The sequence below is a fragment of the Campylobacter sp. JMF_08 NE1 genome (genome assembly GCF_027737875.1).
GTDB lineage: Bacteria > Campylobacterota > Campylobacteria > Campylobacterales > Campylobacteraceae > Campylobacter_B.
This window is the reverse complement of sequence record NZ_JAOVUC010000008.1, coordinates 1-55,369: the sequence shown is the minus strand read 5'-3', so window position 1 is coordinate 55,369 and position 55,369 is coordinate 1. Positions and strand designations below refer to the sequence as shown.

The window sequence follows — 55,369 nt, the reverse complement described above, 5'->3', positions numbered from 1 at the left end:
TCCCACCCATAGTAGAAATTTAGCCCAGTGATTGTGAAATAAATCTTTTTCATTTCGCTCTCCTTTCCTAAAATTTCCACTATTTTAGCGTGAAATTTTGACATATTATGTCGAAATTTAAATTTGTCCTTCCCATAAATCAAGCGCAGTTTTTAGCCTAGATAGACCATCAATCACATTTTTGCGCGAAGTTGCGATATTTAATCGCAAAAATTTCTCTCCGCCCTTGCCGTATTGCGCGCCATGGCTTAGGAAAAGCCCTGTTTTTTGGCGGATAAAATTGGCTAATTTCGTGCTCTCATCGCAATACTCGCTTACATCAAGCCACATTAAATATGTCGCATTTTGCGCTACGCTACGCACTTTTGGCAGTTCGCGCGCTATAAATTCATTGGCAAAAGCTCGGTTTGCGCTCACATACGCTCTCATCTCTTCTAGCCACGCTTCGCCCCTCTCAAACGCCACAATCGCCGCAATTAGCCCAAAAAAGCTAGGCTCTGCGATATCATCGCCATTTAGCGCGCGACTGATTTTTTTATGCAGTTTTGGATTTGGGGTAAAAACAGCCGCTGTTTGCAAACCAGCGATATTAAACGCTTTTGTCGGAGCTATGATATTTGCGCTTAAATTCGCACAAACCTCGCTAGCAGCGGCAAATGGGGTGTAATTTACACCGGGCTCAGTGATATCGCAATGCACCTCATCGCTGATGACGATGACGCCGTATTTTTCGCACAGCTCGCCGATTCTCATTAGCTCGTCCTTGCGCAATGTCCTGCCGATAGGATTGTGCGGATTGCAAAGCAGTAATAGCGATGTTTGCGGGTCTTTTAGGCAAAATTCCAAATTTCCCCAGTCGATGAAATACTCGCCCTCTTCGTATCTAAGCTCGCAAGAGAGGGTATTTCTGCCCATATTTTTAATGCAGTAAAAAAAGCAGTTATAAACAGGGGTTAGGATTACGACATTTTCCCCGGGCGCGCTAAGCTTGCGAATTAACGAATTTATCGCTGCTAGCGTGCCACCAGCGTAAGTTAAAGAGCCTTTTTTGATTTCGTAATTATGGCGCCTTTTCCACCACGAAGTATAGGCGTTTTCCCACTGCTCATCTAGCACGCTATATCCATACACGCGCTCTTCCAAGCGGGTTTTTAATGCCTCGTAAATCTCGGGTGCGACGGCAAAATCCATATCCGCAACCCACATTGCAAGCTCGCCCTCACCTACTTCCCATTTTAGCGATTTTGTGCCAGCGCGGTTTGGCAGATTGTCAAATTCATACGCCATTTTACGCCCTTAATTCAGTGATAATCTCTGTTTTGCTCGCGTCTGTCGCGCCGTCTTGGATCAGCTCGCGGATTTTAGCGGCTTTGATTAGCCCTGAGCGCGGATTTTTCACGCTGTCGATTTCGCCGATGATTTCGGCATGCACATCGCTAAATTCAAACGCCAAGGTTGTGTTTATGAGCTCGCAGTTTTCTAGGCGCAAATTTTGCATATAGCAAAATCCTTGCAGGCTTTCGATTTTGCAGTTTTTCAGAGTGACATTTTTGGAATTCCAGCCAAAATACTCGCCCGCGATGAAACAATCCTCGATTAGGATATTTTCGCAGTTCCAAAACGCGTCTTTGCTAAGAAGTTTTGAATTTTTGATTTTCACATTTTTGCAGCCGTCAAAGCAATAATCGCCAAAAAGATTTAAATTTTGTATTTCTAAATTTTGACAATCAAGCCCAAAATATGGGCCTTTTGCGCTGATATTTTTAAGCACGATATCCTCACAGTGCCACAGGGTTTCTAGCGCGTCAGTGAATTGGACATTTTCAATGTGCGCATTTTTCACTCTGCGAAGCCCCTTTGGCGCGCCATATACGCAATCGCTTAGCCTTAAATTTTGACTATACCAGATACCTGCGCGCGCGATTTCATCGAAAAGGCAGTTTGAGATTTCGATATTTTTCGCATACCAAAACGGATATTTCCACTCAAATTTTGAGTTTTGCACGATTATGTCAGAGCTCTCTTTCAGCGGTGATTCGCCGTCGCAAAAAACGGAATTTTCTATTTTTAAATTTTTCGCGCCAAAAAGTGCTCTTTCGCCACTAAATCGCATTTGTTTTAATGTTTGCATAAATTTTCCTTGTGATAAATTTCTATTTTTATACCAAAATTTTTAAAATTTTAATAGAACAATATTGCAAATTTCTTGCCTAATTATGCAAAATTTGATTTATTTGTGTTTTGGCGTTTTGCGCAAATCAAAATAGATAAAATGTCCTGTGCTTTCGCCGTTTTCGAAAATTTCGAGTTTGTAGCGCATGATAGGGCTATGGCAGGCTGCGACCATGATTTTAGCGTGGTATGAGCCGTCGTTAAAGCGAACAAGCGGGCTTTCGAAATTTCCCATATTCATGCTAATTCCTTTGATTTTTAGGGTTGGATTTTTTAGCTCGCGCAAAATCCCGCTAACCACAACCTCGCTCTCGCTCATCGCTACAATCGGCGCTGGTATGATTGTAAAACTCGCGCTCTCGCCATCTGCATTACTAAGGCATGAGGCTGTGTTTAAATCGCACGGCAAGGAAATTTTAGTATCCCCAAATAGCTTGTCGCTATCCTCGTTTGCGTGAGTTAAACCGCATAAAATCGCCAAAACAAGATAAAATTTTTTCATTTTTTCTCCTTGAAAATTTTTGAGTAATTTTAGGTAAAAAAGGTAAATTTTAATGATTGTTATTAAAAATTTTGCTAAAATATCAGCCAAATTTTTAATGATAGGAGAGCTATTATGGATTTAAACGCACTTATGAAAATGGTTTCTGCGCTTAAAAGCGACGAGGGAAATGTCAGCAATTTCCAAGCAAACCCAGTTGCATTTATCGAGAAATTTTTAGGCGTCGATCTGCCTGATGATCAAGTAAATGCCCTAATCGCCGGCGTTAGCAATAACTTTTTGAAAGGCAACACTGCAAATGCTATGGGTAATGGCGGCGGCAGCGATATGATTGGAGCTGTGTTAGGCGGACTTTTAGGCGGCGGAGAGAGAGCAAACGCAAACTCAGTAGATAAATCAGGCGTAGATTTTACCGCGCTTATCGGCAAGCTTGCTGTGGCGAAATTTGACACAAACGGCGACGGCAAAATCGATATGAACGATCTAGGCGGGATACTCGGCAATATCATTGGTGGCGGAAACAAGGCTGGTTTTGGCGCAGATAACAGCGGACAATCTGGGCTTGATCTTGGCACATTGATGAAAATGTTCAAAGTCTGAAAATAAAAAAATATGCGAAATTCCCAAATTTCGCATATTAAAATATACTTAAATTATCATTTTTATATCACATATTAATCATTTATTTACCAAACTAGTAGTATAATCCCCCTGTCCGACAAGATAAAAACCTCCTTTTTGTATTTGCCTAGGCTTTCGGGTCTAGGCTTTTTTTATGCCCAAAAATTTGCTATAATCCCGCCAAATCAAATTCCAAGGAAAATCAATGCTAACACACATAGATGAAAACAATATGCCACGCATGGTCGATGTCAGCGCCAAAGACGACACCGAGCGCTCCGCCACAGCCAGCGGTATAATCCACCTAAACGAGGCTGCGTTTCGCGCAGTCAAAGAGGGCGATGGCAAAAAGGGCCCCGTGCTTCAAACCGCCGTTGTAGCGGCTATCATGGGGGCAAAAAAGACAAGCGAACTAATCCCAATGTGCCACCCGCTAATGATAAATTCCATAAAAACGCAAATTGAAGAGTTGCCAAACGCTTTTAAACTCTATGTTACGGTAAAAATCACTGGTAAAACAGGCGTGGAAATGGAAGCATTAACCGGCGTGAGCGTGGGCTTACTAGCAATTTATGATATGGTTAAAGCCGTAGATAAATCAATGCGCATTTCAGACATAATCTTAGAGCGCAAAGAGGGTGGCAAAAGTGGCGTGTATGTTAGAGAGTAAGCCTGTAATCGCCTATCCGGCGCAGTGGAAATACAAGGTCATCATCGAATGCGCCACGCAAAAAAGAGAAAAGATTGACGAGGTTTTAGCTAGCGAGGAATACAGCCTGAAATTTTCGAAATTTTCAAACGGCGGAAAATACGCAAGTTTCGATATTTCGGTCTTGGTGGCTAGCGAGGCTCACAGGCTGGGCGTTTTTGAGAAATTAAAGAAAAATTTTAAATTTGTATTATAGGAGAGAGTATGAAAGAGGAATTAGTAGCGAAATTTGGCGAGAATTTACGCAGCGCAAGCGAGGCGCAAATTACTGAAAGTATCGAAAATTTGGCATTTTTAGCGTGCGAAAGCGAATTTGGAAATTTAAGCAAAGATGAGAAAACCGCTAAATTTGCAACCCTTACTAGCGCACTTTGTGCCGAGCTAGGTGAGCTTGAAATTTTAAACAAATCAAACGCCAAATCTGTCATAAACGGCGCGAAAAAGGCACTTTGCGAAGAGGGCGAAAAGGAGCTTTATAGCCTGTTTTACGAATACGACGATTTGCGCAAAAAAATCCTAGCCTCACAAAGAGAGCTTTTAAATTTAGTCGAAAACGGCTACGAAAAAATCGAAAATTTGCTCCCAAATTTGGGCGAAAACGAGAAAAATATAGTCTCTGACGCTCTTGGGGAGCTTAGCAAAAACTCGCTTTTGCTTGCCGATGTTTTGAAGGAAGCTAGCGAAATGGCGTTTATCAGCGTGCTTGAAAACGGCGATGATATCGAGGATACGGCGCATTATACGGCGAAAAATATCGCATTTTACGCTATTAGCGAGGGCGAATTTACCCGCTTCCGCCTAAAAGAGATAGCCAAGCTCATCATCGAAAGCGCAATTTTCGTGGCAAACGAGAGCAAAAACACTGCCCCAGCACTAATCCGAGGAGCCGTGCTTGGCGTGTATGATGCGATCACCAAAGTGGCTGAAAAATACCTAGACGATATGAGCGTGAGCCCTGATGAGAGCGTGCAGACCTTGGAGCAAAAAAAGGCGCAAATTGCCCAAACTAGCGACATTTTCACGGCTGTTTTAAGCGACGCAATCTCTCGCGCTGGCGAGCCAGCCAAAAGCGAAATCGAAAAATTAGCGCAAGAGGAATTTGGCGGGTATTTGTCGAAATTTAAGAAAATTTATGGCGAGCTTGGCGAGGTGCTAAGCGATAAAATCAGCGAAATGAAATTTGGCGAAAAAGCCAAGGATCTAAGCGCGCAATGGAAGGAAAAGGGCGAGAGGATTATCGAAAATTTCGAGCTTGATGAGAAATTCGGTAGCTTTAAAAAGGAAATGAGCGAGAAGCTTAGCGAAATCAAAACGGATATGGCGAAAAATATGAGCCAAAAAGCGCGTGAAATCAGCAAAAAAGCCTATGAAAGCGCACTTGATGCACTTGCAAAGATGAAAAACAAAGGCGAGAGCAAATGAGGGACGAAAATAGCACCTATCCGCTAATGGGAACGAGATTTGTCCTTGACGAGGAAAAAATCCTGCGCGAGGGCAAATACCGCCCAGAAACGCTTTACGCACAGATTGACAAAATCGCCGCAGAGTGCAATATGCAAAAGCAGGATAAAAACACATATTACGCCGTAAAGGGCAGATATAGTCTAGGTGAGCTTGGTAAATTTTGCTATACATATTTAATTGATTGTGAGTGGTTTATTGACAATGTAAAAGAGTGGTGGTGGCTCCATGAAGAAGATGGAAATGAGGATTTGATTAAAGATATAGCAGAGGTAAAACAATGGAAAAAATCCTAAATTTGGGCTAAATTCACGCTAAATTTAACCCAAATTTCATGGCTTACTCAGTCGGGCTCATCTGCTTTATCACAAGCTCTGGCGAGATTACACTTCTGAAATTATTTTTATTTATGCTAAAAATCAAATCCACTCTCTGGTTTTCGCGTGGCAAAAAATCATAGTTAAACCACAGCGCCTCGACGCTGGCGCCGTTTTTTTGGATACTCATTTTGATATGTTTGCCCTCTTTGCCGATTTGGCGCACATTGCCCACACTCGCGCCACAGATATTAAAGACAGGCTTTGGATTTTTCTGCCCGTAAGGCTCGAAAAATTCCAAAATTTCAAGCAGTTCAAAGTCGATTTGCGAAACTTCTAACTCGCCTAGCAAATCGTCCGCCGCTCTGAAATCCTCCAAATCATCAGGCGTGATTTTCGCATTTACCCTGCGCCTAAATTCCTCTAAATTCGCAGGCTCTATCCCCACGCCAGCTGCACCCTTATGTCCGCCGTAAGTGGTTAAAATTTCAGCCTGCGATGAGATTAAATTTAAAATATCAAATTTCCCCACGCTTCTAGCGCTTCCCTTGGCGCGGTCCTCATGCACGCTAAAAACAATCGCTGGTTTTTTGTAAGTTTTACTTAGGCGCGAAGCGACAATTCCGATAATCCCCTCGTGCCACTCATCACCCCAAACCACGATAATATTGTCATCTTCGTTGATACTTTGCGCGATTTGCTCGTAAAGGGCTTTTTCCTCCTCTTTGCGAGAGTTGTTGATGTGATCTATCATTTTTAGGTATTGATTCGCCTCTCTGATATCGCGCGCGCACAGAAATTTATACGACATTGTCGCATCGTCCATGCGCCCCGTGCAGTTAATCAGCGGAGCAATTGTGTAGCTAATATCGTCGAATTCGAAATGTTTTTTGAAATAATGCTCTTTAATCGCCTTAAAACAAGCCCGATTTGAGTTGTTTAGCTTTTTGATACCATAGCGCAAAAGCGCCCTATTCATATCTCTAAGCTCCATCATATCGGCGATTATAGCGATGATTAGGATATCCATTAGACTAGACATATCGTAATTCACGCCAAGGGTTTCTTTGAGCGCGCCCACTAGATACCACGCGACCTGCGCCCCGCAAATTTCAACATTTGGAAAGGTGCAGTCTGGTTGTTTTGGATTGACGATAGCGTAGGCTTCTGGCAGGATTGGTGGTGGCATGTGGTGATCTGTGATGATTAAATCAATGCCCTTTTTAGCGCAAATTTGCGCTGCTTCTATCGCCGAAGTGCCGTTATCAACGGTAACAATCAGCCCGATACCCTCTAATTCGTCAATTATTTCGTTATTTAGTCCGTATCCGTCAGTGAAGCGGTTCGGGATTTTTATGACATAATCTGCGCCGATTTGGTTAAAAAAGTCGCTCATAATCACGGTGCTTACGATACCATCGACATCGTAATCACCCACGACTGCTATGCGTTCATTTTCATCAATGGCAGTTTTTATACGCAATGCAGCCTTATAGATATCTTTGAGCTGGCTTGGTAAGGGAATTTCACTAAGTTTTGTATGTTTATCATTTGCAAACCTCGATTGTAAAATTTCCCTTACTTCGTTTTTACCTAACATTTTTAATAGAAGCTTCGATAAAACCCAAAATCGCAGGATTTGGGCGCACTAAGCGACTAGTAAATTCTGGGTGAAACTGCACACCTAGAAAAAACGGATGATTTTTTAACTCCACCGCCTCGATTAGGCCGTTTGATTCGCCACATACGATCAAACCCTCTTTTTCAAATTCGGCTCTATATTCAGGGTTTGCCTCGTATCTGTGTCTGTGGCGCTCTCTAATGGTCTTTGCACCATCGTAAATTTTGGCTAGCAGTGAGCCTTTTTTGGTATCGCAGTCGTATCCGCCAAGGCGCATAGTCCCACCTAGCGGGCTTTTGTGCGTGCGGATTTGTTTTTTGCCACTTGCGTCGATAAAGCTATCAATGAGATAAATAAGCGGACTTTTGGTATTTTCGTCAAATTCGATTGAATTTGCATCTTTTATGCCTAGCACATTTCGTGCAAATTCGATTATACACAGTTGCATACCAAGGCAAATGCCTAAAAACGGCACTTTGTGCGTCCTAGCATAATTTATGGCTAAAATTTTGCCCTCTACGCCACGCACGCCAAATCCACCGGCTACTAGCACGCCATTTACATCGCTTAGCATTTCATCTAAATTTGACTCTTCTATTTTTTCGCTATCAATCCATTTGAGATTTACCCTAGTATCCAGAGTAGCCCCTGCATGGATAATGCCCTCGGTTAGGGATTTGTAGCTCTCTTTGAGGTCGATATATTTGCCTACAAATGCGATTGTGGTCTCATTAGTCGGAGCGATTACGCGCTTAACTAGGCTGTCCCATTTGCTCATATCTGGTTTTAAAACGCCCAAATTTAGGAAGCTTGCAATCGGCTCTAAAATTCCTTGGCTCATAAATGCGAGTGGAATTTGATATATGCTTTGGCTATCTGGGCTTTCGATGACGCAGTTTTTATCCACGCCACAACTTAGCGCGATTTTATCCTTTAAATTTCGATTTAAAGGCATTTCCGAACGGCAGATTATCATATCAGGACTGATACCGATACGGCGCAACTCGCCCACGCTGTGCTGGGTTGGTTTGGTTTTTAGCTCGCCAGCGACCTTGATATATGGAACTAGCGTTAGGTGGATATTCATGGTGTTTGCGCGCCCAAGCTCCACTCTCATAGCCCTTATCGCCTCCAAAAACGGCAAACCCTCGATATCGCCCACGGTTCCACCGATTTCGACGATTAAAATGTCATTGTCTTCGCCCGCTTTTTTGATACGGCGCACGATTTCGCCCACGATATGCGGGATTACTTGAATAGTCTTGCCTAGATAATCCCCCCTGCGCTCGCGCTCGATTACTGCGCTATAAACTCTACCTGTGGTGAAGTTGTTATCTTGGCTTAAATTTTCGTCCAAAAATCTCTCATAATGTCCCAAATCAAGGTCAGTTTCAGCCCCGTCATCAGTGACAAAAACCTCTCCGTGTTCTAGCGGGCTCATTGTGCCTGGATCGACATTGATGTATGGATCTGCTTTTAGCATGCGAACTTTTAGCCCCGAGTGCTTCAAAAGTGTCGCAATCGATGCCGCCGCAATACCCTTGCCAAGGGAGCTTAAAACGCCACCCGTCACAAAAATATACTTCGTTTGTTTTGACATAGAAATATCCTAAATTTTGATTTTGATTAATGGCGAGATTATATCTTTGTTTTGGTTAAAGATAGATAATTTAAAATTTTATTATTTTTGGTTACAATGTCTTTTTGAATTTAATCCAAATTTTAAGGAGAAGCTGTGAAAAAATTTCTTGTTCCCATAGCGGCTGTAATCGTGCTAATTTTGGGTTTTGCCTTTTTGCCAAGCAAAGATAAGGGCGAGAGCCAAAATGAGCCAAAAGTAGAGCAAAGTGCGCCCGCAAATCCTATCGCCAAGGCTATTGATAGCGTAGTTGGCAACAAAGCAGGCGAGCTAGCCGAAAAATACATTAACCAAATGCTAGAAAATAGCCAGTTTTTCGAGGTCAAAGAGCGTAAATTCGACAGAGGCGATAGCTCGTCTGCTGGATATTTTACCGGTGTGATTAAAAAACAAACCCTAAAAGATCAGCTAGTCGTAGTCGTAGCTAGCGTGCTTGGCGAGGCAGAGGCTAAGGATTTGCAAAAGTTAAATTCCGAAATGGATGAAATTTTCCCGCAGGATTTGGAGTTTAGGTATGATTATACTATCGCGCACAGTGTCGCAAATATCGCTGATGGCGCGCAAATCGAGGGTAAAATCAAAATCACTACCCCACACTATGCTGAAATTTTAAAACAATTTTTCAAAACCGAGGAAATCGTTACAAACCGCGTTACAATCGCAACTGATATTAAATTTATTATCCAAGTAGCAGACGCCGAATACTCAAACGAGGGGGTGATGATAAATTTAAGCGGGCTAAATTTTGGTGGAGTTAGCGATTTAAATGGCGAAATTTTTAAAACCCTAAATTTGAGTTTGGATAAATTTTTCGTTTATGGCGTAGAGGGTGTGGATATCGAAATGCAGGGCCTTAACTACGATATGAAATACAAAAACGGCGTCAAAAAGGGCACAGAGCTAGTAGATTATTTCTTAGCTGATATGAGCTATACTTCCAGCCTTAAAAACGCCCTAATCACCGTGGAGGGCGATAGATTTATCGTCGCAAATGACGCTTCTAGCGAGGGCGAGACTAAGATTAGCGCTGGAAAATACTTTATGGACGATAAATCGCGCATAGCAAGCCTCAAAGTCGCAGATGTGCTAGTGCGAAATGTCGCGATCGATAGCGACATCGCTATGAGCGAAAAACTTTACCGCGAGCTTGCATTTGCGAACCAAAACAAAGCAGAGGAACTAGCAAAAAATCCGCAAATTTTAAGAGATTTGCTTAAAGATGATATTTCGCTAAATTTGAAAAATTTATCCTTCGAAAACAGCATCGGCAAAAAATTTAGCCTTAGCGCAAAGGGCGTCGTGGGCGATTTCGTCGATGAGGAGACACTGTTTGCGAAAATGAGCGCCAGCGGCAACGCTAAAATCGACACAAGCCTTAGTGAGTTTATCTCTGATTACGATAGCCTGCGCCAGTTCGCACCGCTAATCGAGCTGTATTCGGCGCAGTTTTTACGCCCTGATGGAAATGGCGTAAGGCTTGATTTTAGCTACGATAAGGCTTCAAATTTATTGCAACTAAACGGCGAAAATATCCCGCTTCAATAATTTTTAGGTCAAATTTATGCGCGGTGAGCGTTTAAATTTGACCATTACACATTTTAAATTTGTGAAAATTTGTAATTTAAATCAAATTTAAAGGATAAAATTTATTAATATTATTTTATAAAAATTTTAAAATTTCGCCAAATTTTAAAATTTTGTTACCATAAGTAACGCACAAAAAAATTTTCAAATTTTATTTAACGCAATTTTAATAAATTTCCAACCTAATTTTGTATTATTCATAAAATCTTACAAAAAAGGAGTAACATGCCTGATCAAATCAAGGTGCGTGGGCACAACTTCCCAGACCTAGAACCGCAAAACTCGGAAGAAGTTGCGGAAGTAGCGCAACTAACCGATGTTGATTCGTTTCCGAAGCGTGGCATTATCATTACGATAGTAGCGGCGTTGATCGCATTTGCGCTTTACAATGTCTTGCCGTTTGAGCCAAATGTCAAAAAGGGCTTGGCGCTTTTGGCATTTATCGCGATTATGTGGCTTACAGAGGCCGTGCATATCACGATTACAGCGCTTATGGTGCCAGTTTTGGCTGTGGCGATTGGGATTGGCAAATTTAGCAAAGACGGCGAATTTACGGCTTTGACGCTAAAAAACGCCTTGGCAAATTTCGCAAACCCTACGATTTTTACATTTTTTGGTGGATTTGCCCTAGCTACGGCACTTCACATGCAAAAACTCGACAAAAAAATCGCAACATGGCTTATCCAAAAAGCTGGCGGACGCCTTGGCGTGGCTGCGATTTTGATATGTATCACAACCGCGCTTTTATCAATGTGGGTTTCAAACACCGCAACTGCTGCGATGATGTTACCACTTGCGCTTGGAATTTGCGCGAATTTGGACGCAAAGAAAAAAGAAGATCGTGGCACAATCGTCTTTTTACTCTTAGGAATTGCATATTCGGCTAGTATCGGAGGACTTGGTACGATTGTTGGCTCACCGCCAAACATCATCGCAGCTGAGGCTTTGGGCTGGAATTTTGCTGATTGGATGAAGGTAGGACTTCCGGTAATGCTTTTAATGCTTCCACTCATGTTAGTGGTGCTATATTTGGTATTCCGCCCAAATTTAAACCACAAAGTCGAGATCGAACTCGAAGAAATTCCATGGAACAACAAGCGCATACTTACCGTCATAGTTTTCGTAATTACTGCGTTTGCGTGGATTTTCTCAAAAGACATTAGCAAGGTAATCGGCTTTAAAATCGACGACTCGTATGTCGCTGTGTGCGCCGCAATCGCTGTGGTAATGCTAGGCCTTGCTAAATGGCACGATGTGGCTGAAAACACAGAGTGGGGTGTTTTGATGCTATTTGGTGGAGGACTAACGCTAAGTGCGGTGCTAGGCATGTCAGGGGCTTCTGGCGTGTTAGGAAACCTAGTAGCTGATACCTTCAAAGACGCGCCTGTGTATTTGGTATTGCTTGTAACAGCTGTATTTATCATCTGCCTTACAGAATTTACTTCAAACACTGCCTCGGCTGCGCTTTTGGTGCCTGTATTTGCGGGCGTAGCAGCTCACATGGGCTTGCCGAAAGAAACGCTAACAATCGTAATTGGTATCGGCGCAAGTTGTGCCTTTGTAATGCCAGTAGCAACTCCGCCAAATGCCCTAGTTTTTGGCACTGGCATGATTAAACAAATGGATATGATTAAAGCAGGTGCTTACCTAGCCTTCGCTGGCGCGGTGATAGTATCGCTTTATGTTTATCTGTTTTTTGCATAAAATTTAGTTGCGAGATTTTCTCGCAACTACTAAATTCTGCCAAATTTCACCTGCTAAAATTTATTAAAATTTTGATAAAATCACCAAATTTCATTTCAAAGGATTTTTATGAGAAGCGATATCGTTAAAAAGGGCTACACACGCACACCGCACCGCTCACTTTTTCGCGCGACAGGATTAAAGGACGAGGACTTTGACAAGCCGTTTATCGGCGTGGCAAATAGCTTTATCGAGTGTATTCCGGGGCATTTTTATCTCAATGAATATGCCAAAATCGTAAAAGACGAAATTCGTAAAAATGGCTGTGTGCCGTTTGAATTTAACACAATCGGCGTCGATGATGGTATCGCAATGGGGCATAGCGGAATGCTCTACTCGCTACCAAGTCGCGAAATCATCGCAAATTCGATAGAAACCGTGATGAACGCTCACAAACTTGACGCCCTGCTTTGCATACCAAACTGCGATAAAATCGTGCCTGGTATGATAATGGGAGCGCTAAGAGTAAATGTGCCTACGATTTTTGCTAGTGGTGGCCCAATGGCTGCTGGCAAGGGGCTAGGTGGCGAACAAATCGACTTAAATACCGCATTTGAGGCTGTTGGCGCGTATGAGACCGGCAAGATTAACGAAGAGCAATTAAAAGCTATCGAGTGCGCGGCATGTCCTGGTGGGGGAAGTTGCTCTGGTATGTTTACCGCAAACTCAATGAATACCCTATGCGAAGCTCTTGGAATCGCACTTAAAGGCAACGGAACGATTCTAGCTCTTACGCCTGAGCGCGAGGAATTATTACGCGCAGCTGCTAGGAGAATTTGCGAAATTGCGCTCGATGAGAGATTTAAAATTCGAAATTTAATCAACGAAAAATCGATCCGCAACGCCATGGTTATGGATATGGCAATGGGTGGAAGCTCGAATACGATTTTGCACATGCTCGCAATCTCGCGCGAAGCGGGCACACCGCTTGATATCGCGGAATTAAACGAAATTTCGCGCAGTGTGCCTCACATAGCCAAAGTAAGCCCAAGCCTACCAGGAGTTCATATGCAAGATGTGCAAAAAGCAGGCGGACTAGGCGCGATAATGAAAGAGATTGCGAAATTTGATAGCTCTTTGCTTGATTTAAATTTACTCACAATCAGTGGCGAAAGCCTGGGTGAGCGTATCCAAAACGACGATATCAAAGATGAAAACATAATCCACACCGTAGCAAACGCGTATTCTAAGCGTGGCGGACTAGCGATTTTGTTTGGAAATTTGGCCGAGCAAGGCTGTGTCATAAAAGCCGCTGGAATCATCGGCGAGCGCAAATTTAGCGGTAAAGCGATTTGCTTTAACAGCCAAGACGAGGCAATCGAGGGGATTTCGGGCGGAAAAGTGCAAAAAGGAAATGTAGTCGTCATACGCTACGAGGGTCCAAGAGGAGGGCCTGGTATGCAAGAAATGCTAAGTCCAACAAGCCTGATTGTAGGTCGTGGATTAGGTGCTGATGTTGCGCTCATCACAGACGGGCGTTTTAGCGGTGCTACAAGGGGGCTAAGTATCGGTCATGTAAGCCCAGAAGCAGCCGAGGGCGGCATGATAGGACTACTCAAAGACGGCGATATAATCGATATCGATGTGGATAATTTCAGCATAAATGTCCGTCTAAGCGACGCCCAAATCGCCGCTCGCCGTGCCGCTTGGAAATACGAGGGCAAAAAGGTCGAGGGCAGATGGCTTCGCCAATACCAAAAACTAGTAACAAATGCTAGCAATGGAGCGATTTTAGAAGCGTAGATTTAAATTTAAAACCCTTTTTTAAATTTTAAAAAGGGTTTTAAAAAATGATTAAATTTGGACTTTATAAATTTTGCAAAATTTTAAATTTAAAGGGCAAATTGCCCTTTAAATTTGCGCATTTAAAAATTCTTTGATATTTCCTGCGATTTTGGAGATTAGCAGTTTGCGCGCTTCCACGCTCGCCCACGCAATGTGCGGAGTAAGGATTAGATTTGCCTTGTTTTTCACGCCAAGAAGCGGATTATCAGCGTTAATCGGCTCTTTTTCGACCACATCAAGACCCACGCGAAGTCCCATTTCATCGATAGCCCATGCCAATGCACTCTCATCGGCGATTCCGCCACGACCAAAGTTCATAAACACAGCACCCTTTTTCATTTTAGCGATTTCATCTTTGCCGATTAGCCCTTTTGTTTTTTCGTTTAATGGCGCATGAACCGTGATGATATCGCACTCTTTAAGCATAGTTTCCAAATCCACCCTTTTAAACTCAGCGTCATCGTGCGCCCCACTCGTAGAGTAGTAGCAGACATTTGCGCCAAAGGCTTTTGCTATGCGCCCTACTTCGCGACCGATTTCGCCAAGGCCGATTATTCCGAAATTCTTGCCAGAAATTTGATCAATTGGCGCGTTTAAATGTGTGAAAATTTCACTCTCACACCATTTTTTTTCGCCATATTCGGCGTAATATCTCACATCGTTTAAAAGCGCTAGAAGCGTAGCAAAGGCTTGTTGCGATACGCTTTTGGTCGAATACCCAGCCACATTTTTCACAGGCACGCCATGCGCTGCGGCCGCTTCGGAGTCGATATTGTTCGTGCCGGTTGCACTTACGCAAATTAGCTTTAAATTTGTCTTTTCAAGCACCTCTTTTGTGATTAAAACCTTATTTGTAATGACAATATCAGCACCCGCTAAACGCTCGATTGTCTGCTCTGGCTTGGTTTTCGGGTATGTTACAAGCTCGCCCAAGGCCTCAAATTCGCTGAAATTTGCGTCGCTTCCTAATGTATCAGCGTCAAGTAAAACAATTTTTGGTTTCATTACTCCACCCCTTCGATGTAGTGACCGACAAATTTAGAATAATTGTCGATGATATCTGCGCCCTTCCTAAATCCAAGCGCACAGCCTTCAAAGGCGTAAAACACCCCAGCTTGGTATTTTGCGCCGCTTTTATCAGTGTTTAGATTTGCAAATTCTTGGTATAAGAAATTTTGGTTTGCGTATTCGCCACCATTTTCTTTGATTTTTTTGCCGTCTTCGTCAAAAATACTCACATTTGCCCCCTCGCGTCCAAAAAACGGCTTTTTGACCATTTTTTTGCCGATTAGTGGCTCGCACGCGCTTTCTAGCAAAAGCGGGTGATTTGGGTATAAATCCCATAAAATTTTCATTATTCCCTTGCTTTGGAAAAGTAGCGTGTATGCGGGGTTTAGGATAATTGCCTTTTGGTTTTTCATTATGTTTTTTAGTATCAAGGCTAGCTCGCCCTCCTCGATAGCAATCGCCTCCCACGGGATTAGTCTGCACCAATACTCGTAATTTTCGCCACCAAAAAATACACCCTTCTCGTCGTCAAACTCGACCTCGTGCGCGTATGCAAAGGCTGTCTTAAAGCCCGCTTCATCGGCAGCTGTTTGCAAAAGTCGAAGCGTTTTCTCGTCCTCATCGCTTCCAGCGACCGAGCTAAACAAAATTTTCCACCCCTCGTAAAATTTATCAAATTCCTCCAACTCTCCGCCCAAAACGACAAGGCGTTTGAAATTATCGCTAATCGCGGCGAAAAGCTCGTTAAACTGCGCCATTTCATCAAGTCCATTTTCTTTAAGTAGCGCCCACTGGATAATCGCTGTTTCAAACACAGCCGTTGGCGTATCGGCGTTGAATTCGAGTAGTTTTATCGGCTCGCCATCTAATCCGCCAGCGAAATCAAACCTGCCATAAAGGTGCCAATGCACATCATTTTCCCAGCTCATTTTGATAATTTCTACTAGATTAAACGGAATTCCAAGCTCGTGGAAAAGGTCATTATCTATCACATACTGCGCCGCAGCGATAAACATATCATACAGCTCGTTTGCCGCCTCGTAATAGGCGTTTGCCTCCTCTGCGCTCACGCGGACGACCTCATCTGCTATGTATGCTGATAAATCCGCGTCAGTGTGCCACGAAAAGCCAAGTTTTTCTAAAAATTCATTGCTTAGTGGGGTTAGTTTTTTGAGTTTCATCTATTTCCTTGAATTTTAAAATTTAGCCTAAATTTGGGTAAATTCGGGGTAAATTTAGCCACCAAATGCACTACCGCCACTTTTTGTGGGCGCGCTTTTCTCGCCTGATTTTGAGCCAAAAAACCCGCTTTTGCCGCTTTTTGCTTTGGCGTTGTTTGCCCTAGCTTGATTAAAGCTATTTACACTCCTTGAATACGCGCTAGGGTTTTTAAAGGCTGTTTGTCTGTGCGCTTGATACGCTGGTGAGCCAAAGAGTTTCGAGCCTATCCATGAGCCGATGATTGCGCCTGCTGCGCTTGCTAAAATCGCCTCGCCAAGGCTGTATCCGCCACTAGAAATTTCGGCGTTTTGATTGGTTAAATTTGAAGTGCCAGCGTCGATTTTGGCGTTTTCCTCAGCCAAAAGTGCGTTTGTCTCAGCCTCGCTTAAAATTCTCTCGCTTCCGTCCAAGCTTTTTAAGATAATTTGCGTTTTTTCGCTAGGAAATTCCTCTAAAATTTTATATTTTCCGGGCGCTACTTCCTCGATTCTAACTAGTGCGCCCTCTTGGATACGAAGTTCTGAGCCTGTATTTTCGCGCTCACAGCCTGCCAAAGCACCAGATAAAATCAGTCCGAAACCGCCTACAATCGCATAACTTGCAATTTTTCTAATTTTCATTTTTTTCCTTTTAAATTTTTGATATCTAAACTTTTATGCACCAAAAGCTCATCGCCAATGACCCTGATTAGCTCGTTTGCGCCGATATTTTCGATGATTAGGCTTTGGGCTTTCATCCGTTTTTTGCGCCCTAAATCTAGGCTTTTGATAAATTTCGCTAGGCTTAACCACTCGTTTTCATCGAAAATTTGCTCTTTTACCTCGACATCGTATGGTTTTTTATCACGCGCGCTCTCGCCGATTAGCGGTTTTTCGAAAAACGAGAGAAAATACCCAAGCTTCTCATCTCGCTCTTTATACATGAGCTTGATTTCTTCTTTTGATGAGATTAAAATTTCCTCTTTTTCGCGGTGGAGCCTATCTTTGTCGCTTTGTAAGGTTTGGATTTGTTCTTTTAGCTCGGCGATTTCTTTGATTAAATAATCAATAAAATTTTGGTTCGAATTTTGCGGGGCAGGTTTTGAGGGGCGCACTTTTGCGCTAGCTCCTTGCGCACTAGAATTTGAAATTTCGTCGTTTTCGTCTTCTAAAACGACATATTTTACGCCATTAATCTCTGTCGTGCGAATAGAATTTCGCCTGATTCTATTGTAAATCGCCTCTTTTGAAACACCCAAAATTTCGGACGCTTCGCTTATAGAAACCTCTCTCATAATTCGCCTTATCCGCGTTGAAATTTTAAAACTGGGTATTATGGCGAAATTTGCCTAAAAATGGGCTTTAAATATCAAATTTCACAGACAAATTCAGATTTTTTTCGTGAAAAAATATCCAAATTCTATAATTTTAATATGTAATTAATCTTTTAAGAGTAAAATCGTGCATTTATACAAAAAGGACATTTCATGGAGAGTAAAATCTCGAAATTCAGGCAGAGGCGCTACTTTTTTTACACTATCGCTTCGCTGTGGCTTTTCATCATGCCGTGGCTTCAAATAGGCGGCAAACACCTATTTTTAATCAGTTTTGAAAAAAAAGAAATCCACCTTTTTTTCAACACCTTTTCGACGCAAGAATTTTTCTTAATGCCGTTTTTGATAATCTTCTTTTTCATTTCGATATTTTTCCTAACCACGCTTGGCGGGCGCGTGTGGTGTGGCTGGGCCTGTCCGCAAACGATTTTTCGCGTGATTTATAGAGATTTAATCTGCACTAAAATTCTTAAAATTCGTGGCTCTATCACAAACAAACAAAAGGGCGAAAAAGGCGGCGCAAAGGGCTTTATCGCGGTTGCGCTTTTTGCCATTGTTGCGCTGATTGCAGCCTCAAATTTGCTCTGGTTTTTCGTGCCGCCACAAAGCTTTTTTGCCTATCTTAGCGATATTGGCGAGCATAAACTTCTTTTTGGCATAGTGCTAGGATTTGCGGCGTTTTTGACATTTGATATCACATTTTTGGGCGAGAATTTCTGCGTTTTCATCTGCCCTTACGCAAGGATTCAATCAACCATGCTCGACGAGGATTCTTTGGGCGTGATTTACGATGATATCAGAGGTGGCGCAGTTTATGACGAGCATAAAAATTTAATCTCAAACAAGCCAGCTAGCGGGGATTGCACCGGCTGTCAGGCGTGTGTAAGGATCTGTCCGACACATATCGATATCCGCAAAGGCATGCAGTTAGAGTGCATAAACTGCCTAGAATGCGCCGACGCATGCTCGGCAGTAATGAGCAAACTAGGCAAAGCTCCACTTATCAACTGGACGAGCCTAAATGCGCAAAAATCGCAAAGCAAGGTTAAATTTATGCGATTTCGCACGATTGGCTATATCGGCGTGCTAGCCGCTGCGCTAATCGGGCTAGTGGTGATGAGTGGCACGAAAGAGAGCATGCTTTTAAACATCAATCGCAACACCCAGCTCTATAAAATCGATTTCGACGATAACGGCGAAAAAATCGTCAAAAACAGCTATACATTTTTATTCGAAAACACCCGCAGCGAACCGCACAGCTTCTTTTTTAGCGTAGATAACGAAAATATCAGCATTTCTCGCCCAGACGAGCCTGTGAAAGTAAGCCCCGGCAAAAAGGCAAAAATCATAGTCTCGCTCACAAGCAAGGCAAATTTGAGCCTAGAAAATGAGCACGATAATGTCGTTTTACCGCTAATCATCAAAGCTTATGCGGTTGATGATGAAAAAATCAGCGTTACACGCGAGAGTGTGTTTGTCTATCCGCAACAAAAATTTATTGATAGGAAGGATTAATGGCACAAAAATCAAGGTATTATAAATCGCAAATTCGCATAGAAAAGATTTTCGAGGTGGCCACAGAGCTATTTTTACAGCGAGGATATGACAGCGTCAGCCTAAATGATATCCTCGCTATCAGCGGTGGCTCGCTTGCCTCGATTTACAAATATTTCGAAAGCAAGGAAAATTTGTTTTTGCATGTGGTCGAATTTCACACCCAAAGGCTTGATAAAAAGCTAGATAATCTGCTTAGCTTAGACGAAAACCTCGCGCCACAGGAGTATTTGAGCGAATTTGCTCCGATTTATTTCGACTTTATTTATAGTGCCGAAAATCAAAAATTTCTAAAAAATATCTTGCTTGGAACCTCAAAAACCTTTGGTTCCATGCTAAAAAATGTCTCCAAAATCTTCTTAGATACCAGCACGCTTGCATTTCCAGCGGGGCTTAGCAATTATTTTAGGGCGCATATTGATGAGTTTGATAGCGCAGATCCTGAGTATTTGGCGCGCTATTTTTGCTTTTTGCTTCGCGAACCGCACTTCAACCGCCTTATATTTTTCGGCGAAGAACCAAATTTAGACAAAGAAAATTTCATAAAAGACCGCATTAAAATCTTTTTGCACGGTGTGAAAAAGCAATAAATTTATGCGAAATTTAGCGAAATTTAGCCTTTTGGCATTTTTGTGCGTGAGCGCGTTTGGCGCGGATTTATCCAGCGTGGCAGAGAAAATTTACGCCAACGAAACAGGGGCAAAAAAGTCAAATTTAATCCACTGGAATAGTGGCGAGAATTTCCCGTCCTTGGGTATCGGACACTTCATCTGGTATAAAAAAGACGAAAAAGATAAATTCGAAGAGAGCTTTCCAAATTTAATGAAATTTTATAAAATTCGCGGCGTGAGGCTTCCAAAAATACTGCGCCTGCACTCTCACGCGCCTTGGCAGAGCAAAACCGCGCTTGATGCGCTAAAAAAATCAGGCGACGCGGATTTAATAGAGCTAGAAAATTTTTTGTATCAAACCAAAAATTTGCAGGTAGAATTTATCTATGAAAGGCTTCAAAACTCCCTAGAAAAAATGCAAAATTTAAGTGATAAAAAAGAGCATATCAAATCGCAGTTTTACCGCGTCGCAAGCTCGCCAAATGGGCTTTACGCGCTCATTGATTATGTCAATTTCAAAGGCGAGGGCATAAAAGAGAGTGAGCGATACGCGGGTGAAGGTTGGGGGCTAATGCAGGTTTTGGAGTGCATGAGCGCGCAAAAAGAGGCAATGAGCGAGTTTCGCAGGTGCGCGAAATCTCTCTTAGAGCGCAGGGTGGCTAACGCGCCCACAAACCGCAATGAAACGCGCTGGTTAGCTGGCTGGCTAAAACGCTGCGATACATATAGATAAATTTTAAATTTTGCTTACGCAAGCCCGTGATACTGCGCCGAATTTTAAATTTGGCAAATTTTGCAGGATTAGGCAATGAATTTAGAGAATTTTTCTAACGAAATTTTCGCTTTTTTTATATAATCTTTGAAATTTTAACTAAGGGGCAAGTATGAAAAAAATCCTACTTTTTTTTCTTTTATTTTTCTTTGGCTGTGCGGGAAATGCCGCTGACACGAAGGTTTCACAAGGATTTAATATGAGTGGTAAAAAGGTGCTAATCGCGTATTTTTCGCGCGCAGATGAGAATTATCAGGTGGGCTATATCGAGAAGGGAAATACCGAAATTTTGGCTGAGTATTTGGCGGAATTTAGCGGCGGCGAACTCTTTAAAATCGAAACTATCGCGCCCTATGCCAAAGAGTATCAAGCCGCGATAGATTTTGCCAAAAGCGAACAAAAACAAAAAGCAAGACCAGAGATTAAGCCATTTGATAAAAATCTAGCCGATTTTGACGCCGTATTTTTGGGCTTTCCTACTTGGTGGGGCGATTTGCCAATGGGCGTTTTCACATTTTTAGAGGGGCAAAATTTCGCGGGCAAGCCAATTTTCGTCTTTAACACGCACGAAGGAAGTGGCTTAGATAGGACTATCGGCTCGGTCGAAAAAGCGACAAAAGCCAAGGTTTTGGGCTATTTTAGCCTGTATGGAAGCGTGGCGCAAAATCAAAGAGAGAAAGCCAAAACCGAGCTAAAAGCGTGGTTTGATGAGATTTCAAAATAAATTTTGCAATGAAATTTAATAAAAAATCATTTTATTGGGGCGCGATTTTTGCCCTAGTTTTGTGTATGAATTACAAAAAATTTGGCGAGATAGCGCATGAAATTTTGGGCTTAATTTTAATCTTTTTTGCCCTTTTTCATGCCTTTTCGCGGCGTAAATGCTTAGCCAAATTTAGGGTGCGAAACGCCCTAAATTTCGCCATTTTAGGCTCGTTTTTAGCAACGCTAATAAGTGCTGTTTTTCTTAGCGAGCATATTTTTTCCTTTATTGATTTTGGCTTTGGCTCGGACGCAGCCAAAAATATCCACATGTTTGCCACGCACGCGCTGTTTTTGCTAAGCGCTACGCATTTGGGGCTAAATTTTAGAATTTTTGCAAATTTGCTTAGCATTAAATTTAATAAAATTTTGAAATTTTGCCTATTTTTAGCTCTTTTGGCTTTTGGAATTTATTCGTTTGTGGATCTGCATTTTTACGAATACTTGTTTTTTAAAACCGGTTTTGGATTAGAAAACAAAAATACATTTTTATTCAGCAGTGCCGAATATTTGGCGATTTTTGCGACTGTTACGCTAGGCGTAAGAGCGATAAATTTGAGATTTAAATTTAGGGTTAAATTTTAAAATTCTAGGGCAAATTTGCCCTAGAAAGATTAGATTTTTTTGTATGGTGCTTGACCGACTTCGTAGAAGTTGTTTCCCTCACAATCAATTGCGACAATCGCCGGGAAATCCTCGACTGTTAGTCTTGCCACGGCCTCTGGGCCAAGCTCAGGGTAAGCTAAAACCTCGTATTTTTTGATACTTTGGCTAATTAGCGCGCCGGCTCCGCCGATAGCTACCATATAAACACAACCTGATTTTTTCATAGCATCGACTACCGCGTCGCTTCTATAACCCTTACCGATCATGCCGTTGATACCCACTTCGTTAATCATTGTTGGGGTGTATTTATCCATACGACCGCTTGTAGTAGGGCCTGCTGCGCCTACTGCTTGACCCGGTTTCGCAGGTGTTGGGCCAAGATAATAAATAGTCTCGCCAGCTAAATTTACAGGCAGTTTCTCGCCACGAGCCAAAGTCTCAGTCAAAGCCTTGTGGGCAGCGTCGCGTGCTGCGATGATTGTGCCTGTGATTAGGACATTATCACCAGCTTTTAGGCTTTTTACTACATCTTTATCAAATGGAGCTGTTATTCTTTTTACTTCTGACATAATTATCTCCTTAAAGTTCAGCACTTGCGTGGCGTGCTGCGTGGCAATTGACATTAATAGCTACTGGAAGACCTGCGATGTGAGTTGGATACCACTCTACATTTACTTTAACAGCAGTGTTTAGACCGCCTAGGCCTTGTGGGCCAACGCCTGTTTGTCTAGCAAGCTCTAATAACTCATCTTCTAGTTTTGCGTATCTTTCGTCTTTGTTTCTGCTATCTACTGAGCGAACAGCTGCTTGTTTTGCAAGAAGCGCTGCTTTGTCCATTGTGCCACCGATTCCTACGCCAAGAACCATTGGAGGGCATGAGTTTGGACCAGCATATTTTACAGCTTCAAGGAATACTTTTTTCACACCCTCTACGCCGTCAGCTGGAACAAGCATTTTTAGCACAGATTTATTCTCGCTACCAAAGCCTTTTGGAGCAACTGTGATTTTTAGTTTTTCGCCTGGGACTATGCGCATGTTAATAACAGCAGGAGTGTTGTTTGTGGTGTTTTTGCGCTCAAATAGTGGCTCAGCTACAACTGATTTTCTTAGGTAGTTATCAACATAGCCGTTTTTAACGCCCTCGTTGATAGCGTCCTCGATATATCCGCCCTCGATATGCACATCTTGACCAAGTTCTACGAAAACTACCGTCATACCTGTGTCTTGGCAGATTGGAGCTACGCCTTTTTCTGCAAGATCGGCATTTTGAAGCAATTTGCTAAGGATTTCTTTACCGATTGAAGAAACCTCAGTCTCTTTTGCTTTTTCAAACGCTTTTCTCATATCTGGCGTTACTACATAACAGGCTTTTTTGCAAAGCTCTGCAACTGTTTTAGAGATTTCACTTGCTTGGATTGTTCTCATTGTATTCTCCCAAAAAATAGTGATTAAGGATTATACCTTTTTCAAATTTAGCAACCACTTAAAATAGTATAAATTTATGCATTTAATTTTTAAAAATAAATTTCAAAGCCAAAATTTTAAAATTTGGCCTTTAAATTTTCCTTACAAGCTCAGGAATTACAAGCTCGAATTTCACCCCGTCGCTGCGCCTCCACTCGCTATCACTCATAGTCTCTTTCATCGCGCTTACGACGAAATCAGCGGCTATGCGGATTGCTGTTTGGAGGGATTTGCCACGCATTAGCGCACCAAATGCAACCGAGGCAAAAATATCGCCCGTGCCGTTGTATTTCACAGGTAATAGCTCGTGGAAATACTCGCTCACACGCCCGTCTTTGGCGTCGTAGCTAAACACACCACACTGCTCGCTTATGTAATTAATCCCCTTTAAAATCACCTTTGATGCGCCTAAATCTTTTAGTCCTTCGAGCAAATCAAAGATAAATTCCCTCTCGGCCTTTTCTCGGTATTTCACCCCAACCATTGCGCAAGCTTCCGTGATATTTGGCGTAATCACATCTGCACTAGCGCACAAAAGCGCCATCATACGGGCAAAGTCGCTATCAAATCCGGGGTAAAATTCGCCATTATCGCCCATGCACGGATCGACTAATATCGTCTTTCCGCTTCCGCCAAATTCCATAAAAAGTTCGCTAATGAGTGCGATTTGTTCTTGCGAGCCCAAAAATCCAGTGTAAATTCCGTCAAATTCCACCCCATGCTCGTGCCAATGCGACATTATAGGGCGCAAATCTTTGGTAAGATCGCGAAATGTAAAACCACTAAATCCAGTATGCATAGAAAGCACCGCCGTAGGCAAAACACTAACACTTAGCCCCATTGCGCTAATCACTGGCAAAGCAGCGCTAAGCGAGACCTTACCCACGCACGAAATATCTTGAACACTAAGAACTCTTTTCATCTACTTCCTTGATTAAATTTTTGCGCCATTTTACAGTTATTTTGCCTTAATGTAAAATTTAGCCCTTTTTGCGCGTTTTATAGAGATGATCGTATCAGCCACCAAAAAGCAAATAGCGATAAATAGGCAAATCATCAAAATATACGAATCAGGCTCGATTTTTTCGCCCAAAAGCAAAGAAACGCCCAACATCAAAAGCGGCTCGACATAGATTAATAGCCCAAAGAAATTTATCGGAATTAGCGCGCTTGATAAAATTTGAGCCAAAAGCGCAGTCGCACTCAATAGTGCCAAAACCGATAAAAGCGTGTAAATGTTTGGATTTTGCACCGCGACCGCGCCAAGGTCAGTGTTGCTTACAAACCACAAACAAAACGGCAACAAAAGCGCGATTTCTAGGGCGAAACTGCTAGCCCCTTCTAGCCTGAAATACCGCCTTAGGCAAAAATACAGCGGAAATCCAATAAAAACAATCGCGCTATGCCACGACGGCGCGCCTCCAATTAGGATTTTTGAAAACACTCCAATCACCGCAAAGCCCACGCACAGAGCTTTTAAGCGCGAAATTTTCTCGCCAAAAACAAGATTGCCAAAAATCACCATGGAAATGGGCATTATGAGGTATCCGATTGAGACTTGCAGTGCGTAGCCGTTACTTGGCGCCCACAGATACAGCCACATCTGAATTCCCATTGTAGCGGAAGTCGCGAGTAAAATGATGAGCAAAAACGGCTTTTTTATCAGACGGACAAGTAGCTTTTTCATCTCTGTTTTTTTACCACCTAGCACCAAAAACAGCGCTACTATCGGAAATGTCACTAGCATGCGGTATCCCAGCAACTCCTGCCCGCCAAGAGGCTGCATGAAAACCGACATATAATAAATGCTCGCAAACCCGATAGAAGAAAACAGCGATAAAGCGATACCTTTTAACATTTTTTGAAATTTAGCAAGACTAAATTTAATCCTTTTTTGAAATTTAAATTTTGGATTTTATTAAAATTTGACTTAAAAAATAATGGCTGAATTTTGGCAAATTTGAAATTTGCCAAAATTTATTAATGAGAATTTTTGCCTTTTTGCGCGCCACCTGCCTCGCCTTTTGGCGCACGAGCCGGCAAAAGTGCGTTTAGGATTTCGCCCTCTTTGAGATTATATTTCGCGCACGCTTCGCGCAAATTTAGACTTTCGTCGAAATTCGCTATACCCTTGCTCTCTAAAAACGCGCTAAATTTCGCATTATCCGTGCCAAATGCGCCTTTAAATTTGCTAATTTCCAAATTTAGAGCCTGCATATACACAGCCCTAGCTGGGTTTCCAGCCCCGCTAGCGCCTTTGAGGCTGTATCCAGCGTATCCGCAGCTAAGCACGATAATAGCGCAGATTACAAGCCCCTGCCAGCCTTTAAAATAGAGTTTAAAAGGTTTGAAATTTATGAAAATATGGACCAGCGCAAGGGCTAGCATAACCATGCCAAAGTATTCGTGGAAATTTTTCATAACCCCACTTTTTAGCCCAAAAAACATACCGGCCCCACTAAATGCGACAAAGCCAAAAACAGCGATTAAAAGCCCGGTTCCTACAAATCTAAGCGGTTTCAAAATAGCTCCTTTTGTAAAATTTAAAGGCGATTTTAGGCTAAAATTTTAACCCCAAAATCGCCCGAATCTAACCGAAGCTAACCTAGTTTTTCTCAGATTTTTTGCGCACTTGGATATTGATGAGCTCGACCACGAGCGAGAAAAACATAGAAAAATAAATATAGCCCTTTGGGATATGAAACCCAAGACCGTCTGCTATGAGCGAAACACCCACCAAAATCAAAAATGAAAGCGCAAGAATTTTTATCGTAGGATTATCATCGACAAATTTCGCAATCGCTCCACTAGCAAACATCATCACAGCCACGGCGATGATGACAGCTAGTATCATTACAGGCAGGTGCTGTGCCATACCCACAGCCGTAATCACGCTATCGAGCGAGAAAATTATATCAAGCAAAGCGATTTGAATTAGCGTGCCACCAAAGCTAGCCTTTTTCTCATCTATCCGCTCTTCGTGGCTCTCGCCCACGGCAGAAGAGTGGATTTCGAGCGTGGATTTTACCAGCAAAAACAAACCACCGCCGATTAGCACCAAATCTCGCCCACTAAAACCGTGTCCAAGCACGCTAAATAGCTCTTTTGTCAGCCCCATTACCCAACTAAGGCTAAGTAGAAGCAAAATTCGCGTAATCATCGCAAGAGCTAGCCCCATAATGCGAGCTTTGTCGCGGTTTTCCTGAGGCAGGCGCGAACACAAAATCGCTATGAAAATTATGTTGTCTATGCCAAGAACGATTTCTAGCCCAGTTAGCGTGGCTAGGCTTATCCACGCCTCAGGCGAGCTGATCCAATCAAACATTTTAATCCTTAAATTTAAAATAAACTCGCTATTATAGCGATGAAAATTTAATTTTTAGCAAGGTGAAATTTTATAAAATTTTGGAATTTTTGGGAATACTGAGTGTAAAATTTATTGTTAAAATTTTTTAATTGCCCACCGCTAGGAATTTTGAAGTCTAATCTTTTTTTGCGGGGGCGGCGCTCAGAGTTGCGAGGCCCGCCCGCCCCCGCACCCCCACCTGGGCGACGCTAGCGGTGGTGTTTTATAAAAGCATGTGCATACTTTTATAAAACACGATTTTTTTACAAGGAAAATTTATGAAAAAGGTTCTTACAATCGCGGGTGTCGATAGTAGCGGTGGCGCAGGTATTTCAGCCGATATCAAGACCATAACCGCCCACAAAATGTATGGCGAAAATGTCATCACAGCCCTCACCGCCCAAAACACGCTTGGCGTGCAAGGCGTGCTAAATATCGAGCCCCAATTTGTCGAAGCCCAGCTAGAAAGCGTATTTTGCGACATCGTCCCAGACGCTGTGAAAATCGGCATGATTTCTACTGCCCAAATTGCGCAAACCATAGCCAAAGCGTTGAAAAAATTTGGCGCGCGAAATGTCGTCACAGACCCTGTCATGGTCGCTACAAGCGGTGGCGTGCTAATGCAAGATAGCGCAATGAACGCACTAAAATTCGACCTTTTTAGCATTTCAGCGATTATCACGCCAAATATCAAAGAAGCAAGCGCGCTAAGTGGCGTTAAAATCGCAAATTTCGACGATATGAAAACAGCCGCGCTAAAAATCGCTGAATTTTACGGCGGAGCGATTTTGGTTAAAGGCGGAGATTTAGAGGGCGTGGGCGAAGCGCGCGATATTCTTTACGAAAATGGCGAATTTAGCGAGTTTAGCGCACCCAAAATCATCACCAAAAACACCCACGGCACAGGTTGCACACTCTCATCAGCTATCGCTTGCGCCCTAGCAGCGGGGCTTGGCGTAAAAGAAGCGGTTGGTAGTGCGAAAGAATTCGTCCGCACAGCGCTAATGCAAGATTTGCACATTGGCAGGGGCAACGGCGCGATAAATCACTATTTTCGAATCCCCGAGATGTTTTAAAACTAAATTTGGCGGAATTTTAAAATTTCGCCAAATTTTACCCCCAAAAATACCCCAAAAACATTTAAAATCAAATCATCAAGCTCGAAAATTCCGCTTTTAAAGACAAATTGTGAAATTTCGATTATTAGCGAGAGCAAAAGGCCAAAAATCAAAATTTTTCGCATGCTAAAATTTGGGAAAAAATATCGCGCAAAGAGCCCAAACGGCACAAACCAAATAATATTTCCAAAAAACAGATAAATAAATTTTAAAGCCCCCAAATCCCAAATTTTGGCATAATCCGCAAAGAGTGTAAAATTATACTCGCCAGCTTGGAAAATTTTGCTAAGAGTAAAATTCGCCCTAAAAATCGTGATTTTAAAGAGCGCACAAAGATAAATTATAAAAAGAAAGCAAGCTTTGAATTTTTTCATTTGAAATTTAAAATTTGAATAAATTTTGCCATTAAAAAATGGCAAAATTTTAGGTTACAAATCCCTAGGATCTGCGATTTTACCAGCGATTGCGCTAGCTGCTGCGACGGCTGAGTTGGCTAGATACACTTCGCTCGTGCGATCGCCCATGCGGCCTACGAAGTTGCGATTTGTCGTGCTCACGCATCTCTCGCCATCGCCCAAAATACCCATATATCCGCCAAGACACGCGCCACAGGTCGGATTGCTCACGACTGCGCCTGCTTCGACGAAAATATCCCACAAGCCCTCTTTTTGCGCTTGTAGGGCGATTTTTTGCGTAGCTGGTGTGATGATGAGACGAGTTTTGCGAGCTACTTTTCTGCCTTTTAAAATCTGCGCTGCTATGCGAAGATCGCTTAAACGCCCATTTGTGCAGCTTCCGATGAAAACTTGATCGACTGCGATACTATCTTTTACCGCCTCTCTCACGCTTTTGCCGTTACTTGGCAAAAATGGATAAGCAATCACTGGGTCTAAATTCGTAGTGTCGATTTCTAGGACGCGCTCGTAGTTTGCCCCCTCATCTGAGTAGTGAAATTTCGGCTCGCTTCGTAGCGTTCGCTCAGCCAAAAATTCTTTTGTTACCTCATCGCACGCAACGATTCCGCTCTTTCCGCCAGCCTCGATTGCCATATTACAAAGCGAAAATCTACTATCCATATCAAGGTGCGCAATCGCCTCGCCAACAAATTCTAGCGCCTTGTAGCGTGCGCCATCAACACCGATTTGGCGGATAACTTCAAGTATCAAATCCTTGCCGTAAATGTGCGCGCCTGGCTTTCCTTTGAAAACCACTTTTATGCTTTCAGGCACCTTAAACCAGTTTTTGCCCGTTATCATCGCATACGCTAAATCGGTGCTTCCCATACCGGTAGAAAACGCCCCAAGTGCGCCGTGCGTGCAGGTGTGCGAATCAGCGCCGATGATGACATCGCCGGGTACGACTAGCCCTTTTTCAGGCATTAGGGCGTGTTCTATTCCCATATCTTTTTCGTCAAAATAGTTTTTTAGGTTGTGTTTGTAAGCAAATTCGCGTGAAATTTTGGCTTGATTTGCGCTTAAAATGTCCTTTGTAGGGATATAGTGATCCATTACGATCGCAAAGCCGTCTGGATTTGCCAAAGCCTTTGCGCCGCTTAGCTCAAACTGCTTTATCGAAATCGGCGTTGTGATGTCATTGCCGATGACCATATCGATTTTGCTTTCTACGATTTGCCCTGCACTGACCGCTTCGCCCACATGTTCGCTAAAAATTTTTTCCGTAATTGTCTGTTTCATAACCTGTCCTTAAAAAATTTGGGCTAAATTCTATCAAATCTAACCATAAAACTTTATAATAAAAGGTATAATTTTGCTTTTGGAAAGGAAAAATCATGGAAATTTTAGAGATTTTAAAAGCCAGGCGCAGTGTGCGAAAATACGCTCCTGGCGAGATTAGCGATGAAATTTTAGACACAATCTTAAAGGCTGGTTTGCTAAGCCCTAGCGGACATGCAAGGAAATCTTGGGAGTTTATCGTAGTCAAAGATAAAGCAAACCTCGCCAAACTAAGCCTTGCGCGCACGGGCGCAGCCGATATGCTAAAAGGTGCAAATGCCGCTGTGGTCGTAATCGCCAATGAAAGCGTGCAAGATGTCTGGATCGAGGACGCCTCTATCGCTATGGCCTACATGCACCTGTGCGCAAGCGCACTAGGCGTGGGAAGCTGCTGGATACAATGCAGACTGCGCGAGGCGCAAAATGGCGCGAGTAGCGAGGAATACCTGCGCGAAATTTTGGGTTTTGATGAGAATTACAGAGCCTTAGCGATTTTATCACTCGGAAATCTAATCTCCACGCCCACTCCACACAAACTAGAAAAGCTAGAATTTAGCAAAATTCACAAAGAGAAATTTTAGGTTATGAAATACCAACACCTAATCCAAATTTGCGAATTTTTGCAAAATTTCAAAACTCTAAGCCACATAAAGCGCGTCGGCGACAATCTTTTTAAGCTTAGCTTTGATAGCTACGAGCTGTTTTTTGATATGAATAAAACCGCGTGCAATATCCATAAAAACGGCTCTTTCGTGGAAAATAAAATTTACAAAGCGCCCTTTGACGGGGTTTTGGCTAAACGGCTTGTAAAATCGAAAATTTTGCAAATTTGCGTAGTGGAAAATAATAGAATTTTGCATATCAAAACCGAACTCAAAGCCAGCTACAAGGCGTTTATCACAAATTTATACTTTGAATTTACAGGGCGATTTACAAATGTCATCATCACCGATGAAAAGGGCATCATACTCGAAGCGCTCAGGCACCTAGATAACGATGTGCGAAGCGTGCGCGTAGGGCGGGTTTTGGCGCCACTTCCGCCATACAAAATCAAAGAAAAAAATGTAGAAAAAATAGAGAATTTCGATGAATTTTTCGTGGGTGAGTTTGAAAAGCTAAATTTGGCAAATTTAGCCCAAATTCGAAATTCAAAATTAACCCAAATTGATAAAAAAATCGAAATTTTGCATGCAAATTTAAATGCCGTGCCAAAAGAGAGCGAACTTTTAGTAAAAGCCGAAAATTTGGCAAATCTCGGGCAGGTATTATCGGCGAATTTGTATAATTTAAGCGACTGGCAAAGGGAATTTTGCCTAAGAGATAAAAACGGCGAAAGCGTGGAATTTCGCCTAGAAAATCCGCCAAAAATCGCAATGAACGAATTTTTTAACGAAGCAAAAAAATTGCGCCAAAAGGCTGCAAATTCGCATATCCAAATCGCAAATTTAAACGAAAAAATCGAATTTTACGAAAATTTGAAAAATTTAATCGCAAACGCAAAAAGCGTCGAAGAGCTTGAAATTTTGCTCCCCAAAAAGCGAATTAGCGCGAATTTGAAGGAAAAAAACGCCGAATTCGTGCAGAGCTTTTATATCGGCGAGTTTAAAATCAGCGTGGGCAAAAATGAAAAAGGCAACGAATTTTTGCTAAAAAACAGTGCCAAAAACGACTTTTGGTTCCATTTAAAAGACCGCGCCAGCGCGCATGTAATCGTCCAAACAAACAAGCAAAATTTAAGCGAAGAAATAGCGAAATTTGCTGCTAAAATTTGCGTAAATTTTAGCGTCAAAGAGGCTGGAAACTACCTCGTTGATTACACCAAACGCCTAAATGTAAGCCCCGTGAAAGGCTCGTTTGTGCATTATGTGGATTATAAAACTATCGGCGTTTTAAAGCCGTGATAAGGCGAAATTTTATATAATCTCGCGAAATCAAATCTAAGGAAATTTTATGAAACAAAGATTAGTAACTGGCGGAATTTTGCTTGCTGTTTTTTCTGTTTTAATCCTGATAAATAGCAGATTTATCAACTTTTTCGTATTTGCCATAATGCTTAGCATAGGGCTTTTGGAGAGCTACAAGCTCTATGGGCTAAAAAATGTCAGCCTTAAATGGCTAACCCTTGCGCTTGCGTTTTTCGCGCTAATTCCACTTGCCCAAGACGACGAGCCATTTATCAGCGCGGTTAAAGTCTGTATCGCCTCGGTAGTCGTGGCGGCTTCGATTGTGGCTTTTAAAAAGCTTGAAAACGCGAAAATTATCCTGCCTTTTATCTACCCTTTCGCTCCGATTTGCCTAATGTGGGCGGTTTATGATGATTTGGGGATTTTCCACTTCGTCTGGCTTATCATCACCATAATCGCCTGCGATAGCGGTGCGTATTTCGCTGGCAAAAGCTTTGGCAAAACCCCATTTAGCCCTAGCTCGCCAAACAAAACAATCGAGGGCATTATCGGTGGAATTATTTTTGCCTTTATCACAAGCTTCATTTACGCGCGTATTTTCACAAACCTGCCGCCGCTTGAAATTTTATGCAAGACCCTAGTTATCGTGATTTTTGGCATTTTTGGCGATCTGTTTGAAAGCTATCTCAAACGAAGCGCAGGCGTCAAAGACAGCGGCAGTTTATTCCCGGGACACGGTGGCGTGCTAGACCGCATTGACGGGTATATGTTTGGCGCAGTGGCTATGGTGGTCGTGTATTCATGGTAGTGCTAGGCTCGACTGGCTCAATTGGCACAAACACCCTAGATATCGCGCACAAAAAGGGAATTTTAATCGAGGCTTTGGCGTGCGGGAAAAATGTGAGTTTGCTAAACGAACAGATTGCTAAATTTCACCCTAAATTCGTCGCTATCGGCGAAGAGAGCCTAAAATCAGCCGTCAAACACGACAAGGTTTTTGTCGGTATGGAGGGGATTTTGGCAATGCTCGAAGAGTGCAAATCTAGCACCGTCGTAAATGCCCTAGTGGGCTTTGCTGGCATGCTCCCTAGCCTAAAAACGCAAGAACTTGGCAAAACGCTATGCCTAGCAAATAAAGAAAGCCTAGTCGTGGGCGGGAAATTCCTTGAAATTTCAAAAATTCACGCCATTGACAGCGAGCATTTCGGGCTAAAATTTCTAATCCAAAACGCAAAAACCCCTATTTCTCGCCTCATCATAACAGCCAGCGGAGGGGCGTTTTACGATACGCCACTAACCGAGCTTGGAAGTGTTAGCGCCAAAGACGCGCTAAGGCACCCAAACTGGCAAATGGGCGCAAAAATCACAATTGATAGCGCGAGCATGGCAAACAAGCTTTTCGAGGTAATCGAGGCGTTTTGGCTATACGGCACGAAAAATATCGACGCCGTGATCGAGCGCACATCGCAAATCCACGCCCTAGTCGAGTTTATAGATGGCTCGACCACAGCGCACATTAGCGAAACTGACATGCGCCTAGCCATAGCGCACGCGGTTTTAGAGGGCGCGATTAGCGAGCAAATCGTAAAGCCCGTGAATTTGCTGGATTTAAAACCGATTAAATTCGCTCCAATCGATACACTCAAATACCCTATTTTTGGGCTCAAAGAAGCGCTTTTGGATAATCCGAATTTAGGCGTAGTGATAAATGCGGCAAACGAAGTTGGCGTTTATGCGTTTTTGGAAGAGCGGGCGAGATTTAGCGATATTTCACGCGTAGTGCTAAAATCCGTGGAGAAATTTCACTCGCCAAACACCCCAGACACGCACGCTCTAATCGAAATCGACCGAAGCGTGCGAGCGTATGCAAATGAGCTTTTGCACTAAATTTGGAAAATTTGGGGCAAAATTTAGTGCAAAATTTAAAAATTTTGGCAAATTTGATTAAATTTTACATTTTTTAAATTTTATATTAGCTTTTTTTGCTATAATGCAAACTCTTATTTTTGGCCCCGTAACTCAGTTGGTAGAGTGTCACCTTGACATGGTGGAAGTCGTTGGTTCGAGTCCAATCGGGACCACCATTTAATCGAGTTTTAACTTCAAATATTTCAAATTTATCTGTGCGATTTAAAGGAAAACCATGCTAAATGCCAAACAGCTAAAAATGTGGCAAAATGCAAGCAAACATTTAAGCAAAATGAGCGATGATACGCAATATCGCGCGCAGGTCGAAGCACGCCTGTATAAGGGCATTGCGCCAGAGATTATAGATAAAATTTACAGCCAAATTCCATGCCAAAACAGCGTAAATTTAATAAGCCAAATCACAAAACTCGACTTTTCACACAATGAATTTTTGGCAAAAATTCAAACCGATGCCATAAATTTAGCCTCAAATTTCACAGCCTACATTTTAGAAAACTACGCTAAATTCGCCGATAGCGCGCATGGACGCTACATTTGCTCAGACACCTTTAAGGAGCTGTTTATGGCATGGGTGCGCAAAAACGACAGAGCACTTGTAAATGACGCTTTGCATAACACTTCGGCGGTTTTGGGCGCGACGCAGTTTGATGAGATTTTAAAATCCCGCGAGGAGAGCAAAACAGAGGCTGTTTTTATCACTGGAATCCCGGGTGCTGGCAAAAGCGCTAGCGTAAAAAATTTTATGTCCAACCCAGATATCAAACTCATTTTCGAAGGACAGCTAGCAAACCCAGCCCCAAGTATCGCCAAAATCGAAAAATGCTTACAAAATGGGTTAAATGTCACAATCTGCGTTCTTCATATCGCCCCAGAACGCGCGCTAGAAAACACTTTTGCGCGATTTGAGGCATACGGCAGAGGCGGTAGTATCGCGGTGATGTCGAGCATACAAGGCAATCTAGGCACTGGGCTAGCGCATATAGCGGAGCATTTCGCAGATAAAATCAATATAATCGCTATCGACAGAGACAGAGGTAATGAGGTAGTGCAAGGTTTCGCACAAGTCCAAAATCTCATAAATATCGGCTCAAAAGATGAAATTTTCGCTCGCCTTAGAGCGAAATTAAACAGCGACTTCGAAAACGGCAAAATCAGCGAAGAGTGCTTCAATCAAGCAGATAAGACAAATTTGATGAATATCATGCGCTCTGGTGAGAAATAAATTTTTAAAAAGGGTCAAATTAGGGGTCAATTAGTTTCCTTAAACTTCACAAACTACGACAAAATGGGGATTTTCATAAGATAAAGTGGCTCCGGATGCTGGATTCGAACCAGCGACCAAGCGGTTAACAGCCGCCTACTCTACCGCTGAGCTAATCCGGAACGAGTATTAAATGGTGCGGATGAAAGGACTTGAACCTTCACGCCGTAAAGCACCAGATCCTAAGTCTGGCGTGTCTGCCAATTTCACCACATCCGCAAAAAAGAAAACGCATTATAGCCAAAAGCTCTTAATGCTAGCTTAAATGGTACGCCCATCAGGATTCGAACCTGAGGCCTACGGCTTAGAAGGCCGTTGCTCTATCCAGCTGAGCTATGAGCGCATAAAAAACAAATCAGTGGTACGCCCGAAAGGAGTCGAACCTTCAACCTACAGATCCGAAGTCTGTTGCTCTATCCAATTGAGCTACGAGCGCGAAAGTGGGGTGAATTGTGGGAATCGAACCCACGACCCTCAGGACCACAATCTGATGCTCTAACCAACTGAGCTAAACTCACCACAATGGTCGGAGCGAAAGGATTCGAACCTTCGACCCTCTGGTCCCAAACCAGATGCGCTACCAGACTGCGCTACGCTCCGATAAATGATGTGGATTGAAAAAGGAAACTTGATTATATATAATTTTTAAAATTTTGTCAATGAAATTTAGCTTAAAAATTTAAAATTTAGAAAGAATTTTATTTATGGCGAATTTATGGGTAAATTTCAAGTAATGCGATGATAAAGATGTCTGCAATATTTCCTTTGTCAAATTTGAATTTTTAAGAAGTCTAGCTTCTGCCTTGTCAAGTTCTGCTTTCGCAACTATTTCTCTACTCATATCTCTCATTTAACAAAAGTTTAATTTAATAAATCTCTATCTTTAAACCAAGATACAGATAGAAAAAATTTCTTTTCTACCTTATCTAAACTCTTGCCCGTTTTAACCAATAAATATTTTTTGATTTCATTGTATTGTTTATCTGAACCAACCATAAAATTAAAAAATTTGCCGTCTTTATCTTGTAGCCAAATGACATCGTAAAAACTATCTTTTAAGCCACCATATTTGCGATGAATTATAAATTGCGGTAGATATACTGCACCAAATGCAAATGCCATGACAAATATAAAAAGAATAAGGCCTCCTGTGGCAACAAGAGCCATTAAATAAACAATCAATAAAACTAAACCCGAAAATAAAATAAGTTTTGTAATAAATGGGCTTAAATTAAAATTTGGAAGTGCAGAAGACATAGTTTTTGATATGCGATGAATATTGTTAGTTAAAATGGATTTTTGCAATCCATTTTCCAATTCTTTCATTATTTTGTTTTCATAAAAATATATAGTCGAGTTGCTTTCCAAATTTTTAAGCGAATTGCTTATATTTATATATGTCAAAATTATCAAAATAACAGCCCTATCAATGCGTTCTCTATTAAAAATCAATAGATAAATTATGCAAGAAATCAACAATATAATCGTGATAATTATACTTGTAAATTTCGCATTTGATAATTCGTCTTTCATAATTATCGGATTTTCATCATAATTTCGCAAATTTGATTTTTTAATATTTGGTTTATTTTCTAAATTTTCGTTTTCCAAATTTAATCCTTTTATAAAATCTCGGTCAGTATCTGCGATACTGAAATTTTAAATTTTATAAATCAGATGTTTTTAAAAGAATTTATCAAAATTTTCATTAGCGCAAGTCCTCGCGAGCGGTGCGAAATTTCGCCTTTAATGCGCGCTGGAAGCTCGCCTATGGTTTTGCCCAAATCGCCCTCTCCAAGCTCTTCGTAGCGACGCGGAATAAACATAAAATCATACCCAAACCCATTTTCCCCGCGCTCTTCACAAATCACTTCGCCGTGCATAAATCCGTGCGTGCAGTATTCGCCAAAGTGCGATTTCAGCGCGATTGCAGCCACATAGTGCGCCCCTGAGCTACGCACGCCACGCGCGATTAGCTCGCTAGCTAGTTTCGCGCGGTTGCTAGCGTCCGTCGCGCCCTCGCCACTAAATCTGGCCGAATAAATCCCAGGCGCACCACCTAAAATATCCACGCAAATCCCGCTATCATCGCTCATCACGAGATATTCGCGGTGCAGGTCTCGCGCTAGTAGCCTCTCATAGACCGCGCGCACCTTTATCAGCGCATTTTCTTTGAAACTCTTGCCGTCTTCAATGATTTCAAAAGGCTCCAAAACCTCGCCAAGCCCGTAAATTTCGTCGTTTTTGAAAAATTCTCTAATCTCGTTAAGCTTATCTTTGTTGCCAGTGGCTACTAAAATTTTCATATCAAATCCTTGCGTAAAAACGCTTATTTTATCCAAATTTGACAAAATTTTAGCTACAATCACGGACAAAAATAATCTTTAAGGCTTTCGATGTTAAATACAATTTTGCCACTTAGTTTTATCGCAGCGACCCGCTTTTTTGGGCTTTTTATCCTGCTTCCGGTGCTTAGCTACTATGCTTTGGAGCTTCGCGGTGCTGATGAAAAACTAGTCGGCGTTTTAATCGGCGTGTATGCGATCATGCAAATGCTCTTGCAGACCCCATTTGGCGCGCTTAGCGATAAAATCGGGCGCAAAAACACTATCGCAATCGGCCTTGTGATTTTTATCGCAGGATCTGTGATTTGCGCGTTTGCTAGCGACATTTACACTATGATTTTAGGGCGATTTGTGCAGGGTTGTGGGGCTATCGGAGCCGTGGCTACGGCGCTGATTAGCGATTTTACCACGGAAGAAAACAGAGGCAAGGCAATGGCGATAATGGGCGCGATGATAGGCTGTGCCTTTGGCGCGGCGATGATTTTAAGCCCGGTTTTGAGCGCGAAATTTGGGCTGGCAAGCCTTTTTTGGCTAAGTGTCATTTTGACGATTTTTTGCCTGATTTTGCTATTTTCTCTCGTGCCAGCTGAACCCAAAATTCGCTCCAAAATGCCCAAAAAATCCTCACTCGCGCTTTTGCGAGATAAAAATTTATCCTTGCTAAATTTAAGCAATTTTTTCCAAAAAGCCTTTATGACGACCGCATTTTTCCTAATCCCCATAATGCTTCACTCTAAATTTGGCTTCGCGCAAGACGAATTTATCAAAGTCTATGGCGTAGCTATGATTTTTGGATTTTTGGCTATGGGCGCAAGTGGCGCAATGGGCGAAAAACGCGGACTTTCAAAGCAAATTTTACTTCTTGGAATTTTATTTTTTATTGTTTCGTATTTGATTTTTGCTTTTGCAAACAACCCTTATTTTTTTATTTTTGGCGTGATTATATTTTTCGCCGGATTTAACGCGCACGAGCCCATTATGCAGAGCCTCGCGTCGAAATTCGCCAAAACCGCAAACCGCGGCGAAGCACTTGGAATTTTCACTTCGTTTGGGTTTTTTGGCAGTTTTATCGGAGGCGTGTGTGGCGGGCTAGCGTATGGCTGGGTCGGTATTTTGGGTATCGGGCTAGTCGTGGCAGTGCTTGGGACGGTGTGGTTTGCGATGATTTTATCACTGCCAGATCCGAAAATTTTTAAAAATTTATATTTTGATAAAGCACTAAATTTCGATTTTAACGCCATTAGCGGGCAGGCTGGGATTGTCGAAATTTACGAAAACGGCGAGAATTTCGTCGTCAAATACAACTCAAAAATCATAAGCACAGAAGAGATTAAAAATTTGCTAGGAGCCACCGATGCAGTTTGAGAGTTTGCAAAGCGCGGTTGCGAGGTTTAAAGCCAGCGTCGCGCCCGAGAAAAAGAGCGAAATTTTGCCCCTAAACGAGGCTTTGGGGAGAATTTTAGCCAGCGAAATTCGCGCGCCATTTGCCAAGCCAGAGCGCCCTACCGCCTCCATGGACGGATACGCGCTAAATAGTGCAAATTTGGCGTGCGGGGCGAGATTTAAGGTCATCTCGCAAACCCCTGCTGGAAGCATGCCAAATACTGCGCCGAATTTTGGCGAGTGCGTCAAAACCTTCACAGGCGCGATTATGGCGGAGGGCGCGGATACTCTCGTGCCTGTGGAAAATGTCAGTGTCTGCGACGATGAAATCATAATCGACAATCCTGTCCCTGCTGGCTTTGCCGTGCGAAAAATCGGCGAGAGCTACGAAAAGGGCGAGGTTTTACTAAGCGCAAACTCACGGCTAAATTTTGCAAGCATTGCGCTTTTGGCTGAGCTAGGCATGGCTAGCGTGGCAGTGTTTGCGCGCCCAAAAGTCGCTATAATCGCCACTGGAAGCGAAATCAAACGCCCGGGCGAGAGCTTAGAAAACGAGGCGCAAATTTATAGCTCAAACAACTTCGCGCTTTTAAATTTGGCGCGTGCAATGGGGTTTGAAGTGGTGAGCGAGCAAATCATCAGCGACGATAAAGACGCCCTAAAAAGCGCGCTCTTTGACGCACTCACGCGCGCCGATATCGTCATTACAAGTGGCGGAGTGAGCATGGGGGATTATGATTTTATGAAGGCTTTGGTGAGGGAGAATTTCGAAATCCTAGTCGATAAAGTCGGCATAAAACCGGGTCGCCATGTCAAAATCGCCAAATTTGGCGAGAAATTTATCTTCGCGCTGCCTGGATTTCCACTTTCTAGCATTGTGACTGGATTTTTGTTTTTGCGTGCGTTTTTGAGCGCGAAATTTGGGCTTGATGACGGGTGCGAGAGTAGCGCGATTTTGAGCAACGATTATGCGAAAAAATCGCCGTTTTTGGAGTTTGCGCTGGGCGATATCAGCGTCCAAAATGGGCAAATTTTTATCTCTACTGCGGGTAAAAAGCAAGGATCTAGCGCGATTTTAAATAATTTTGGCCCAAATTCTGCCTTGCTAATCGCAGAGCAAAATTTAAGCGCAAATTCTGTGGTGAAAATTTTGCAAATCCCAAGGTGGTAAGGTTATTAAAAATTCTAAAATTCCAAAAAGAATAAATTTAAAGAATTTGAGCGCAAATAGCGATTAAAGCGCTCAAATTCTTATTTTTTCGAATTTACAAATCCGCTAGTTTGCAACTAGAAGTTATCGCAAATTTGGTCAAAAATGCCTTATTTTCGCGATCGATCCTGCGAAGCTCGTCGATTTGAGCTGGGTCGTATTCATGCGAAAAATCCATATCTTCTAGCGGAAATAGCGCCTTTTCAAGCTCCTTGCTTAAAGCCTTTATGCGCGCGCCGTCCTTGCAAGCTTCGAGCGATTTATGCAAATCTTGCATGATTTGTTCTGCCCTTTGGGGCGAAACCTTCATCGGCGTAAATTCCGCGCCAAAAACGCAAGCGCAAAACGCGCAAATTAAAGCGATTTTTCTCATCAGTAATCATCTCCGTCGATGTTGTTGTAGTTTAGCCCCTCGCCATCATCGTAGCTATAATCGTCCTCGTCATAAGCGTAGTTATAGCCCTCTTCGCCCTCGATTATATCCTCATCGTAATCGTCCAAATCCTCGTATTCTTCGAAGTCTTCGTCAAACTCTCTCATCTTCTCCTCCTTCACTAAATTTCGGGTTATCATAATCAAATTTTGGTAATTTTTCAACATACAAACTCTGCGACGGGAAGGCAAATTCTAGCCCGTTGTTCTCGACAATCTGCATGATTTTAAACAAAATATCCTCTTTAATCTGCAAATAATCATCTCTCATAACGGTTTTTGTGAAACAATACACCAAGATATTAACAGAACTATCGCCGAAGCTATCGAGCACCACATTCATCGTGCTTTTATAGCCTGCTAGATCGTCGATTGAGACCATGTTTTGGCGTGAGCGCATACGAAAATCGCGCGAATTTGTCGCACTATCGCCAGATTGGGCGATTCGCGGGTGCGCTTTTAGCATTTCTTTGATATCTTCGATACACTTTCTAAGCTGTTCTGATCTGGCAGAGTATGTTACGCCCACGATGATATTGATATGGCGGCCGACCTTGCGGCGGTTCCAGTTTTTGATATTTTGCGCCATAATGTTTGCATTTGGCACGAAAACAAGGGCATTATCAAAGGTTCTAATAGTGGTTTTTCTAAACCCAGTCTCCACGACCGTGCCCTCTATGTCGCCCACTACGACATGATCGCCTTGCGAGAAGGAATTATCAAACAAAAGCATGATTGATTGGAAGAAATTTGCGATAATATCCTTGGTCGCAAACGCAATCGCCAAACCTCCGATTCCAAGCGAGGCTAGTATCGCGCTGACATCGAAACCTAGCCGTTTTAGGATAAGCAAGAGCGCGATTATGACGACGATAATATATAAAATTTTGATAACCAAATTTATAACATCTTTTCTAACGCCCTTTTTAGCGATATTTCCTAGCACGATTATGCCGTATCCATCGATGATTTCGATGATGACCCACGCCCACAAAATGACATAGATTATCGACAAAATGCTAGCAAACCTTATCGGCACAGGGGCTGGGTAGAAAAATATCACCAGCGAAATGTCTATCGAATACGCTATCAAAAGCACGCCAAGCGGGCGTTTTATCGTGGCTACGACCTGCTCTTTTATGGTTTCTTTATCAATGGCTGTGGAGCGATTGATGATTTTAAAGACGAAATAAATCAAATTCGCTAGCACCCTGCGAAGTGAGTAGAAAAAGAGCATTATCGCGCTAATTAGCACGATTTTGCCGAAATTTATGCGTCTATCTTTGATAGGGGAAATTTCATTTATGCTATCGATTGCGGATTTGAAATTTAGGCTAGTAAAAATCACGCTGGATGCGAGCAAATCGGCATTTGAGTGCAGATAGGATAAAATTTCCTCGTAAGTTGCTTTATCATTTTTAAGCTCGCTAAATTTAGCCACGAAATTTTCGGCATCTTCTTGCGATTTTAGGGCTTCTTTTAGCTTGGAAGTTTTATCTAGCGAATACTCCGAAATCCTGCTAAGCGCGTCCTCTAAGCTCATTTTTAACTCATCTTTGCTCGCACCATTTACAAAAAGATTATCAAGTTTTAAAATTTCTTGATAAAAAATATCGCCAAGCGCCATTCTATCGGCACTAACCGCCGCGCTTACATATTCAATCGAATTTTGCTTTTTCGCAAATTTCGCCAGAGTATCCTCGATATTTTTCTTAATCTCAGCGTATTTTAAAAGCCCTTCCCTGCTTAGCGTATTATTCGTAATCGCCATAGGAACGCTCTCTAAAAGCCTTGCTTTGTTTTCTTTGAGAGTTTTTAGCGAGCTATCTGTGGCGTTGGCTTCGCCTTTTGGCGAGATAGCAAGGATTTTTTTATTTATCTCTTTGATCTCATTTACCACGCGGTAAAAGGAATTTGCGCCGTTTGTTTCGTTTGCGTTGAGTTCGTTTTGTGCGACCTTATTTACGATTATATCATAGACTTCGCTTTTGTTCGCATCAGCCCCTGAAACCTCGCTCAAAAACTCCTCGACTTCCTTTTTTTTCTCTTCTAAATTTGGCGCAGGAACTGAACTTTGGCTCGAATTTTGCTCAGTTAGATTTGCTTCGCTTTTATTCGCTTCTGCGAAAATAAAATTTAGGCAAAGCGCACTAATCAAAAAGCTGATGAGAAATTTTTTCATAGTCATAATCCTTGTTTAATAGCGCAAAATGGTCATTGTGCGGGTCGTAGTTGAAAATTTCGCCCGTCTCGATGATATAGTGCCAGCCAAAAATTTTAATCTCACCTGCCATATAACCCTCTTTGACATTTGGGTAGCTTAGCAGATTTCGTATCGAATTTACGATATTTAATCGCTCGGCTAGCCACTCTCTTTTAGCTTTATCGTTGGCGCAGTGCTTTGAAATTTGATCTTTTACCCCAGACATCAAATTTATCCATTTTTTCACATTTGGGGTTTTTTGTAGTTTTGCCTCGTCATAAAACAGCGCCGCGCAACCACCGCAGTTGCTGTGTCCGCAAACGATGATTTGCTTGATCCCTAAGGCATACAGCGCGTATTCGATAGCCGCTGTGGTAGCGACGAAATCATCACTAACGCGATATGGTGGGACGATATTTGCGATATTTCGCACTACAAACATCTCTCCCGGTTTTGTCGAAGTTATGAGCCCTGGCACCACGCGCGAGTCCGAACACCCGATAAAAAGTGTGTGCGGGGTCTGCGTGTTTGCCAAAGAGCTAAAAAGCTCGGCGTGCTCGGCGTAGTTTTCTTCCATAAATTTAATTGCACCATTGATTAGTTGTTCAGCCAAAATTCTCTCCTTTTTAAAAAACGGCTGATTATATATTGCTTTTTTAAATAGAAAAAATTTTAGCTATTTATTATATATTTGGTAAAATTTTGCTAAACTCCCTACCCAAAATTAAAAAAAGGAGAAAAAATGAGTCTTTACGATAGAAATCATCTTACTAGCGAATACGACGCAAGCTACGATGCGCCATTAGAGCAAGGCAGAGTTAGCAAACTCATCAAAGAAACTTATGCTCTTTTAACAGCTTCTATGGTCGCAGCCGCCGCTGGTGCGTATGTAGCAATGAGCACAGGCGTAGCAATGGGGCTAAATCCGTTGCTATATTTTATTTTGATGATTGGTTTGATTTTTGCAATGCAATTTGCCGTCAATCGCGGAGCTAACAGCCTTGCATTGGTTTTGCTTTTTGCCTTTACATTTATCACAGGTCTTACGCTAGGTAAGGTTTTATCGCTTTATATCGGTGCTGGTATGGGTGGCGTGGTAACGCAAGCTTTCGTGGCTACTGCGGTTGCATTTGGCGCACTTACTGTGTATGCGATGAACTCAAAAGTCAATGTCGATGGCTGGGGCAAACCACTATTTATCTCGCTAATTGCAGTGATTATCATCGGATTTTTGAACTACTTTTTCTTCAAAAGTTCGCTTGTAAGTTTGGGAATTTCTGGTTTTAGCGCGCTTTTGTTTTCGTTTTATATCATTTATGATACTAAAAATATCATCAACGGCGTCTATACTTCGCCAATCATGGCAGCTGTGGGTATGTATCTAAATATCTACAACCTTTTTATGTCACTTCTAAATATCCTTGGCTTTGCAAACAGGGATTAAAATTTAGGGCGCAAATTTGGCGCCCTTAACTTAAAATTTATATTTTTTTCATTATAATGCCAAATTCAATTTTTTTCAAAGGTTAATATTGTGACTACTTTATTTTTGGTTTTACAAGTAATTTTTGCTATCGTAATAACAATCGCCGTGTTGTTACAAAAAAGCTCATCTATCGGTCTTGGCGCATATAGCGGAAGCAACGAAAGCCTATTTGGCGCAAAGGGACCTGCTGGATTTTTGGCCAAATTTACAGCGTTTATGGGAATTTTATTTGTGGCAAACACTCTTGCTTTGGCATATTTTTATCAACAAGACGCAAAATCATCAGTAATCGACCGCGTCAAAGTAGAACAAAAACAAAGCGAAGCGCCTAAAAACGCCGTTCCAGCCGTGCCAAGCGCACCAAAGGCAAATAGCTTAAATATAAAGCCTTCGTTTGATAACGCAGCTAATGTTTTGCAAAGTGGAGCAGAAAAAATTTCAGAAGCAGTTGAAAACAACGCTAGCGCGGCAGTAGAAGCTGTAAAACAAAGCATAGAGGGCGTAGAAAACAATATCTCACAAGCTAGCGAAAAAATCGAACAAAAAGCTAGCGAGCTTGGCGCAGCAATCGAGGGCAACGCCACAGAGGCTCTCAAAACTCTAAGCGATCAAAACCAATCAAAATAATTCTAAATTTTTGCATTTAAAAATGTCAAATTTCGCATTTTTAAATGCAACTCTTATTTTTTTTACGCTACAATTCACAAATTTTTCTTACAAAGGATTTTAATGTTAGACTCTATTTATAAAGACCAGAAATCGCACTGCGATAAAGCTATTGAAGCCCTTAAAAAGGACTTTGGGACACTTCGCACCGGCAAGGTAAATATAAATATCCTAGACCACATTACGGTTGATTACTACGGAAGCCAAACTCCACTCAATCAAGTCGCTACCGTTTTGGCGACAGACGCTGTTACGATTACTATCACGCCTTGGGAAAAACCAATGCTAAAAACGATTGAAAGCGCGATTGCAGCGGCAAATATCGGCGTTAATCCGAACAACGACGGCGAGGCTGTGAAGCTGTTTTTCCCACCGATGACGGTAGAACAAAGACAAGAAAACGCCAAAAAAGCCAAAGCAATGGGCGAAAAGGCAAAAATCAGCATTAGAAATATCAGAAAAGACGCGAACGACGAGGTTAAAAAACTAGAAAAAGACAAAGCTATTAGCGAAGATGACGCTAAAAAAGGCTATGATGAAGTGCAAAAAATCACCGATAACTACTCAGCCAAAATCGATGAAACCGTAAAAGCCAAAGAGGCAGAGTTATTGAAGGTTTGATAATGGAAATCGAAAAAATTTACAAAGAAAACGGCGCGTATTTACACGGGCATTTTTTGCTCAGTAGCGGAAACCACTCCGAATACTACCTCCAAAGCGCGAAAGTTTTAGAAAACCCTGCCCTAGCTGGGGAGTTAGCAAGCCAGCTAGCGGGCGTCATAAAAGATGCTGGCATTAGCTATGATAGCGTCTGCTCGCCAGCACTTGGCGGAATTTTGGCTGGTTACGAGCTAGCCAAGCAAGCTGGCAAACGCTTTATTTTCACTGAGCGCGTCGAAAAGGTTATGAGCCTAAGACGCGGTTTTGAAGTCAAAAAGGGCGAAAAATTCGTAATCTGCGAAGATATCATCACTACGGGAGGCTCAGCATTAGAGAGCGCCAAAATCATCGAAAGCCTTGGTGGCGAGGTTGTAGCTTTTGCAGCCCTTGCAAACCGCGGATTTTGCGCAGTGGCAAATCTAGGCAACTCGCGCCATGAAAGTTGCAAACTCCCATTTGATAAACCACTTTTTACGCTTGGAAATTTCAGCTTCGAAATTTACGAGCCAAATTCCTGCCCGCTTTGTAAAAACGGAAGCGTGGCGATCAAACCTGGTTCGCGCGGAAACTAAATTTCGCGCGAAATGCAAATTATTCAAGGAAATTTAAGTGGCAAAGCAAAAAGCGGTAATCGCGCCAGTGTTTTTACGCGTAAAGGCCTTTATCGTCGATATGTTTTTCATCGCAATGCCACTTTTTTATATCACGACCTACCTTGTTTTGGGCTCGAAAGAGGCATTTCAAAGTAACCAAATCGCAATCGCGCTAATCTGGCTAGCTTATGGGACAATATGCGCGGTTTTTTACGCCAAATCAGCCCAAAGCCCGGGCTATAAATTTTCAAATATCTATCTTATTGATCTTCGCTCGGGGCGCAAAATTTCATTTTTTCGCGCGTTTTTGCGTTTTTTGTGCTTTATTTTGGCGGGATTTAGCATGATTGGGTTATTAATCTGCTTTTTTCGCAAAGACAGGCTCTGTCTGCACGATATCCTAACCCACACAGCAGCTGTGAGAAAAAGCGACAATGGCTGAGATTTGCGGTATCGACGAGGCTGGGCGAGGCTGTATCGCAGGGCCTTTGTGCGTGGCAGGCTGTGTTTTGCATGCCCAAATTTCAGGGCTAAATGACAGCAAAAAACTAAGCGAAAAAAAACGCGAAGAACTATTTGAAAAAATCATTAAAAACTCAAATTTTAAAATAGTCGAATTTTCTAGCGCTGATGTCGATGAAATAGGGCTTAGCGCGTGTTTAAAAACTGCGCTTGAAGAGATTGTGGCGCACTTTGGGGAGCAAAATTTCGACATTATTTTTGACGGAAATTCCAAATTTGGCGCAAGTGGATTTCGCACCATGGTTAAAGCCGACGCTAAAATCCCAGAGGTAAGCGCAGCCTCGATTTTAGCGAAGGTTACGCGCGATCGCAAAATGAGAGAAATCGCAAAAGCTTGCCCGCAATACGGCTTTGCAAAAAACAAAGGATACGGCGCAAAAGCCCATATCGAGGCGATTAAAAAATTTGGCTACACAGAATTTCACCGCAAATCATACCGCCTCAAAGCCTTAGAGCCGACACTTTTTGATTAAAATTTTAAATCGTATTGAATAAACATTAAATTTTTTGCCATAAAATAGCGAAATTTTTTATGGGGGCAAATTTTGCTTAAAAAAATTATTTTGATTTTCGCACCATTTTTTTTAATGGCTAGTTGGGAAGAGGTCGCTGTAAAGGGACTAGATGTGATGATAAGCGCCAATGTCGGCGACAGCGAAAATTTCAAACGCTCTCTTTCTTCGCTCATCGAGCGCGCCGCGAGAGAATACGCCAAATCAGGCATAACGCAATACGAGTTGGATTTGCCGAATTTCATCGCCAAAAAAACGAGCCCAAACTCCCCTACTGCGCGCACTATGCGTCGCTCACTAACCCAAAGCCTAACCCCTGCAATCCCAAATTTAAAGCAAATTTTGCAAACCAAAATCTCAGCTATGGACGAAAACTCCACGCAGGCCATAATGCGTGGCGAGCTAAGCCTAGCGCATTATATGAGGGTTAATGCCTTTAATGAAATTTACGCCGCCTTGCGCCCAAATATCGAAAACCTTGCCAGCGACACAAGCTTTGCCAAAAGCTACAAAAACGCCACAGGAAGCGAGATCGGTGATGATTTTGCGAACGAATTTACAAGCGAGTTTTTAAACGACGCCTTTGATAAACTAGTCGCTCACGAACGCGAATTTCGCAACAGCACAGAGGCGATGTTTAATATCCTAAAAACTATTCGCTAGCTTATGCGCTCTAAATTTAACCAGCCAAATTCAACCCTTATTTGGGAGTTTGCCCTAATTTGCGTCGCGCTAATTTGGGGTAGCACATTTATCCCCGTCCAGCGCGCCACTGCAAATGCCGATATTTTTAGCTTTTTGTTTTGGAGATTTTTGCTCGCTAGCGTTTTTATGTATCTTGCGAGCCTGAAATTTAAGCCTAAATTCGACACAAAAACCATATTTTTCGGTATTTTTTGTGGGCTAATGCTCTTTTTTGACTTTACCTGTCAGACCTTTGCCCTGCGCTACACTCTATCATCATCGGTAGCCTTTATTTTGGGGCTTAATGTCATTATGGTGCCATTTATGATGTATGCGTTTTTTCGCAAAAGTGTCGGAATTTTCGCTTTTTTGGGCGCTGGCGTGGCAGTTTTGGGGCTGTTTTTTCTAAGTGGGGCTAGCAATGTTGGCTTTAACCTTGGCGAGCAACTCACGCTGATTTCTGCTTTTATGTATGCCCTACACATCGTATTTACCGGCGTTTGCGCTAGGAGGTGCAACCTGCACGGCTTTGTGGTAATGCAGTTTGTTTGCGTGAGTGTTTGCACGCTTTTTGCCGCGATTTCCACACCGCACGAAAATTTCGCAAATTCCATAAATTTAATCGGAAATTTGACATTTTCCTTCAAATTTGACTTCATTTTTGCCCTGATTTTAACCTCGATTTTCGCCACCGTTTTTGCATTTTTTATCCAAACACTAGCCCAAGAAAAGGGCGTCAGCGAGATCAAAACGGTGCTTATTTTCACACTCGAACCCCTTGGCGCTGGCGTGCTAGGATACATTTTTGGCGAAAAGTTAAGCCCGCTTCAAATCACGGGCGCAGGTTTGATACTAGGCGGAATTTTACTAAGCGAGCTTGGCGGGATTTTAAGCGCGAAATTTAGCAATAAGCGCAGTGGCGAAAAAGCAGACCGAAGCGATTAAAATTATCGCTGCACCGCTTGTGAGATTGTAAAAATAGCTTAGCGCTAGCCCGCTAAGGCAAAAAATCGCAGAAATTATCACAGCACTTATCATCATAATGCCTAAATTTTTCGAAATTTTCTCCGCGATAAATGGCGGGATCGTCATCAGCGAAATGACTAGTATCAGCCCCACAATCTGGATTGCGCTCACAATCGCAAAGCTCGCCATTATCACTAAAACATAGTAAAACACGCTCGTATTTACCCCACGAAGCGTGGCAAACTCTCTATCGAAGCTAATCGCCAAAAACTGCCTATAAAAGCAGATTATAATCAGCACAAAAACAGCGTCGCAAATGAGAGTGAAATTCAAGGTCGCGCTATCAATAGCCAAAATCGAGCCAAACAAAAAGCTCATCAAATCGCTTTTATAACCCGGCGCAAGGTCAGCAAAAATAATCCCCAGAGCCATACCAAAAGCCCAAATTGCGCCAATTATGGCGTCAAATCGTTCGTTATTTCTAGCCGTGATATATGCAATTATCAGAGCCAAAAGTAGCGAAAACACGCTCGCGCCCAAAAGTGGCGAAAATCCAAAATATATCGCCATACCGACCCCGCCATACGCCCCGTGCGCGATTCCACCGGCGATGAAGCTCATTTTATTTATGACGATCAATGAGCCTATCACGCCACAAATCACGCTGACTAAAAGTGCGCCTATTAGGGCATTTCGCATAAATTCCAAGGCCAAAATTTCACTCATGCTCGTCCCCGCAGTGGCAGTCATTTAGCGCAAGCTCGACCGAGCAAAAATGCCCATGCTCCTCGCGCAGGTGTTTTAAAAACTTCGCCCTCCCACTCGGATGCACGCTGTGCATGTGAAGCGAACCACCACTGACATAAACAGCGCGGTTTGCGTAATTTAGCGCCAAATTTAGATCATGGCTAATCATAATAATGCCCGTGCCCTCTGAATTTAGGCTTTTTAATAGCTCATAAATCTGCACCTGCCCCATAGTATCGATACTAGCCAAAGGTTCGTCCAAAAGCAAAATTTTAGCGTTTGCGCACAGAGCGCGCGCGATATAGACCCGCTGTCTCTGCCCCCCACTTAGCTCGCTGATTTTTGCCTCGCCAAGATCTCTCATACCCACTCGCTCCAAGGCTTCAAGGGCTTTTAGGCGATCTTTTTTGGTGTAAAATCCAAAAATTTTTTTATCTATTAGCCCCATTAAAACCACATCAGCCACGCTAATTGGAAAGCTTTTGTTAATAGCGATGAATTGGGGCACATAGCCGATTTGCTTCCTAGCTGCAACCGGGGATTTGCCAAGCACCTCGATTTTGCCACTATCTGGCCTTAAAAGTCCCAAAATCAGGCGCAAAAGCGTGCTTTTGCCACTGCCATTGGGGCCAAAAATAGATAAAAAATCGTTGATTTCATACTCTAAATTTATCGAATTTAAAATTTGGCGCTTTTCGTAAGAAAACGAAAGGTTGCTAAGCTTTACGGCGCTCATTTTTGCGCCCCCGCAGCCGAGATTTCATCTATTAATTTTTTAAGCTCACTTTGCCACTCATAGCTTAAAAAATCGATTTGTGTGAGCTTTGCGCCTGTTTGGGCGGCTAGGATTTGCGCTGCCTTGCTTGCAAACTGCGGGCTAGTGAAAATCACGCCGATTTTTTCATCATTTGCTAGCCTTATCAAATCCGCCAAATCAGCCGGTTTTGGCTCGCCCCCACCTTGCTCGACTGCGATTTGAGTGAGATTATACCTGCGCGCGAAATACCCAAGGGTCGGGTGATAGATGATAAATTTCGCCCCAGATAAATTTGATAAATTTTGCAAGGCATAAGCGTGAAGCTCGTCTAATTCTGCCTCAAATTTAGCCAAATTTTGCTCGTATTTGGCGCAGTTTGTGCTGTTTAATTCGCATAAATTTTTAGCAATATTTTGCGAAATTTGTTTTACCAAAATCGGATCTAGCCAAATGTGCGGATCGGCTCCGTCATGGGCGTACTCGGCGTGAGTATCATGCTCGGCGCGGTCGTGTTTTTCGCCCTCTTCGCCTAAATTTTCGAAATTTACCTTCTCTATCCCTGCGCTTAAATCATAAAATTTCACCCCGCTAGCGTTTGCGCTAAACCTTTTTAACCACACCTCATCAAACTCCGTGCCTATCCCAAAATACGCCACGCTCTTTGCGATATCACGCATTGTGGCGGGTTTGGGCTCGTATGTGTGAGGATCTGCGCTCTTATCCACGACGCTTTTTATCACAAAATCATCATCTGCGATTTTTTGCGCGAAATATCTCACAGGCTCGATTGTTACGCTAATTTGCGCCAAATCTTGGGCGAAATTTGCGCTAAATAAAAATGGGATTATCAAAAATTTGGGCAAAATTTTCATAAATTCTCCTTGTAAAACTGACGATTATATCATTTATAATAGAAATTTTGGTATTATTGCGAGAATTTGAGGTCGTTATGGAAAATATCTGGGACAAAAAAGCCGAAACTTACGCTAAATTCGATACAAATTTAAATGAATTTGGACAAAATTTATTTAAATTTATCGAAGATGAGGGCATAAATTTCGCAGGCAAAAGCGTCATCGACATAGGCGCAGGAACTGGCGTGTATTCGCTATATATCGCTACTTTGGGCGCTAGGCTTTACGCTCTTGATAGCGCGAAGGCAATGCTTGGCGCTCTTAAAAACAGCGCGCAAAAATACGGCATTAATGTCGAGCAAATCATAAACGATGATTTTGCGAATTTTACCCAGAAAAATGAGCTTAAATTTGACATTGCGTTTTTGAGTATGAGCCCTGCACTGCGCACTAAGCAGGACTTTGATATGTTTTTAAACCTAGCAAAACGCAAAATTTATGTAAATTGGGCGAGCGAGCGAAATTCCTCGATGTTAGCGCCGATTTTCGCGCATTTTGGGATAAAAAAATCTAGTCTAAATTTAACCACGCAAAATTTCGAGTTAAATTTAAAAAACAAAAATATCCCTTACAAATCGCGCGAGATTAGCGAAAGGCGCATACAAAGGCGAAATTTAAGCCAAGCAGTGCAAAATGCGCTGTGGCATTTGGGGGTAAATGGCGCAAATATCAGCGAAAAGGCGCTAGAAAATCTTTTGGAAAAACAGGTAAAAAATGGGATTATCACAGATGAGATCAACGCTACTTTCAAAGCTTTTATTATTTAGTATTGTCCCTATTTTAGGCATTTGCGATGATATTTTCATACCGCTAAAAATGCCAGCGTTTAGCCCCGAAAAAGCTAGCCTTGGCATGAAGCTTTACCGCGACGCTAAATTTAGCGAGCAAAAGCGCTCTTGCGATAGCTGCCACAATCTCTACCTAAACTCATCGGGCGCTAGCGTGCGAAATGGCGAAATCCCCACAATCCTAAACGCTTATTATATCGAGCGATACTCGGGCGGAAACTTTTTCCCTAGCCTAAATGAGCGCATTAAAACCTCGGTTTTAAGCCCCAAAGAGTTAGCCTCATCAAAAGAGAAAATCGAGCTAATAATCACCCAAAATATAGCCTACAAACGCGAATTTAAAAAGCTCTATGGCAAGGCAAATTTCGAAAATTTCGTAGATGCCTTGGGCGAGTATCTGAAATCAAAAACCACGATAAATTCTAAATTTGACCGCGTTTTGCGCGATGAGGAAAAATTCAGCGAAAGCGAATTTAAGGGCTATTTGCTCTTTATCGAGCTGTGTTCGTATTGCCACAACGGCGCGAATTTAGGCACCAACTCATACGCCAAAGTGCCTAATAAAAACCTAAATTTCAACCCAAACACAAGGATTGCAAACTATCGAAGCCACACTTACAAAAGAGTGCCGACCCTGCGCAATATCACCAAAACAGCCCCTTACATAAACGGCGAGTATTCGCTAGCGCGCTCGATTAAATTTTTGTTCCGCGATGTGTTTGATTACAGCTTAGATGATGATGATTTGCAAAATTTGCTGGATTTTTTGGCGACATTATAAGGAGTTATGATGAAAAAATTATTTTCAAATTTTAACCAAATTAGTAAAGACACCATAAACTGGATAATCATGAGTATTATCATGATAATAAGCCTTAGCTTCGCGCTAAGTTACTTTATCTCGCTAAAAAATGTCTCAGACTACAACGCCGTAACGCGCCAAATGACGATGATTTATGACGCGAACACTAGGCTAAATACGCTCTTTGCCTCTGATAAGCCTAGCCGCGATTTTAGCTCGATTAACGAAAATATGAAAGTCGTGTATAACACCCTAGATACGCTGGGGCAAAATCCGTTAATCTTGGATAATTCATTTAGCAATGATGTCGAGTATCTAAAAACAGCTTTTGCCGAAAAAATCAAACTCATCGACGAGCTAGGCGCGCTAAATTCGCAAAATAGCGTCATTTTGCACGCCATAGAGCAAAAATACATCAACCCAAACTCGCGCTACGAAGTAGTAAATATTTTCTCGCAAATCACGCAATTAAACTACAATAACTACACCGAAATTTACGCCCTAAAAGAAAAAATAAAATACATAACTCCGCAAAATTTAACCGAGCAAAATTTCTTAAAAAACGCAAATTTGGTGCTTGATAATCTCACTAAGCTAAATTTGATTATCACGCGAAATGAAAGCGCAATCAACGGCAAATTCAAGGATTTAAGGGAAAAATTTGCGAATTTCAACGCCGAATTTTATAACTCATTTTCCGAAATGACTATGGTTTTTACCGCGATATTTTTGACATTTTTGCTCATCACCTACATGGTAAATTCAGACGCAATCAGCAAAAAACAAAAACTCCGCCCATACAAAGCCCTAGTCGATAGGGACGAAAACGCCGTGTTTTTGCTAAATCATAAATTTCAAATCACCTACGCTAACAAGCAAGTAACCGAAATGTTTGGCTACAAACTAGACGAGCTAAAAGGCAAGGATATCGGCATAATCGCAGCTAGTGAGGACCATGCCAAATTCGAAAAAAAACTTAAAGAAGAAAGCGATAAGATTGGATATTTCACGCAGCAGCTGCGTTTGCTAGATAAAAATGGCACGCCGATTAACTCCAAAATAAAGCTCTCAAAATTAGACGAAAAGTCCAAATACCCGCACTATGGTGTTTTCATCAAAGATATGCGCCCAAATGAGGCTATGCAAGCTAGCCTAGCAGCAGCAGAGCAAACCCTGCTCGAACAAGGCTATGTCGATAAAATGACAAATTTCGGTAGCGAACTAGCCCTAAATGAAAGGATAATCAAACCAGAGATAGAAGGCTATATCATCTACCTAACAATCGCAAATTTTGATAATCTTAGACTATTTTATTCTAGCGATATTACTAGCCAAATCATAAAGGTATTTGCAAGGTCGCTTGATTTGTTTTTGGTCACAGAAAAAATCCCAGCCCAGCCATTTCGTATGCAAGGCGATGAATTTTGCCTATTTTATCCCGTTCATAAAGCTAGCAAAGAAAATATCGATAATAGAATTATTGTTGCAAATCATGTGCGCAAAATCATCGCAAAATTTACAAACCAACAGACCAAAATCGCAACCAAAGCTGGCGACATAAGCGTAACGATAAATGTCGTGGCTGGCGTAAGTAGCAACAAAGACAATAATCGCGCTACAAGGGTGTTTCAAGCGGTCATGGCGATGTATGAAGCACAGCAAAAAAACGAGAATTTGGAGTATTACCGCCCAAACAACCCAATCGAGCTAAAATACACCCAAAACCAGCTGATGATAAATACAATCCAGCAAGCAATCAAAACAAACCATGTCTTCGTGCTCGTCCAGCCGATTTTCGATATCTCAAAATCAGATCCAAACGGCAGGGAATACGGCACGCAAAGGACAAATTTCGTCCCTCTTGTCTATGAAATTTTAATCCGTTTAATCGATGATTCTGGCAGGGTTAGGCACCCGGGCGAGTTTATGGATGTCGCAAAACAGGCCTCACTTTACACTTCGCTGACAAAAATCGTAATCGAGGAGGCATTTAGGCTAATCGAAAATTTCCCAAATTCGAAATTTAGTATAAATTTGTCGTTTTTCGATATCGCAAACAACGAAATTCGCGCACTTTTGGAAGAAAAATTAGCAAAGGCAAAAAACGCGAAAAATCTCTTTATCGAAATTTTAGAGAGCGAGGAATTCGACGATTACGATAGCCTACGAAAGTTTATCGCCACAGCCAAAAACCGCGGCTGCAAGATAGCTATCGACGACTTTGGCTCGGGGTATTCGAACTACTACCGCGTTTTGACGCTGGATGTGGATTTCATTAAAATCGATGGCGCACTCATCAAAGATATCGTAGCCGATGAAAGTTCGCGCGCGATCGTGGAGACTATCACAGCCTTTGCGAAAAACAGAAATTACGAAATCATCGCAGAATATGTCGAAAATCACCAAATTTCGACGATTTTGGAGAGCATGGGCATAAAATACATGCAAGGATTTTTTTACAGCAAACCAATGGAACCATCAAAAATCGCCGTGTAAATGGCGATTTTATCGTGGTTGTAAGCTAAATTTGCTTAATTTGTCATTGCGCGTAAATTTTGCTAAATTTATAAAATTTAAAATTTTGCAAAAACACTGACTCTAAATTTTATACTCGTAGATTGCTTCGAAAACTTCGTTTTCTCGCAATGACAAATCAAGCGTAAATTCTGCCTAATTTGTCATTGCGAGGCGTTAAACGCCGAAGCAATCTACGAGTTTAAAATTCCTTACGCTAAATTTGCTGTCATTGCGAGCTTTCGCAGAAAGCGAAGCAATCCAGAGAAATTTAAATTCAAAATTCTACTTAAATTTTGCATTGAACGATTTTTTGAATTTGACCTGTGCCGTGAAATTCTCTGTAAGGGGGAGGGCGCGCTTTTTAGGAGACGCTACCCTCCCCCTTACCAACCCCCACCCCTGTAAAACCTTAGAAGTGGCTAAATTT

59 protein-coding genes, 7 tRNA genes and 1 pseudogene (1 of these 67 cut by a window edge) are annotated in these 55,369 nt (G+C 42.2%); 33 read left to right on the top strand and 34 right to left on the bottom strand.

Translation table 11 applies throughout. The features are described from left to right. The 4 genes from OFN91_RS07170 to OFN91_RS07155 form a co-directional block, all read right to left on the bottom strand. Window positions 1–53: the 5' portion of an HIRAN domain-containing protein gene (locus OFN91_RS07170; RefSeq protein WP_270872537.1), read on the bottom strand. Its footprint begins 241 nt before the window's first position; only the first 53 of its 294 coding nucleotides appear in the window; the start codon lies at window positions 51–53; its stop codon lies beyond the left edge, outside the window. Between the two features lie 64 nt (window positions 54–117). Continuing rightward, on the bottom strand, window positions 118–1,287 hold the full coding sequence (locus OFN91_RS07165; RefSeq protein WP_270873764.1) for a MalY/PatB family protein: 1,170 nt from the start codon (window positions 1,285–1,287) through the stop codon (window positions 118–120). 1 nt (window position 1,288) lies between these two features. Continuing rightward, on the bottom strand, window positions 1,289–2,131 hold the full coding sequence (locus OFN91_RS07160) for a DUF3737 family protein (RefSeq protein WP_270873763.1): 843 nt from the start codon (window positions 2,129–2,131) through the stop codon (window positions 1,289–1,291). A gap of 99 nt (window positions 2,132–2,230) precedes the next feature. After that, the gene (locus OFN91_RS07155) at window positions 2,231–2,674 is read right to left on the bottom strand and encodes a hypothetical protein (protein ID WP_270873762.1); all 444 of its coding nucleotides are present in this window, start codon (window positions 2,672–2,674) and stop codon (window positions 2,231–2,233) included. A gap of 114 nt (window positions 2,675–2,788) precedes the next feature. Here OFN91_RS07155 and OFN91_RS07150 point away from each other — a divergent pair, with 114 nt between their 5' ends. The 5 genes from OFN91_RS07150 to OFN91_RS07130 all read left to right on the top strand — a co-directional run bounded on the left by OFN91_RS07150 (window position 2,789) and on the right by OFN91_RS07130 (window position 5,761). Beyond that, window positions 2,789–3,274, top strand: a complete 486-nt coding sequence (locus OFN91_RS07150) for a hypothetical protein (protein ID WP_270873761.1) — start codon at window positions 2,789–2,791, stop codon at window positions 3,272–3,274. 226 nt (window positions 3,275–3,500) lie between these two features. Next, window positions 3,501–3,965, top strand: coding sequence for a cyclic pyranopterin monophosphate synthase MoaC (gene moaC, locus OFN91_RS07145; RefSeq protein ID WP_270873760.1), 465 nt, complete (start codon window positions 3,501–3,503; stop codon window positions 3,963–3,965). Then, the gene (locus tag OFN91_RS07140) at window positions 3,952–4,200 is read left to right on the top strand and encodes an HP0495 family protein (RefSeq protein ID WP_270873759.1); all 249 of its coding nucleotides are present in this window, start codon (window positions 3,952–3,954) and stop codon (window positions 4,198–4,200) included. Before moaC ends, OFN91_RS07140 begins: the two co-directional genes overlap by 14 nt. Before the next feature lie 8 nt (window positions 4,201–4,208). Beyond that, window positions 4,209–5,426 (top strand): hypothetical protein, encoded by a 1,218-nt coding sequence (locus tag OFN91_RS07135; RefSeq protein ID WP_270873758.1) that lies wholly within the window; start codon window positions 4,209–4,211, stop codon window positions 5,424–5,426. After that, complete coding sequence (locus OFN91_RS07130; protein ID WP_270873757.1) at window positions 5,423–5,761, top strand: hypothetical protein; 339 nt, start codon at window positions 5,423–5,425, stop codon at window positions 5,759–5,761. The genes OFN91_RS07135 and OFN91_RS07130 overlap by 4 nt, the downstream gene beginning before the upstream one ends. 43 nt (window positions 5,762–5,804) lie before the next feature. On the opposite strand, the gene recJ is transcribed toward OFN91_RS07130, so the two are convergent. Both recJ and OFN91_RS07120 read right to left on the bottom strand, forming a co-directional pair. Then, window positions 5,805–7,382: a single-stranded-DNA-specific exonuclease RecJ gene (recJ, locus tag OFN91_RS07125; protein WP_270873756.1), complete on the bottom strand. Its 1,578-nt coding sequence runs from the start codon at window positions 7,380–7,382 to the stop codon at window positions 5,805–5,807. After that, window positions 7,372–9,003: a CTP synthase gene (locus OFN91_RS07120; protein WP_270858699.1), complete on the bottom strand. Its 1,632-nt coding sequence runs from the start codon at window positions 9,001–9,003 to the stop codon at window positions 7,372–7,374. Before OFN91_RS07120 ends, recJ begins: the two co-directional genes overlap by 11 nt. A gap of 135 nt (window positions 9,004–9,138) precedes the next feature. Between OFN91_RS07120 and OFN91_RS07115 the strand changes: the two genes are divergently transcribed. The 3 genes from OFN91_RS07115 (at window position 9,139) to ilvD (ending at window position 14,112) form a co-directional block, all read left to right on the top strand. Then, the gene (locus OFN91_RS07115) at window positions 9,139–10,587 is read left to right on the top strand and encodes a hypothetical protein (protein WP_270873755.1); all 1,449 of its coding nucleotides are present in this window, start codon (window positions 9,139–9,141) and stop codon (window positions 10,585–10,587) included. Between the two features lie 264 nt (window positions 10,588–10,851). Further along, window positions 10,852–12,330 (top strand): SLC13 family permease, encoded by a 1,479-nt coding sequence (locus tag OFN91_RS07110; protein ID WP_270873754.1) that lies wholly within the window; start codon window positions 10,852–10,854, stop codon window positions 12,328–12,330. A gap of 108 nt (window positions 12,331–12,438) precedes the next feature. After that, complete coding sequence (ilvD, locus tag OFN91_RS07105; protein WP_270873753.1) at window positions 12,439–14,112, top strand: dihydroxy-acid dehydratase; 1,674 nt, start codon at window positions 12,439–12,441, stop codon at window positions 14,110–14,112. Window positions 14,113–14,220: 108 nt separating this feature from the next. Here ilvD and OFN91_RS07100 read toward each other — a convergent pair whose 3' ends face one another. Genes OFN91_RS07100 through OFN91_RS07085 form a run of 4 tightly spaced genes read right to left on the bottom strand, consistent with a single transcriptional unit; the run spans window position 14,221 to window position 17,656 of the window. Next, window positions 14,221–15,159, bottom strand: a complete 939-nt coding sequence (locus OFN91_RS07100) for a D-2-hydroxyacid dehydrogenase (protein ID WP_270873752.1) — start codon at window positions 15,157–15,159, stop codon at window positions 14,221–14,223. Continuing rightward, complete coding sequence (locus OFN91_RS07095; protein ID WP_270873751.1) at window positions 15,159–16,343, bottom strand: glutathionylspermidine synthase family protein; 1,185 nt, start codon at window positions 16,341–16,343, stop codon at window positions 15,159–15,161. The genes OFN91_RS07100 and OFN91_RS07095 overlap by 1 nt, the downstream gene beginning before the upstream one ends. 54 nt (window positions 16,344–16,397) lie before the next feature. Further along, window positions 16,398–17,003: a UPF0323 family lipoprotein gene (locus OFN91_RS07090; protein WP_270873750.1), complete on the bottom strand. Its 606-nt coding sequence runs from the start codon at window positions 17,001–17,003 to the stop codon at window positions 16,398–16,400. Then, window positions 17,000–17,656: a DNA-binding protein gene (locus tag OFN91_RS07085; protein WP_270865447.1), complete on the bottom strand. Its 657-nt coding sequence runs from the start codon at window positions 17,654–17,656 to the stop codon at window positions 17,000–17,002. Before OFN91_RS07085 ends, OFN91_RS07090 begins: the two co-directional genes overlap by 4 nt. 192 nt (window positions 17,657–17,848) lie before the next feature. Between OFN91_RS07085 and ccoG the strand changes: the two genes are divergently transcribed. The 5 genes from ccoG to OFN91_RS07060 all read left to right on the top strand — a co-directional run bounded on the left by ccoG (window position 17,849) and on the right by OFN91_RS07060 (window position 21,979). Continuing rightward, a complete protein-coding gene (gene ccoG / locus OFN91_RS07080; protein ID WP_270873749.1) occupies window positions 17,849–19,210 on the top strand; it encodes a cytochrome c oxidase accessory protein CcoG in 1,362 nt (453 codons plus the stop codon). Next, window positions 19,210–19,839, top strand: coding sequence for a TetR/AcrR family transcriptional regulator (locus tag OFN91_RS07075; RefSeq protein ID WP_270873748.1), 630 nt, complete (start codon window positions 19,210–19,212; stop codon window positions 19,837–19,839). Before ccoG ends, OFN91_RS07075 begins: the two co-directional genes overlap by 1 nt. A 4-nt stretch (window positions 19,840–19,843) precedes the next feature. Then, complete coding sequence (locus OFN91_RS07070) at window positions 19,844–20,593, top strand: hypothetical protein (RefSeq protein WP_270873747.1); 750 nt, start codon at window positions 19,844–19,846, stop codon at window positions 20,591–20,593. 151 nt (window positions 20,594–20,744) lie between these two features. After that, entirely contained in the window at window positions 20,745–21,356 is a 612-nt protein-coding gene (locus OFN91_RS07065; RefSeq protein ID WP_270873746.1) for a flavodoxin, read from the top strand. 65 nt (window positions 21,357–21,421) lie between these two features. Continuing rightward, a complete protein-coding gene (locus OFN91_RS07060; protein ID WP_270873745.1) occupies window positions 21,422–21,979 on the top strand; it encodes a DUF4405 domain-containing protein in 558 nt (185 codons plus the stop codon). A 29-nt stretch (window positions 21,980–22,008) separates the two neighbouring features. Here OFN91_RS07060 and OFN91_RS07055 read toward each other — a convergent pair whose 3' ends face one another. The 6 genes from OFN91_RS07055 to OFN91_RS07030 form a co-directional block, all read right to left on the bottom strand. After that, the gene (locus OFN91_RS07055) at window positions 22,009–22,569 is read right to left on the bottom strand and encodes a Fe-S-containing hydro-lyase (protein ID WP_270868600.1); all 561 of its coding nucleotides are present in this window, start codon (window positions 22,567–22,569) and stop codon (window positions 22,009–22,011) included. Window positions 22,570–22,579: 10 nt separating this feature from the next. Continuing rightward, complete coding sequence (locus OFN91_RS07050) at window positions 22,580–23,425, bottom strand: fumarate hydratase (RefSeq protein ID WP_270873744.1); 846 nt, start codon at window positions 23,423–23,425, stop codon at window positions 22,580–22,582. A 130-nt stretch (window positions 23,426–23,555) separates the two neighbouring features. Continuing rightward, window positions 23,556–24,386 carry a pyridoxamine kinase gene (locus OFN91_RS07045; protein ID WP_270873743.1) on the bottom strand — a complete coding sequence of 277 codons (831 nt, stop codon included), beginning with the start codon at window positions 24,384–24,386 and terminating at the stop codon, window positions 23,556–23,558. Between the two features lie 36 nt (window positions 24,387–24,422). Beyond that, window positions 24,423–25,322 carry an EamA family transporter RarD gene (rarD, locus tag OFN91_RS07040; protein ID WP_270858683.1) on the bottom strand — a complete coding sequence of 300 codons (900 nt, stop codon included), beginning with the start codon at window positions 25,320–25,322 and terminating at the stop codon, window positions 24,423–24,425. Window positions 25,323–25,444: 122 nt separating this feature from the next. Continuing rightward, entirely contained in the window at window positions 25,445–25,987 is a 543-nt protein-coding gene (locus OFN91_RS07035; RefSeq protein WP_270873742.1) for a DUF4405 domain-containing protein, read from the bottom strand. A gap of 82 nt (window positions 25,988–26,069) precedes the next feature. Further along, window positions 26,070–26,789 (bottom strand): TerC family protein, encoded by a 720-nt coding sequence (locus OFN91_RS07030; RefSeq protein WP_270865458.1) that lies wholly within the window; start codon window positions 26,787–26,789, stop codon window positions 26,070–26,072. Between the two features lie 299 nt (window positions 26,790–27,088). Here OFN91_RS07030 and thiD point away from each other — a divergent pair, with 299 nt between their 5' ends. Continuing rightward, window positions 27,089–27,886, top strand: a complete 798-nt coding sequence (gene thiD, locus OFN91_RS07025) for a bifunctional hydroxymethylpyrimidine kinase/phosphomethylpyrimidine kinase (RefSeq protein ID WP_270873741.1) — start codon at window positions 27,089–27,091, stop codon at window positions 27,884–27,886. Between the two features lie 2 nt (window positions 27,887–27,888). Here thiD and OFN91_RS07020 read toward each other — a convergent pair whose 3' ends face one another. Both OFN91_RS07020 and leuC read right to left on the bottom strand, forming a co-directional pair. Then, window positions 27,889–28,302, bottom strand: a complete 414-nt coding sequence (locus OFN91_RS07020) for a VanZ family protein (RefSeq protein WP_270873740.1) — start codon at window positions 28,300–28,302, stop codon at window positions 27,889–27,891. A gap of 54 nt (window positions 28,303–28,356) precedes the next feature. Then, window positions 28,357–29,622 (bottom strand): 3-isopropylmalate dehydratase large subunit, encoded by a 1,266-nt coding sequence (leuC, locus tag OFN91_RS07015; RefSeq protein ID WP_270873739.1) that lies wholly within the window; start codon window positions 29,620–29,622, stop codon window positions 28,357–28,359. A gap of 95 nt (window positions 29,623–29,717) precedes the next feature. Here leuC and OFN91_RS07010 point away from each other — a divergent pair, with 95 nt between their 5' ends. The 6 genes from OFN91_RS07010 to OFN91_RS06985 all read left to right on the top strand — a co-directional run bounded on the left by OFN91_RS07010 (window position 29,718) and on the right by OFN91_RS06985 (window position 34,716). Beyond that, on the top strand, window positions 29,718–30,242 hold the full coding sequence (locus OFN91_RS07010; protein ID WP_270873738.1) for a nitroreductase family protein: 525 nt from the start codon (window positions 29,718–29,720) through the stop codon (window positions 30,240–30,242). Between the two features lie 3 nt (window positions 30,243–30,245). Continuing rightward, a complete protein-coding gene (locus tag OFN91_RS07005; protein WP_270873737.1) occupies window positions 30,246–31,562 on the top strand; it encodes an NFACT RNA binding domain-containing protein in 1,317 nt (438 codons plus the stop codon). A 49-nt stretch (window positions 31,563–31,611) separates the two neighbouring features. Next, a complete protein-coding gene (locus OFN91_RS07000; RefSeq protein ID WP_270873736.1) occupies window positions 31,612–32,373 on the top strand; it encodes a phosphatidate cytidylyltransferase in 762 nt (253 codons plus the stop codon). Next, window positions 32,367–33,452, top strand: coding sequence for a 1-deoxy-D-xylulose-5-phosphate reductoisomerase (gene dxr, locus OFN91_RS06995; protein WP_270873735.1), 1,086 nt, complete (start codon window positions 32,367–32,369; stop codon window positions 33,450–33,452). The genes OFN91_RS07000 and dxr overlap by 7 nt, the downstream gene beginning before the upstream one ends. Before the next feature lie 121 nt (window positions 33,453–33,573). Beyond that, a tRNA-Val gene (locus tag OFN91_RS06990) sits at window positions 33,574–33,649 on the top strand. Between the two features lie 59 nt (window positions 33,650–33,708). Continuing rightward, window positions 33,709–34,716 (top strand): hypothetical protein, encoded by a 1,008-nt coding sequence (locus OFN91_RS06985; protein WP_270873734.1) that lies wholly within the window; start codon window positions 33,709–33,711, stop codon window positions 34,714–34,716. 86 nt (window positions 34,717–34,802) lie between these two features. On the opposite strand, the gene OFN91_RS06980 is transcribed toward OFN91_RS06985, so the two are convergent. From OFN91_RS06980 to OFN91_RS06940, 9 genes are all read right to left on the bottom strand, one after another. Next, window positions 34,803–34,877, bottom strand: a tRNA-Asn gene (locus tag OFN91_RS06980). Between the two features lie 12 nt (window positions 34,878–34,889). Next, window positions 34,890–34,974 (bottom strand) — tRNA-Leu (locus tag OFN91_RS06975). Between the two features lie 47 nt (window positions 34,975–35,021). Further along, window positions 35,022–35,098: transfer RNA gene (locus OFN91_RS06970), tRNA-Arg, on the bottom strand. 16 nt (window positions 35,099–35,114) lie between these two features. Next, a tRNA-Arg gene (locus OFN91_RS06965) sits at window positions 35,115–35,191 on the bottom strand. A gap of 5 nt (window positions 35,192–35,196) precedes the next feature. Continuing rightward, a tRNA-His gene (locus tag OFN91_RS06960) sits at window positions 35,197–35,273 on the bottom strand. Window positions 35,274–35,278: 5 nt separating this feature from the next. Beyond that, window positions 35,279–35,355, bottom strand: a tRNA-Pro gene (locus tag OFN91_RS06955). Between the two features lie 79 nt (window positions 35,356–35,434). Beyond that, entirely contained in the window at window positions 35,435–35,596 is a 162-nt protein-coding gene (locus OFN91_RS06950; RefSeq protein WP_270873733.1) for a hypothetical protein, read from the bottom strand. A gap of 20 nt (window positions 35,597–35,616) precedes the next feature. Beyond that, the gene (locus tag OFN91_RS06945; RefSeq protein WP_270873732.1) at window positions 35,617–36,366 is read right to left on the bottom strand and encodes a hypothetical protein; all 750 of its coding nucleotides are present in this window, start codon (window positions 36,364–36,366) and stop codon (window positions 35,617–35,619) included. Between the two features lie 62 nt (window positions 36,367–36,428). Continuing rightward, window positions 36,429–37,061: a non-canonical purine NTP pyrophosphatase gene (locus OFN91_RS06940; RefSeq protein ID WP_270873731.1), complete on the bottom strand. Its 633-nt coding sequence runs from the start codon at window positions 37,059–37,061 to the stop codon at window positions 36,429–36,431. Between the two features lie 90 nt (window positions 37,062–37,151). Here OFN91_RS06940 and OFN91_RS06935 point away from each other — a divergent pair, with 90 nt between their 5' ends. Beyond that, entirely contained in the window at window positions 37,152–38,465 is a 1,314-nt protein-coding gene (locus tag OFN91_RS06935; RefSeq protein ID WP_270873730.1) for an MFS transporter, read from the top strand. After that, window positions 38,455–39,654, top strand: coding sequence for a molybdopterin molybdotransferase MoeA (locus OFN91_RS06930; RefSeq protein ID WP_270873729.1), 1,200 nt, complete (start codon window positions 38,455–38,457; stop codon window positions 39,652–39,654). The genes OFN91_RS06935 and OFN91_RS06930 overlap by 11 nt, the downstream gene beginning before the upstream one ends. A gap of 94 nt (window positions 39,655–39,748) precedes the next feature. On the opposite strand, the gene OFN91_RS06925 is transcribed toward OFN91_RS06930, so the two are convergent. The 4 genes from OFN91_RS06925 to OFN91_RS06910 are packed head-to-tail and all read right to left on the bottom strand — an operon-like array spanning window position 39,749 to window position 42,905. Next, window positions 39,749–40,066: a hypothetical protein gene (locus tag OFN91_RS06925; protein WP_270873728.1), complete on the bottom strand. Its 318-nt coding sequence runs from the start codon at window positions 40,064–40,066 to the stop codon at window positions 39,749–39,751. Continuing rightward, entirely contained in the window at window positions 40,066–40,233 is a 168-nt protein-coding gene (locus OFN91_RS06920; RefSeq protein WP_270858667.1) for a hypothetical protein, read from the bottom strand. The genes OFN91_RS06925 and OFN91_RS06920 overlap by 1 nt, the downstream gene beginning before the upstream one ends. After that, complete coding sequence (locus tag OFN91_RS06915) at window positions 40,220–42,307, bottom strand: mechanosensitive ion channel family protein (protein WP_270873727.1); 2,088 nt, start codon at window positions 42,305–42,307, stop codon at window positions 40,220–40,222. Before OFN91_RS06915 ends, OFN91_RS06920 begins: the two co-directional genes overlap by 14 nt. After that, window positions 42,276–42,905, bottom strand: coding sequence for a carbonic anhydrase (locus tag OFN91_RS06910; RefSeq protein ID WP_270873780.1), 630 nt, complete (start codon window positions 42,903–42,905; stop codon window positions 42,276–42,278). The genes OFN91_RS06915 and OFN91_RS06910 overlap by 32 nt, the downstream gene beginning before the upstream one ends. A gap of 165 nt (window positions 42,906–43,070) precedes the next feature. Between OFN91_RS06910 and OFN91_RS06905 the strand changes: the two genes are divergently transcribed. The 8 genes and pseudogenes from OFN91_RS06905 (at window position 43,071) to OFN91_RS06870 (ending at window position 48,396) form a co-directional block, all read left to right on the top strand. Then, a complete protein-coding gene (locus OFN91_RS06905; protein ID WP_270873726.1) occupies window positions 43,071–43,772 on the top strand; it encodes a Bax inhibitor-1/YccA family protein in 702 nt (233 codons plus the stop codon). Between the two features lie 90 nt (window positions 43,773–43,862). Further along, window positions 43,863–44,183, top strand: a pseudogene (gene secG, locus OFN91_RS06900) (preprotein translocase subunit SecG); the annotation flags it as partial. A 360-nt stretch (window positions 44,184–44,543) separates the two neighbouring features. Next, the gene (frr, locus tag OFN91_RS06895; RefSeq protein WP_270858664.1) at window positions 44,544–45,101 is read left to right on the top strand and encodes a ribosome recycling factor; all 558 of its coding nucleotides are present in this window, start codon (window positions 44,544–44,546) and stop codon (window positions 45,099–45,101) included. Between the two features lie 2 nt (window positions 45,102–45,103). Next, on the top strand, window positions 45,104–45,712 hold the full coding sequence (gene pyrE / locus OFN91_RS06890) for an orotate phosphoribosyltransferase (RefSeq protein ID WP_270862897.1): 609 nt from the start codon (window positions 45,104–45,106) through the stop codon (window positions 45,710–45,712). 37 nt (window positions 45,713–45,749) lie between these two features. Then, the gene (locus tag OFN91_RS06885; protein ID WP_270873725.1) at window positions 45,750–46,175 is read left to right on the top strand and encodes an RDD family protein; all 426 of its coding nucleotides are present in this window, start codon (window positions 45,750–45,752) and stop codon (window positions 46,173–46,175) included. After that, on the top strand, window positions 46,168–46,728 hold the full coding sequence (locus tag OFN91_RS06880; RefSeq protein WP_270873724.1) for a ribonuclease HII: 561 nt from the start codon (window positions 46,168–46,170) through the stop codon (window positions 46,726–46,728). Before OFN91_RS06885 ends, OFN91_RS06880 begins: the two co-directional genes overlap by 8 nt. Window positions 46,729–46,800: 72 nt before the next feature. Then, entirely contained in the window at window positions 46,801–47,430 is a 630-nt protein-coding gene (locus tag OFN91_RS06875) for a DUF4197 family protein (protein ID WP_270873723.1), read from the top strand. 3 nt (window positions 47,431–47,433) lie between these two features. Then, window positions 47,434–48,396 carry a DMT family transporter gene (locus OFN91_RS06870; RefSeq protein ID WP_270873722.1) on the top strand — a complete coding sequence of 321 codons (963 nt, stop codon included), beginning with the start codon at window positions 47,434–47,436 and terminating at the stop codon, window positions 48,394–48,396. On the opposite strand, the gene OFN91_RS06865 is transcribed toward OFN91_RS06870, so the two are convergent. The 3 genes from OFN91_RS06865 to OFN91_RS06855 are packed head-to-tail and all read right to left on the bottom strand — an operon-like array spanning window position 48,340 to window position 50,793. Next, the gene (locus tag OFN91_RS06865) at window positions 48,340–49,143 is read right to left on the bottom strand and encodes a metal ABC transporter permease (RefSeq protein WP_270865688.1); all 804 of its coding nucleotides are present in this window, start codon (window positions 49,141–49,143) and stop codon (window positions 48,340–48,342) included. The two genes, OFN91_RS06870 and OFN91_RS06865, sit on opposite strands and share 57 nt — an antisense overlap. Then, window positions 49,136–49,900 carry a metal ABC transporter ATP-binding protein gene (locus OFN91_RS06860; protein ID WP_270858657.1) on the bottom strand — a complete coding sequence of 255 codons (765 nt, stop codon included), beginning with the start codon at window positions 49,898–49,900 and terminating at the stop codon, window positions 49,136–49,138. The genes OFN91_RS06865 and OFN91_RS06860 overlap by 8 nt, the downstream gene beginning before the upstream one ends. Then, window positions 49,897–50,793, bottom strand: coding sequence for a metal ABC transporter solute-binding protein, Zn/Mn family (locus OFN91_RS06855; protein WP_270873721.1), 897 nt, complete (start codon window positions 50,791–50,793; stop codon window positions 49,897–49,899). The genes OFN91_RS06860 and OFN91_RS06855 overlap by 4 nt, the downstream gene beginning before the upstream one ends. A gap of 77 nt (window positions 50,794–50,870) precedes the next feature. Here OFN91_RS06855 and OFN91_RS06850 point away from each other — a divergent pair, with 77 nt between their 5' ends. From OFN91_RS06850 to OFN91_RS06840, 3 genes are read left to right on the top strand one after another with little or no spacing between them, the layout of a single operon-like run. Further along, window positions 50,871–51,602: a class I SAM-dependent methyltransferase gene (locus OFN91_RS06850; protein ID WP_270873720.1), complete on the top strand. Its 732-nt coding sequence runs from the start codon at window positions 50,871–50,873 to the stop codon at window positions 51,600–51,602. After that, window positions 51,550–52,404: a cytochrome-c peroxidase gene (locus OFN91_RS06845; RefSeq protein ID WP_270873719.1), complete on the top strand. Its 855-nt coding sequence runs from the start codon at window positions 51,550–51,552 to the stop codon at window positions 52,402–52,404. The genes OFN91_RS06850 and OFN91_RS06845 overlap by 53 nt, the downstream gene beginning before the upstream one ends. Before the next feature lie 9 nt (window positions 52,405–52,413). Next, the gene (locus OFN91_RS06840; protein WP_270873718.1) at window positions 52,414–54,921 is read left to right on the top strand and encodes a sensor domain-containing phosphodiesterase; all 2,508 of its coding nucleotides are present in this window, start codon (window positions 52,414–52,416) and stop codon (window positions 54,919–54,921) included. Window positions 54,922–55,369: the final 448 nt, after the last annotated feature.

Coding starts and splice junctions, on each gene's coding strand:
- OFN91_RS07055 (WP_270868600.1), bottom strand. CDS start 22,569: ATGTCAGAAGTAAAAAGAATAACAGCTCCATTTGATAAAGATGTAGTA.
- recJ (WP_270873756.1), bottom strand. CDS start 7,382: ATGTTAGGTAAAAACGAAGTAAGGGAAATTTTACAATCGAGGTTTGCA.
- moaC (WP_270873760.1), top strand. CDS start 3,501: ATGCTAACACACATAGATGAAAACAATATGCCACGCATGGTCGATGTC.
- OFN91_RS06910 (WP_270873780.1), bottom strand. CDS start 42,905: ATGGAAGAAAACTACGCCGAGCACGCCGAGCTTTTTAGCTCTTTGGCA.
- OFN91_RS07140 (WP_270873759.1), top strand. CDS start 3,952: ATGTTAGAGAGTAAGCCTGTAATCGCCTATCCGGCGCAGTGGAAATAC.
- OFN91_RS06870 (WP_270873722.1), top strand. CDS start 47,434: ATGCGCTCTAAATTTAACCAGCCAAATTCAACCCTTATTTGGGAGTTT.
- OFN91_RS06880 (WP_270873724.1), top strand. CDS start 46,168: ATGGCTGAGATTTGCGGTATCGACGAGGCTGGGCGAGGCTGTATCGCA.
- OFN91_RS06845 (WP_270873719.1), top strand. CDS start 51,550: ATGGGATTATCACAGATGAGATCAACGCTACTTTCAAAGCTTTTATTA.
- OFN91_RS07020 (WP_270873740.1), bottom strand. CDS start 28,302: ATGAAAAAATTCAAAGCTTGCTTTCTTTTTATAATTTATCTTTGTGCG.
- OFN91_RS07075 (WP_270873748.1), top strand. CDS start 19,210: ATGGCACAAAAATCAAGGTATTATAAATCGCAAATTCGCATAGAAAAG.
- OFN91_RS07065 (WP_270873746.1), top strand. CDS start 20,745: ATGAAAAAAATCCTACTTTTTTTTCTTTTATTTTTCTTTGGCTGTGCG.
- OFN91_RS07100 (WP_270873752.1), bottom strand. CDS start 15,159: ATGAAACCAAAAATTGTTTTACTTGACGCTGATACATTAGGAAGCGAC.
- OFN91_RS06865 (WP_270865688.1), bottom strand. CDS start 49,143: ATGAGTGAAATTTTGGCCTTGGAATTTATGCGAAATGCCCTAATAGGC.
- OFN91_RS06935 (WP_270873730.1), top strand. CDS start 37,152: ATGTTAAATACAATTTTGCCACTTAGTTTTATCGCAGCGACCCGCTTT.
- OFN91_RS06985 (WP_270873734.1), top strand. CDS start 33,709: ATGCTAAATGCCAAACAGCTAAAAATGTGGCAAAATGCAAGCAAACAT.
- OFN91_RS07165 (WP_270873764.1), bottom strand. CDS start 1,287: ATGGCGTATGAATTTGACAATCTGCCAAACCGCGCTGGCACAAAATCG.
- OFN91_RS06950 (WP_270873733.1), bottom strand. CDS start 35,596: ATGAGTAGAGAAATAGTTGCGAAAGCAGAACTTGACAAGGCAGAAGCT.
- OFN91_RS07050 (WP_270873744.1), bottom strand. CDS start 23,425: ATGAGAACAATCCAAGCAAGTGAAATCTCTAAAACAGTTGCAGAGCTT.
- OFN91_RS06905 (WP_270873726.1), top strand. CDS start 43,071: ATGAGTCTTTACGATAGAAATCATCTTACTAGCGAATACGACGCAAGC.
- pyrE (WP_270862897.1), top strand. CDS start 45,104: ATGGAAATCGAAAAAATTTACAAAGAAAACGGCGCGTATTTACACGGG.
- OFN91_RS07095 (WP_270873751.1), bottom strand. CDS start 16,343: ATGAAACTCAAAAAACTAACCCCACTAAGCAATGAATTTTTAGAAAAA.
- thiD (WP_270873741.1), top strand. CDS start 27,089: ATGAAAAAGGTTCTTACAATCGCGGGTGTCGATAGTAGCGGTGGCGCA.
- leuC (WP_270873739.1), bottom strand. CDS start 29,622: ATGAAACAGACAATTACGGAAAAAATTTTTAGCGAACATGTGGGCGAA.
- OFN91_RS07060 (WP_270873745.1), top strand. CDS start 21,422: ATGAATTACAAAAAATTTGGCGAGATAGCGCATGAAATTTTGGGCTTA.
- OFN91_RS07000 (WP_270873736.1), top strand. CDS start 31,612: ATGAAACAAAGATTAGTAACTGGCGGAATTTTGCTTGCTGTTTTTTCT.
- OFN91_RS06855 (WP_270873721.1), bottom strand. CDS start 50,793: ATGAAAATTTTGCCCAAATTTTTGATAATCCCATTTTTATTTAGCGCA.
- OFN91_RS07150 (WP_270873761.1), top strand. CDS start 2,789: ATGGATTTAAACGCACTTATGAAAATGGTTTCTGCGCTTAAAAGCGAC.
- OFN91_RS07005 (WP_270873737.1), top strand. CDS start 30,246: ATGAAATACCAACACCTAATCCAAATTTGCGAATTTTTGCAAAATTTC.
- OFN91_RS06850 (WP_270873720.1), top strand. CDS start 50,871: ATGGAAAATATCTGGGACAAAAAAGCCGAAACTTACGCTAAATTCGAT.
- OFN91_RS07110 (WP_270873754.1), top strand. CDS start 10,852: ATGCCTGATCAAATCAAGGTGCGTGGGCACAACTTCCCAGACCTAGAA.
- OFN91_RS07135 (WP_270873758.1), top strand. CDS start 4,209: ATGAAAGAGGAATTAGTAGCGAAATTTGGCGAGAATTTACGCAGCGCA.
- OFN91_RS07090 (WP_270873750.1), bottom strand. CDS start 17,003: ATGAAAATTAGAAAAATTGCAAGTTATGCGATTGTAGGCGGTTTCGGA.
- OFN91_RS07155 (WP_270873762.1), bottom strand. CDS start 2,674: ATGAAAAAATTTTATCTTGTTTTGGCGATTTTATGCGGTTTAACTCAC.
- ilvD (WP_270873753.1), top strand. CDS start 12,439: ATGAGAAGCGATATCGTTAAAAAGGGCTACACACGCACACCGCACCGC.
- dxr (WP_270873735.1), top strand. CDS start 32,367: ATGGTAGTGCTAGGCTCGACTGGCTCAATTGGCACAAACACCCTAGAT.
- OFN91_RS07045 (WP_270873743.1), bottom strand. CDS start 24,386: ATGAAAAGAGTTCTTAGTGTTCAAGATATTTCGTGCGTGGGTAAGGTC.
- OFN91_RS07070 (WP_270873747.1), top strand. CDS start 19,844: ATGCGAAATTTAGCGAAATTTAGCCTTTTGGCATTTTTGTGCGTGAGC.
- OFN91_RS07085 (WP_270865447.1), bottom strand. CDS start 17,656: ATGAGAGAGGTTTCTATAAGCGAAGCGTCCGAAATTTTGGGTGTTTCA.
- frr (WP_270858664.1), top strand. CDS start 44,544: ATGTTAGACTCTATTTATAAAGACCAGAAATCGCACTGCGATAAAGCT.
- OFN91_RS07160 (WP_270873763.1), bottom strand. CDS start 2,131: ATGCAAACATTAAAACAAATGCGATTTAGTGGCGAAAGAGCACTTTTT.
- OFN91_RS06860 (WP_270858657.1), bottom strand. CDS start 49,900: ATGAGCGCCGTAAAGCTTAGCAACCTTTCGTTTTCTTACGAAAAGCGC.
- OFN91_RS07120 (WP_270858699.1), bottom strand. CDS start 9,003: ATGTCAAAACAAACGAAGTATATTTTTGTGACGGGTGGCGTTTTAAGC.
- OFN91_RS06915 (WP_270873727.1), bottom strand. CDS start 42,307: ATGAAAAAATTTCTCATCAGCTTTTTGATTAGTGCGCTTTGCCTAAAT.
- rarD (WP_270858683.1), bottom strand. CDS start 25,322: ATGTTAAAAGGTATCGCTTTATCGCTGTTTTCTTCTATCGGGTTTGCG.
- OFN91_RS07130 (WP_270873757.1), top strand. CDS start 5,423: ATGAGGGACGAAAATAGCACCTATCCGCTAATGGGAACGAGATTTGTC.
- OFN91_RS07030 (WP_270865458.1), bottom strand. CDS start 26,789: ATGTTTGATTGGATCAGCTCGCCTGAGGCGTGGATAAGCCTAGCCACG.
- ccoG (WP_270873749.1), top strand. CDS start 17,849: ATGGAGAGTAAAATCTCGAAATTCAGGCAGAGGCGCTACTTTTTTTAC.
- OFN91_RS06920 (WP_270858667.1), bottom strand. CDS start 40,233: ATGAGAGAGTTTGACGAAGACTTCGAAGAATACGAGGATTTGGACGAT.
- OFN91_RS06925 (WP_270873728.1), bottom strand. CDS start 40,066: ATGAGAAAAATCGCTTTAATTTGCGCGTTTTGCGCTTGCGTTTTTGGC.
- OFN91_RS07010 (WP_270873738.1), top strand. CDS start 29,718: ATGGAAATTTTAGAGATTTTAAAAGCCAGGCGCAGTGTGCGAAAATAC.
- OFN91_RS06930 (WP_270873729.1), top strand. CDS start 38,455: ATGCAGTTTGAGAGTTTGCAAAGCGCGGTTGCGAGGTTTAAAGCCAGC.
- OFN91_RS06940 (WP_270873731.1), bottom strand. CDS start 37,061: ATGAAAATTTTAGTAGCCACTGGCAACAAAGATAAGCTTAACGAGATT.
- OFN91_RS06840 (WP_270873718.1), top strand. CDS start 52,414: ATGAAAAAATTATTTTCAAATTTTAACCAAATTAGTAAAGACACCATA.